Raw genomic sequence first — 57,671 nt, 5'->3', positions numbered from 1 at the left:
TAAACTCTAACCTATATGTTTGTGTGCAGGAAATTTTTGGAAAGTATTTAGTCAGCGCAAAATGTCAGAAAAAAATTACAAAAAAACACAGGACAACCGCAGTTTGGGCACGGTATGCGGGTGGGTTTTCCTTAATAGCCGCGTTCTATTAAATAAGTCACCACAAACGAGGATACGTAAAGTGCAAAATTTATTGAAAACTTCATCAGCAATCTTGGCGATAGCAGAGTGCATTGTATGGGGCACCGTTATTACCCCACCCAGTGAAGTTGTTCGATACATAGAGGTCGTTTTAGATTCAAGGAGAGCAATCACCCCAAGCAATAAAGATAAGTCAGCCCACCAAAGCGAGACGACTCCGAGCGCCTGACCAGATAGGTTTTCTCAAATAACCGTTTGAGTAATGTACTGGCAAAGGACGTGGAGATCTCACAGCGGTTAGCTATCTCATAAGGGGTGACAGTCTCACCCCTTTTTATCGATTCAAGCACCCTCAGTTGCGTTTTGCTGAGCCTTACCCGGTTAACCTGTTGTGGTACCTCTCGGGCGATTTCTGACAATCTGGGGGCTATGGGTGCGGTATTCGGGTTATTTTTCATAGATTAAGTTCATTTGCTTGGATTTATCCAAGATCCCATATAAGGTTCTGAATTTAATGGAAAATATGAGGGATTAGCGATCTATCGAGACAGGTTCAAAACAGGTTGCGCAGCAGGATTTTAACCACAAATGATAGGCTTCAAGCGCTTTTTTCTTCCTTAACTCCATATGGCTATGAATATAGGCTTGATCGAGTTTGTCTCTAGCGTGGTTCAGTAGCAACTCACAGACAATGTAATCAACACCAATGTTCTACCAAATCGACCTCGCCCGTTTTCTAAGGTCATGGGCTGACCATGCTTTACCCGATACAGACTTCACCCAATCAATCGCCAGCGAACCATACAGCGGTTGGTTATTTCTCAGTGAAACTGTGAATACATACTCCCCCTCATCACCTAAGGCAATATGTCAGTCCCCGTATTCCGTATTATTACAACGTGAACAACTGGACTTTCCTCTGGCGGACTCCCACTTAACATGCCAAGTGATCAGCTCATCTACCATGTTGAATTTGTTGCAACTCACCACTTCCCTTTGGCAATGTTAACCGTGGTTGCGCTTACTAACGTCATCACATCCTTGGCCTGTATTGCGGGGCATGTACCGATCCGGTAGCTGTGTTGTTTGCCATCCTGATACCGATAAAACCACCATGTGCCGCCGGAACGCTCGGCATTAAATCGCAGGTATTGTGAGATGCGAATATCTTAAAGCTATCTTCCCCACAGAAGGGCTTAACACCAGATATCCCCGGATATTAGAGTGATTTTCGTCTTTGAGTTGAGAGTATTTAACGTAGCTATCTGATTTTGATGGCAGATACTGCTTTATCGGTTACACTGATAACCTAAATCCCAAATTTTCTGGACACACCACGTCGGCAAAAGAACAAAAGCGTTGATGTGTGACCATGCTTTATCAATTCCGTTGCTTTATGGAATGACATCATTACATATGGCAAGCCATTAATTTATAAGAGGTTATTCCTCTTTCATAGGTTATTTTTTTCGACCCATGACAAACTCAGAACAGCCAACATTCTTCTTTTTCGATTATGAAACTTTCGGAACCAGTCCGGCGCTAGACAGACCCTGTCAGTTTGCGGGTGTCCGAACGGATCAGGATTTTAATATTATTGGTGAGCCACTGGTGATTTATTGTCAGCCTCCCAATGATTACCTCCCGCAACCTGAGGCCTGCCTAATCACAGGTATTACGCCGCAAACAGCCGTATCTCGCGGCCTGCCAGAGCCAGAGTTTATTGCTAAAATTCATGAGCAATTTTCCGTTCCTGGAACGTGCGCTGTCGGTTACAACAACATACGTTTTGACGATGAAGTTACCCGTTACACTCTTTATAGAAACTTTTTCGATCCTTACAGGTGGAGTTGGCAAAATGGCAATTCCCGCTGGGACTTGCTTGATGCAATGCGCGCCTGTTTTGCCTTGCGGCCAGATGGCATAAACTGGCCAGTAGACGATGAGGGACGGAACAGCTTTAAGCTTGAAAACCTGTCAGTAGCCAATGGTATTGAACACAGCAATGCCCACGATGCGATGGCTGATGTTGTTGCCACTATTGAGATGGCAAAGCTGATGAAAAAAGCTCAGCCAAGGTTGTTTGATTATTTATATCAACATCGACATAAAAACAAACTGACGCCGCTGATAGATGTTGTCTCAATGAAACCTCTCGTCCATGTCTCTGGCATGTTTGGTGTAGACCGAGGAAACACCAGTTGGGTGGTTCCCGCTGCTTGGCACCCAGACAATAAAAATGCAGTCATTGCGATTGATTTGGCTTGTGACCCTTCACCACTGATTGATTTAGACTCAGAGACGCTGAGAAAACGCCTTTACACTAAGAGATCTGAACTGGGCCCTGATGAGCTTCCCGTACCGATAAAACTCATTCATATCAATAAGTGCCCAGTACTGGCGGAGGCGAAGACACTGCGCCCGGAAGATGCTGCCCGGCTCAATATTGATCGTCAACGCTGTCTGGACAATCTCAAAAAAATTCAGGCTCACCCAGAGATTCGGGAAAAACTTTTAGCCCTCTATACGGAGGCTAATCGTTATGAGTCGTCTGGAAATGTAGACACACTTCTTTATGACAGTTTCTTTTCTACGGCTGATAAATCCACCATGGAAATTATTCGCGAGACGTCACCAGAGAACCTTGCCGGCTTTGAGCTTAATGTGTCAGATAAACGCATTGCACCTCTTCTGTTTAGGTATCGTGCGAGAAATTTCCCTTGGACACTCTCTGATGACGAGCAACAAAAATGGCATCACCATCGTCGGGATTATTTTGAAGAAAATTTACCCGCGATGATGACGAATCTTGAGGAACTAGCAGAAAGGTATCAAGACGATAGTCACAAGCTTGCGATTCTGAAGTCGGTTTATCATTATGTTGAGTCTTTAGTCAGTTAGGTTGCCTGAAAAACTGTCCACTTTTCCGTGTCTTAAGGTGTAGAAAGTTCATAAATTTCTCATTCTGTGCATTTGAATTTTTGTGAATTGCGTCCACACTTTTAATAAACGCACTTGAGATTGGAAAAGCAGATGACCACAAAAGTAAACAGCCGTTGCTACCGCTTCTCCGGCGTCGTCTTTGAACCAGAAAGTCGGTCGCTAATTTGGAGCGATAGTAGTGTTACTACTCTGAGCTATGAAGAATGCCGTTTATTGGAAATGCTGTGCCACCACGCAGGTGAGGTAATATCATCGAGGGTGCTGTTTGCTTCAACAACGTTATCTGATTCTTCGTATTCTCAGCATCAGAATACATTGTGCTCTCTGTTGGGCAAATCATATCGTGATGGTGAGAAGGTGTTGCCGCTGGATATGGTCGGAGATTTTGGATACCGAGTGTCGCTGCCACAGCGCACCTACCAAAAAAGTCATCCCCCAGCAGCGGTATCTGACGAACAGGCTGAGGCTGTTGATTTGGCCTTATCGCCACCGGTGGTTGAAGAACAAAAAGAATCGAGCCATATCTTAGGAAAAGCAAGTGCGTTGCTTATCTGTCTCGGTGTCTTTGGCTTCCTGCTCTACACTCTGCATACAATTTGATGATCTTGATCTGATTTTTCTATGAAAGGCCATTATTTATATCTAAAATAATGGCCTTTTCGTAATCGGGTTTAACACGTGGACAAGATTGCTGGTTTTCTCATCATTGCTGCGTTCTATTTTGTAGGTAACGCACTTTCTGTTGCTCTTTCTCTTCCTATTCCTAGCAGTATCGTTGGCATGTTATTACTGCTCCTAATGTTAAGCAGCGGCATCATCCCTGCCCGGCTGGTGCGAAGCGGTTGTACTGCTCTCATCGGCATTATGCCTCTCTTTTTCATCCCTGCCTCTATGGGACTCATTAATCATTTCGAAACCTTCAAAACGCACTTTTTCTCGCTTATCGGCTCTACCGTGATCAGTACCATTCTTGTACTTGTGGTTGTCGCTATTGTGATTGACAGAAAGGCGAAGGATTAATTATGTGGCTACTATCAACCATCGCGGTGTATTTTATCGCGCGTACTATCGCCTTACGGGTCAAACATCCCCTGTGCAATCCTATATTCATTGCCCTGGCCGTTCTCATGACAGGTCTCAGCCTTACAGACACCAGTTATGCGGTTTATTTTGAGCAGAATGAAGTGCTTCATGCACTCCTTGGACCGGCAATTGTGGCGATGGCCTATCCTGTGTATGAACAGTTGCCCACGATACGCCGATATTGGAAAGTAATTTTCCTTGCCTGTATGACAGCGAGTGTTTTATCAATGGCAATTGGTGCAGGACTCGCTTTATTTATCAGTGACAACTTGGTGATCATGGCCAGTGTGCTACCTAAATCTATATCGACACCATTCGCGTTGAGCGTTTCGGAACACATTGGAGGCGTCGCCTCTATCACGTCGGCGTTGGTTATTGTTGCTGGCTTGTTAGGTGCGATGTTTGCCTATCCTATCTTCAACTGGTTGAAAATAAAGTCGCCACTGGCACGAGGTTTAGCTATTGGTGCCGTCTCTCATGCCATAGGGACTGCAAAGGCGGCAGAGTCCGATTACAAAGAGGGCGCGATGAGTTCTCTGGCTTTGGTACTGTGCGGAATCATTACATCTGTCCTGTCGCCGTTATTTTTTGCACTATTCACTTGGTTAACAACCACCCCAATGTGAAACGGTTAACATGTAATCGAATTCATGAGAGATCACTTCAATTTGAAAGATAAACATATCTATTACATATTAAATGTGATTTTAGTTGTTTATTTTCAGCCAAACATGCGGCTAGAATGATCTCCCATATAACAAATACCGGAATGGATATGCGAGCCAGCATTAAACAAGCAATTGCGGTACTGCCTGAATCACTAAAACAGGCAGTAGAAGACATTGTTGTCCGACCTGATTTCGATGCAACTATAAGTGCAGATACTTTCTCTTCATTGCTAACACTCAGTGGCCTCTCTGATAATGAGCTACGTGTTGCTCTCTTGCCTATCGCTGCTGCTTACTCTGTTTGTCCTCTTTCTAAATTTTATGTTGGTGCTATTGCACGTGGTCTTTCTGGCACACTGTATTTTGGCGCTAATTTTGAAATACCAGGTGTTCAGCTTGGCCAAACTATTCATGCAGAGCAATCGTCAATCAGCCATGCATGGGTTAAAGGCGAAGAGGGTATTATTGATATCACAGTCAATGAAAGCCCATGCGGCCACTGTCGTCAGTTCATGAATGAGCTGAACACAGCAAAGAACCTAAAAATTCAGTTACCAGGGCGAAGTGAAAAGCCGCTGCATTTTTATCTGCCTGAGGACTTTGGTCCAGCGGATCTTGACGTTAAAGATGGCCTGATGACCCCCGTTGACCATGGATTAACTCACGAGGTCACCGAACCACTTTTGATATCGGCTATTGAAGCAGCCAATCGGAGCCATGCTCCTTACACGAGAAACCTGAGTGGTATCGCGATAAAAACGCGCTCAGGAAAGATTTATCAGGGATTTTACGCTGAGAATGCCGCATTTAACCCTAGCCTTCCGCCTCTTCAGGTTGCCATTATCAACATGACGATGGCGGGTGAAAAACTCGATAGTATTGAAGAGGCTGCACTTGTAGAAAGTGGTGATAGTCTGATGAATCATCTGGCTTGCACGCAATCAAGCTTAGAAGCGATTAACCCTGACATCCCCCTGTCTTATCTCTCTCTGTAAATCATTTCAACCGCTGCGCCTGACTTATGGGCGCAGCAGTGATACTCCAATATCTCAAAGCCTGCATATGAGCTTTTGATTTCATCAAAACCACATCAATCCTCCTCGCACTTGAGTGTTTTGGCGACGCATCGAATTCTATCGATCAGTAGAAATCGCTAACATCTATCACATTCATATCACCGCGCTCAAGCCACCCCCTTTTTGTGTGCCAATTCCAAGTGGACGCTTATCCATCCCACTTACACCAGCCTATCCGTTGTCACCTAAAACAACATCTAGGATCGTCTGTTTACGTCTGAAGAGTATTATTGCCCAACTAATATTTAAAATTTTATCCAAAATATAAACTAACAAACTATTAACAGAATACACTTTTTAGTGAAATGCACCGTCATTTATTTGACGGAAGGTAATGAATATAAATTTATTTAAAATATTTTTTCCACTTAAAAAAATATATATTTATTCACTAATAAGAAGGTGTACAAATTCTAACCATAATAGAAAATAATCATATCTAACAGTGAGTTAAAATAATATTTACTTGGAATACATTTAAATTTCCATTCATCAACGATAAAAAACAATGTTCTTTTAAAAATTAGATACGCATCTAAATAATTTTTTTAGTGTCGAAATATGTATTTTTACGAGGTATAGTGCACACCACAACGCGCTTGATGAGTATGAGAAACACTTATTAAGCAGGCTAATTTTAATAGAATTCCACTTTGAACATGAATGACTCCAATAGGGGTCAACTTCTGTTGAGGAAACACAATGAAAAACTACGTCGTCGCATCAGCATTGGCTGCAAGTATGGTAATCACTCCTATGGCTCATGCAAAAAGTGACTCCCTGACCCGAACTGGAGACATCACTCAGATCGCGGTACCAGTTGGTGCAGGAATCATCTCACTGATGAAAGACGATACGGAAGGTTTCTTTCAACTCGCAGAAGGTGCACTTTACACTGCAGCAGCGACTCATACCCTTAAAGCTGTGGTAGATGCTCCACGCCCAGACGGCAGCTCTAACAACTCATTCCCATCCGGTCATACCTCAGCCGCTGCACAAGGCGCTGCTTATCTTCAATTCCGCTATGGCTGGGAGTACGGTGTTCCCGCTTACGCATTAACGGCACTGGTTGGATATTCACGAGTTCAAGCAAAACGTCACTACTGGCGCGACGTTGCAGCAGGTGCAGCGATTGCAACGGGTATTCAATACGCAGTGACTGAATTAGGTTATTCAGCGACGGGTACTTACGTAATGCCATATTTTAATGGCGATGCAGTGGGTGTTACTGCGAACGTAAAATTTTAATCTGCCCTATTATCTCGCATGATATAAAAAAGGCCGTCTTAGTAGACGGCCTTTTTTATAAAAATTTCAATATTCTAGCGTGAATCATCAGTAAACAGGTCACCGCTTAATTATTAACCATGCTTGTTCTGAGAAATTGCTGATCTCGCGATTTTTTGGCGCTTGGGCGTCAAAATCAGTGTTTAAGAGGGTAATGTCACACCCAGAAAATCTTTGTCTCACCTCGTCCTCAGACACACTGAATGGAGGACCATCCATCTCATCCTGTGGGTAATTAAGAGTGATCAGTAATATTCTTCCGCCAGATTTTAATACAGATAACAGTCTCTCAACGTAAGCTGCTCTCATTGTTTCTGGCATTGCAATTAGCGCTGCACGATCGTAGATGAGAGAAAACTCGCCCACAGGTGCTGAAAAGTAATCTCCGCAATAAATGGACACCTCATCAAACTTATACAAGGTTTGTCCTGCGGATAAGTTGGTGACCATTGGCGTGTATAGATGCTCTGAGAAGTATGCCCGAGTAGCGATTTCGCTCAATTCAACTCCCACTACCTCTTCATGTTGGGCAGACAGCCAAGTCAAATCGACAGATTTACCACAAAGCGGTACAAACACCCTCTCCTCTCTTTTTGGCGATAGCGTGTGCCAAAAATTTGTCAGCATGGGGTGTGTATCATTTAGGTTAAATCCAATTCGGTTTTCTGCCCAGCGACTGTGCCAGAATTCAGCATCCATTAAGTGTGCCCTATCTTAATTCGTCAAATACCCCTAGATCATATCAGCTAAGTGGCCTCGAAATAAATCTCAAATCCTCATGTATTTACAACGGGCTGCAGACGGCTCTTTTTGATGAAGATCGCGAAAAGATTTTTTAGGGACTTGAAATCACTTATCGTTGAATCTACTGTATACACATACAGCACTGTGTGAATGAACAGGAAATGTTATGAAATATTCAGCACTCTCCCAACAACAGCGATTTGGTTTTGACTCGTATGACGTCGAATTTAACTGGTATGCAAACACAGGAAAATCATTATCGAACCGCACTCAGCATTCGGTATGTTCATTCACAAAACCACTTATTTCTGAGCCTGTTGTTATCCACAAACACCAGTTGCTCATTCAGTATCTTAAAACGATTCAAACAGACGCAAAGCCGAAGAGATGGATCACCATCATCGAGCCACCTGCGAGCTTCAATGCCCTTTTACTTGCCCATAGTGGAATAGATAAGTTGCGAATCAGGATTGCACGTAAACATCCCAGACACAATAAAACTACAATGCTTTCAAAAGCGCTCGATACCAATACTTCAGATGCCATCATCGTCTTCGGCAAGCTTGAGGAAGCAGATCGTGGAAAAATTACTGAGGCATGTTCACGAACGGATACGCGGGTATTTGTACTTGAGGGTCTGAACTCTTCACTTTTACATTGAGTTCAGACAAATGTAACGGAGAGAGAAGATTATCATCTCTCTCCAAATGCGGGGCTGTCGACCCGGCAATGTGCAACTACAGTTTGGGCACTTCGAGGCACACTTTCAAAGTGTCTGTGTTCCCCGGAAACATGCGTATATCAGCATTACTCTTCTTAACGAGGTCTGCGACTTCAACGTCATCAAGTGGATATGGCAGGTAAATGTTGAGGCAGCTTATCCTTCTCTCTCTTGCTATTTCAATGAGCCTCAGCAAATTGTCCTTATCACTGAACTGGGGGGATATGGTTCGATATATAGCCTCAGCTATCGATGGTGTCGGATCCTCTATGTTGTCATTGGGCTCACCACGGTTAAGCCATTGCATGAGTCCCGAAATCTGGTGACTGAATACATCTGACAGCTTCCATTCGGACCGTTCAGCTCTACAAAGAAACTGTGCGTAGTCAAAGCTGAAGCTAGTCGCTTCTGTTTGTTGAGTTTTTCGACCAATCACTTGCTATCACCTAACAATTTGCAACCAGTATTACCATATATTGAATTGTCTTCCTAAATGGATAAAAAATTCCAGAAGTTTATACTCGATCAAAGACAAAATAGATCTAAAAGACAGCTAAACGGGATAAAGTTTTTTATATAAAACAAACATTAAACAAAATGACTACTTTTTTAACAATCCCTATGTGCCATGTGATTTTCATGCCGCAGCTTTTTTACCGTAAATTTTTGAAGCAGCATAAGCCTCTCATATAATGATAGCGGCATCTCGCCTAGCCACTGACATATAACCTTAGTATTTATGTAGACTTTGAGGTTGTCTTAATTAAGAGTATTTTTGAGATTTCACACGATAAAAAGAAAGGCAAAATACGGTGTAGCGTTTTTGGTGAAAAATTGAATAGCTTACGAAAGGCGATTTTTGAGTAGGCTCGTTGATAGATTTCAGAGCTTTGTGAAGTTTGAACAAACAGAGCATTAGAAAAACAAAAACCAGCAATAATGCTGGTTTTTGTTTTACAGGAGGGGCTTATCATTAAAGTGCTTTGTAGATCACTTTGTTTCCAGCGAGCTGTACACGCTCAACTTTACCGCCTTCTGCAAGCTTCTTGAGAGCACCAGTTGCCCAAGACGCTGCTTTGCTGTCCTCTTGTCCTGCTTCGAGACCAATTCCTTTTGGATTGATACCTTCCGGACTATTTCGGACAATGTCCAACACTTGCTGCTGTTTAGGCGTCAGGCCTGCATCGGATGCTGCTGGAGCAATAGTTTTTTCAACAACAGGTTTAGCAGCGGTTACCACTTTGGTCGCCGATTTTGTCGAAACGGCTTTTTTTACCTTCAGCGTCGCGTCACGAGAAGTGGTTTGAATACGCTTCTTTAGCTTAAGCTGAACTTTACGTTTGTGAGAGATTTTCATTAAATCGTCCTACTCCGTTGCACTACCTTCAGTATTCTGAATGCAGCGGGGTCTAAAACAAGTCGGCTTTTATAACAAAAATTGTCGTACAGTTGTAGTCTAAAACGGGTACTTATGGATAAACAACGCAATATCGTTTTATTTTCGAACCACTAGGCAGTGTCATTTCGCCATACTCAAGAAAATGATCTCCTTTTTGTTCACTGGAGTATGTTAAAAAAGGGATTTTAACAATGAGTAGACCGTTGCTTATATTTCATAATCAAGGAAAAGCGTCGAAGAACGCGACGATTGCGGTGTGTATTATCGGCATCGCACTGTCGGCGGTGCTGCTTGCTAATCCGAGCATTGCTTTTGCCACAGGCCTTATCGTCTTCATGATCGTCCTCTCCCTCTCTGGGTACATTGTGTACCTACTGAATCAACCGACCCTCACGTTCTCGTTCTCAGAGATGCATCTGCAGCATCACACGCCAAAAGGAGGGTGGTTATTGAGATGGTCAGATATTCGAGAAGTCGGTATCCCTGCACTTGCAGCCGGTGGCTGGAACCACACACTGCCGTGGATGGGAATCCGCATAAACGACTATGATGCGTTTCTTGACAGCATCAGCTTTCGACTTGCCAGTGAGATCATCATGGAGCAGCGGGGACTCTTACTGAGCGCTTATCGTCATCGGGATGAAAAGGACATGTCAGCGATCGAAGACATGATATTTGATGATAAGCCTTATCACACATTATCTGGCAAAGAGTACAAAGGCCTCGTAGCAATGCTCGCAAACAGAATGGCCTACAACCGTTCTTTACTGGGGTATGATGTTTTCGTCAGCGAAGATGTCATGGACAGACCATTGCAGGACTTTGTTGGATTGACCCGCCGCTATTTAGCAGCAGCAGCAGGTCTAGAGAGCATACCCGAAGAGGATATTGTGAGGCTCAAGCAGTTGGCATCCGATCGGCAACATAAGGATTAAATTCCCTCTCATTACCAAACGTTGATTCTGGGCCATGACCTGGAATGAAGTGTATATCATCACCCAAAGGTAACAGTTTCTCACGAATTGAGTTCACCAACGTCGCGTGGTCGCCCTGCGGAAAGTCTGTTCTGCCGATGCTGCCGTAAAAAAGAACATCGCCAACCCAGGCCAGCTGATCGTCAAAGCTAATAAATACGATGTGACCCGGCGTATGACCCGGTGCATGAATCACCGACAGCTTGCTTTGGCCCAACATAAACTCCTCACCGCCTTCAAACCAGCGATCAGGTGAAAATGAATCAGTATGCGGAAAACCAAACATCTGACTTTGCGTAGGTAATCCCTGTAACCAAAAATCATCTTGCTTGGAAGGACCCCAGATAGGCACTTGCAGTGCATCTGTCATTGTTTTTGTCCCGCCCACATGGTCCAAATGGCCATGAGTAAGAAGAATAAACTTCACGTCGATTCCGAGTTCTTCGATCCGATTCAGTAGCTTGTCAGCATCACCGCCCGGATCGACAACTGCCCCCTCATTCGTCTGGTCGCACCAGATAATCGAACAGTTTTGTTGAAAGGCTGTGACAGGGACGACTTCATATTTCAATGCCATCTTAATTCCCACGAAATATAAAACGAGTAAGAGCTCGAGAATAACAGGTAAACCATGAGCCGTCGTCTAAAAACTCTTTGTAAGTCATGAAAAAGACAACTTTCTGCAATCAGTCATTCATTTCACTGACAAACCTTATTCACAACTTGGGTTTAGTTTGTATTGCATCTAAAAGCAAATCGATCACTTTGCTCATTTAATGATAAGGACCAACCAAGAACTATGAAGGTCAAATCAGTTCGTACAATCTGGATCTCTGATCTCCACTTGGGTAATAAAGACTGCAAGGCTGCATATCTCCTCGACTTCCTCAAAAATCATGACGCCGAAACCATTGTTCTCGTGGGCGATATCATTGATCTATGGTCATTGAGCTCTTCCCACTACTGGCCTGAAAGCCATAACCAGGTCATTTCGGCCCTGCTTGAACGAGCCCACAATGGCTGTCGTCTCGTGTATGTCCCCGGTAACCACGATGCCTCAGTCCGAAACTTTGTGAAATTTGATTTCGGTAAAGTCGAAGTCCGCTCGCGTTACACCCATACCTCTGCAGCAGGTAAGAAAATTTTAGCGATGCATGGTGATGAATTTGATACTGCCGTCTGCCACAGTCGTCTGACTTCAATAGCGGGTGACGTTGGCTACGATCTGCTCCTATTTATTAATCGCTGGTGGACGAGAATGCGCAACAAAATGGGGTTCTCATACTGGTCGCTCGCCACATACATAAAATCAAAAGTGAAAACAGCAAACATCGCAATTTCCCGCTTCGAAAATGCCGTCGCTCAGTTTGGCCGTAAAAAGGGAGTCGATGCCATTGTCTGTGGTCACATCCATCACCCAGCCGTAAAGATGATGGACGACATTCTTTATCTTAATGATGGCGACTGGATCGAAAACTGCACGGCTCTGGTTGAGGACTTCGATGGACACATCCAGCTATTACGCTGGACAGAAACGTGCTCTGTATTAATCAACGCGCCACAACTTGCGAATCAATCAGTGAAGAAACACGCTGATAAAGCAGCCTGATCGGGCCAGAAAACAAGGTAAAGAAAATGTTCGACATCAACAAAGTATTGGACACCAATTATCCGCAAATTGCACAGAAGCCATGGCTTGCTAAACCCGTTAGCTCAACATTAAGCAAGTTACTTAATCAGAGAGCTTTTCAGGAGTTTGCCGAGCAATATCCTCATCTTAAAGGCTTTGAATTTATAGAACAGGTGCTCGAATACTTTAATTTCAGTTATATGACGAGCGATCTGGAGCGGGAGCGTATTCCCAGTACAGGACGAGTGGTGATCATTGCCAATCATCCCATCGGCAGTCTTGATGGCCTTGCACTTCTCAAACTGGTAAGAGAGATTCGTCCAGATGTTAAGGCCATAGCCAATAACCTCTTAATGCAAATCGGTCCGATGCAGAGTTGCCTTCTGCCCGTTAATAACATGCAGGGACAAACGCCAAAAGATAACTTACGCAAGATAGACCAATGGTTAAATGAAGAGGGAGCGTTAATCATTTTTCCAGCAGGAGAAGTGTCTCGACTTGCCCCTACGGGTGTCAAGGACGGTAAATGGAATTCTGGCTTTTTACGCATTGCCAGTAAAACCCAGTCACCGATACTTCCTATTCATGTCGATGGTCGTAATTCAGCCATGTTTTACGGTGCATCAATGGTGTATAAACCGCTCTCCACCTTACTGTTGGTTCGCGAGATGTTTGCTCAGGAAGACAATAAGATTAAGCTCACCATCGGCGAGGCCATTCCTCATAGTAGCTACAGCAAAACGTCAAATCTTGATATCAAAGCGCGCGTCAAACTGTTTTATAAACATCTCTACCAAATCGGTAAGAACCGAAAGGGCGTCTTTCCTACAGAATCTGCCATCGCATCCCCTGAGTCTCGCCTCTCACTTCGTGATGAATTGAGGGAAAGTGAGCTACTCGGCAATACTCCCGACGGTAAAGAGATCTATCTCCACATTTATAATAAAGAGTCCGCAGTAATGCGTGAGATCGGACGGTTGAGAGAGGTGTCGTTTAGAGCCGTTGGCGAAGGTACAGGGAGAAGACGTGATATAGACAAGTACGATGAACACTACTTTCACCTTGTACTCTGGGACCCAGAACTACATGACATTGTTGGTGCTTACCGCTTTTGTGATACTCAGGCGATTATCAGCCAATATGGCATGAAGTATGTGTACACAAATACGTTATTCGATTTCGATGAGGGAATGCAGCCCTATCTTAACTCGGGTTTAGAGTTGGGACGGAGTTTTGTTCAGCCAAAATATTGGGGAAAACGCAGTCTGGATTATCTTTGGATGGGCATAGGGGCATTTCTGGCAAAACATCCCCACTACCGCTATTTGTTTGGTCCAGTCACGATAAGCAATTCACTACCGGCACCAGCTAAGGAACTGTTGATCCTTTTTTATCAGACATACTTTGGTTCAGACGAGGGCATAGCAAGGTCCAAACGGCCATTTCACTTTGATAAGAATAATGAACACGAGCTCGCCAGTCACTTTGTAGGCGATGACTATGACTCAGACCTTAAAAAACTCAAAATGTTACTCGACCACATGGGTACCAGCATTCCCACGCTGTATAAACAATACAGTGAGATATGCGAACCGGGCGGTGTCACTTTCCTTGATTTCAGCGTAGACCCGGATTTTGCTGACTGTATTGATGGGCTTGTTGTGGTTGATCTAACTCAGCTAAAGAATAAAAAGCGGAAACGATATATCGAGCGTCATCAGACAAACGACTGATATCAACACTGAGTCTTAGCAATTTAATGATAAAAGCGCCCCGTTGGCGCTTTTATTGTGAGTGAAAATGAACAATGCAGACTTTAGTTACTTTTATTAACGAACGCCATCATTGCGACCTCTTTACCTTCATTATCCTGTAGGTGAGTTAGCCCCAGTGCCTTACCGGGCCGGTATCAATATGGATAAAGTGGCTGCGGGAATAATAGCCAACCCCACCAGCTTTCAATGACATGGCTGCCTTTCTTAACTTTTTAAGAGGTACTCCCTCAATCATAAAGTCAATCGCCTGCCCTTTGATATGGTAGCTATGCAAAGCCTGCCCTCCCCCACGTCGTCGTAACATATCATTCGTTTTTTTCGAGCGATAACCAGACAGAATAATACAGGGGTTGGAAGACCCCACCAGCGCCTTAATCGCAACCAACTGATCGTAGAGTTTAGGGTCAAGAGCTATTGCTTCATTGCGCCGAAAATCTCGACAAAGATGATTAAACGAATCTAAGACCGATGGCACGTAGTTATTACCATCAAAGTAACAATCACTTACAGCTTCATTTGTATGAGCATTTACCAGTGACAACTCTCGGGTACCAAAATTAGTGACATGCTGCGCCCAACCAGTTGACGGTAGCAACAAGGTACCTGCTGTCAGGGCAGCGCCTGACATGACAAATTTCCGACGGTAAGGGTTGAAGTCAGTCATATTCACTCATGTTTAAAAAACGAGACAAAGTGTCGAATCTTCTACACTACTCTTTTGTGAGATGGCGCACTTTATAGGCAAAAAATGAACAGGTCAAACAGTGTTCACTGCTTAAAAAGCACTCAAAAATGACTTTGTAAAGGGAATCAGGATCTTGGGCGTTTTTAGCCAAATTTAAAAATCTGACTCGGGATCAAAAAGTGATTGAGGCGGTCTGCCTAAGACCGCCAAAGGAGAGGTTTAAAGCTTATTCTGTGTCAGGAGAGCGGGAGGCCAATCGAGTTGATGATGTTCAAATGCCGGGGCAACATCGTACTTATATACATCATCCCTAAATTCTACATTGCCGGCAGCATTTACCCATGCTGTCTGATATATCGCATGCACATCAAATTTGCGCTTGAGTGAAATGAATTTAGTTGTGAAAGACTTTTGATATCGTTGGTAGCTAGCACTGTCCAAACCTGAGTGATTTAGCACCAGTTCTGCTAGCTCATTGGATTGTTCCACCCGTATACAACCGGAACTGAACGCTCGCATGCCTTCATTAAACAGGCTTTTAGATGGCGTATCATGTAAATATATTGCGTTGTTATTCGGGATGTTAAATTTAACCAAACCCAAAGCATTCTTTTTCCCCGGGGCTTGTTGCAGTCGATAAGGAAAAGTATGGGGCTTGTAAGTGGCCCAATCTATCTGATCGATCGGGATTTCTTTCGATTTATACCAACCGTCTAATATGCGATAACGGTTTTTCTTCAGGTACTCCAGGTCTTTTCTTGCTTTCGGCAGGATATCTTTCCGCATGATCTTCACAGGTACGTTCCAGTGCGGATTAAATACGACCGAATCCATATGAGCGTTGAAAAGTGGGGTTTTTCTGCTAGGCCTTCCCACTACCACCTTGCTACTTAATGCTACTTTTTTGTCGATCCATAAGTTCATTTCGTAACCGGGAATGTTTACGTAAATTACCCTGTCACGGTCACTCGGCCACAACCTCATCCTCTCCATGTTAAGAGCAAGGATCTTAATTCTCTCATTCACCGTTTTATTGAGCCACTTTCGGGTCTGATCGCCTATGACACCGTCTGCTTTTAGCCCATGACGGGACTGGAAAAGCTCTACTGCAGCGCGTAATTCTGGACCGTATTTTTCATCGCCATTAATAATTAATGAACGCGCCACTGGGATATCAAGCACCCCGTGTCTCATCAAGCTGGTGATTAACGCCTCAGGTTGTTTTAGCCTGACACCGGGCTTGATCAAACCTTTCTGATTGAACAATGGCCAGTGAAGCGGTTCAAGCTCTTGAAAACCGATAATAGCTTTGACCATCGCCCAATACTGTTCGGGTTCTGGCCGCAAAGCGTCGATGAAGGGATAAAGGTTTTTTCTGTCAATATCGTTAACCAGCTGAGATATCTGCTGGAAGCCCGGCAGCGGCATTTCTATGTCTACCCCTCTGCCGAATAACCACCGTTTACCATTTTCAGCAATCAAACTGTTGTAACTCATCAGCGCGAGTAAACTGTCAGTGGCGAAGACATCGTAAATTTTCCAATCAGAGGCAAGTCTGGCGTCTTGTAAAACGGTCGCACGCCATTCGAATTCTTTGCTGATACCAGATAGTGAAATGACATTGATTTGCGTTTCAAGCTCATCTCTTGCCATCGGGTTGCTCCATAAGGGCTGGTCTGAGAATCGCTCGTAGAGGGTGGAGAGAAATTTTTTGTGTGCCAGATGACCGACTTCCTGCTCAACATCAGCTAACCAAGGTCGTTCGTTGAGAGGCTCAATATTCTCGCCATATGGTTGGGAAGCCAAAGTGATTGAACTTATGCTCAAAAAAGCGACGAGTGTCCAGAATTTCAAACTTAAAAGCGACATGTATCACCCCCCTTCTATGTATTAATTATGGCAAAGAAGGGGGGCTATAAGAATCTAAATTTTATGTAACTGACAAAACAGTCACTTAATTCTCATATCAGATTCATTACTGTCCAGTGATTATCCCACAATACGTCTGAGGCCTTATATTCTGTAGCATTACCAGGTGATATAGAGACAATTTTCCCGCTGCCTGAGCTCAAGGCAACTGTCTCTTTTATCTGCACAGCACCCGATGCATCAAGCAGTGGTTTTAATGCGATAAGCTTGCCCGATTCTAATGACCAGATCCCGAAACAGTTTCCTCTCGGAGACGTCGCGTATATATATTTTTCTGTACAGGCAATACTAGCAATGTAGTGATTAAATCTATCCCATTGCTCGGGTTCTGCAACAAGCTGCTGATATCCTTGACCGGGGCGATATATTGCAACCATTGGTACTGAATTTACGCTGTCTCCACGATATTGCTGACCAGTAACAATTTCCCCATGTGGGCCAGCAGCAAGATGGCGGATACTCAGGTGGTGATCAGGAAGGCTATGACTTTCTCTCACCTCACCAGAATGCCGATCCATCAGAATAAGCGCAGGTTTCATCGTTTCGGTATTGAGGGGCTCCCTGCCATAAGTGTGCACACCACCGACAGCAACAGCCAGCGTTGAATCATCCACCAGCACAACTTCATGAGGGCCAATACCAAAGTCAGTGAACTCACCGACTTTCTTTATCGCACCATTATTGTCTGGCTGATAAATGCCTATCACGCCTTTACTGGTATTGGCCTCGCCTTCAGTCGCATAAAGTAAACCGTCACTGGCTACCGCGCCATGGCCATAAAAGTAACGATCCGTATCTGCGGTGTAGAGTTCTTTTGGATCTCCGGTTCTCCAATTGAAAACTTGTATGTATTCGCCGGGGCGGCGGGCAAAAACGAAACCTAGGTCCCCTTTCTTATCAACCGCAATACCATGCCCTCTTGCTGGCAACGGCATACTATAAACTTGGTGACCATTTTCATCAGCTGCACAAATGCAGTAACGGCCCGATGGCTCTCTTGCACTGCCTAGAAAAAGCGTGTCACTGGCCTCTGTCATTTCACAGCCAGACAATAGAGATATACCCGGGGCTAGAGACATCGCCGCCAGCGATGATTTCATCAGCTGGCGGCGGGTTAGTTGAATATCTGACATTTTAGTCTCCGTCAGTTGAGTTGAAACCAACAACCACTCCCAACAGTGGTGCTGCTTCATCGCTCAGTGCCAACTGGATATATTCAAGATTATTAAAAACAGTAAGCAATGAGCGATACCCGTCCACGCTTGACAACAAACTTTTCATCCCTGGTTGTTGAGGAATACTCTCAAGCGCAGTGTCCCAATGCTCGTCGATACGATTCGCGAGATCATCGGCTCCTCTTTGCACCAATAATTCCCGAAGGTCAGCATCGTAAAGCACCTTCATGCTGCTGACACTGTCCCTGAGAAAGTTCAGGGACTGAGCCGAGCGCCATGCTTCCGCTTGGAAAGGCTTGGATAAACCCGGTTTACCAAGCGGCATCGACAACTTTTTCATTACCCTGTCCAATTGATGGCTGAGTGCTGAAAGGCTGTTTTTGACCTGTGCTTTATCATTAGCACCAGAGAATGGATTAACAGCCCAAGCTCCATGATACTGCTTTGCCGTTGATGACAGATAGGTTGATATCTGAGACGCCAGTGCACAGTTTTTGCTGTCGGTTATATTTGATGCTTTATCAAACAGTAGCCATTCCAAAGCTCCCAGCCCTTGTACCGCGACACTTTGTGAAGCCATTTGACCTTGTGTCAGTATCTTTTCTTCCTTCAGCAGCTGGCGTAATTTGCGGCCTGTTGTGTTCTTTTTATCTGGGTAGAACTGAATCTGCCAGCTCAAAGATAATAGTTGTTCTGATCCCATATCGATACCCTGCAGAGGCATCCATGCACTCATAGACTGCTGCCAGCCTGTTCTCAGCGCGTCAACACCAGCCTGTTCCGGAGCTCGACAAAAATCCTCAACTTGTTTAGCCAGAGCTTCTGTTTTGTTCTGAAACAATGATGACGCGCTTTTCTGATTCTGCCAAAGAGGTTGGTTAGGCTGCTTATCTTCAACAAACTGGCAACCTGAAAGGTGGGAGGCTGCAAATAGGATAGCTGGTAATGTTGCCAGTTTAGGCATATTTTGAATTTGGTTAACCATGGATATTACCCTTATAGAGATTTAAGAAAGGCCACCAGGTCTTCCCGCTGTTGTTTGGACATTTTGAGAACCTTTTTCTTACTGAATTCCGCTTCACCACCGTGCCACAGAATCGCTTCCATCTCATCACGGGCTCTACCGTCATGCAAATAGAATGAATGATTGTTAACCTCTTCCGTATACCCCATTCCCCAAAGTGGCGGCGTACGCCATTCGCGACCATCAGCAATAAACTCTCCGTGTTCATCAGCCAGTCCATCCCCCATGTCATGAAGCAGCAAGTCAGTGTAGGGATGAATAGTCTGTTTGCTCAAAGCAGGACGATCACTTCTCACACCTGTAACGATTGTCGGACGATGACAACTACCACATCCGGCATCAGCAAACAGTCCCTCCCCTCGCTGAACTTCGGGACGATCAAAGTAACGTCGAGCTGGCACGGCAAGATGTTGGCTGTAGAATTCGACGAATTTCATTACTTTATCAGTGACTTCTGGCTCTCCGCCGTCAGGCAAAGTCTGACAACTTTCCTGAGCCGATGTACAGTTTTCACTCGGGAAGATTCGACTGGTTAAACCAAGATCGCCGTTGAAGGCGGCGGCATTTTGCTGCATCAGTGTTGGTTGGCTCGCCTTCCATCCAAAGCGACCGACGGCAGTCTGCTGTTTCTCAACGTCCCAGACTTGATTTGGCCTTCCTGATACGCCATTACCTGCTTTCTTTTGCTCATCAGCAATTTCCAGCAACGTCTCGGCGTCTATCGATTCAAGGAGTCCCAATCCAATCATTGGTGGCGCGACTCTTGCCGATATCCTTGTATCAGAATGAAGGTTTCCATAAGCCAGATCTTTCAGTTCAATGACTGGTTTACGCAACTCTACCTGAGTACCATCAGCAAAGGTTTCAATAACTTTGCTGTATGTTACTTTCACTTTTGCTTCGGGCTCAGCACCGGGAATCGAAAAATCCTGAATCTGTCCGCCATAGTTCGGCTCGGGTAAGTGCCCATGGCGAAGTAGCTGCATTTTTTCTTCTGGAGTCATAGCCGGAACGCTGAGTCTGACTAGCATAGACACCGAGTTGATTTCTCCCGCCCTTGGAGGGTGGCCACGTCCATCCTTTATGTGGCAGTTCTGACAACCGTTGGTGTTGAACAATGGCCCCAGACCATCTCTGGCGTCAGTTGTTGACGGCGCAATGATCCACGGATTTCTAAAAAAACTGTTACCAACACTGAAGTCGAGGCGCGATAACATGGGTAAGTTGGCAGCAGGTTGAGAAAACGCATTTGCACCAGTTGTTTTTGTTGTTGTATTGCCACCTGACTTTGCAGGGTTGTATGACTTAACTGACGCCTCGTTGGCATTAGCAGAATGTGAGATCAACAGTGAGCAAAGCAGAAAAACGGGCAGATTGATAGGTGTGTTCGTGTTGCTCATTTATTATCCAGTAAATAAAAAAGGCCCCGAAACGGGGCCAGATAAAACAATCCTTAGAATGTGTGATCAGCAGTATCAGGGCTCAGGTTGTCGATACCAACAATCGATGCAACTTGCTCAATGCTACGGGTTTGCTGAACAAGTGCCGTGATCGCAGTATTTACCAGTTGATGTCCCGCTTTGTTACCAGATGCAATCAGCTGGTCAAAATGTTGGTCTTTCTTCTCGGCAGACTCAACAAGAGCGAACACTTTTGAACGGGCATTGTCGAAGTCACGCATGATTGTCTTCGCGCTGCCAGCGTCTTTTTCTTTCACGATATCAAGCAGTGATGGACCGGTAAGTACAGAGCCGTCTGCACGTGAGTAGCTGCCAGTCAGCACGTTGTAGATACCTTGCTCGTTGTAGTAGTGCGAGTTGTGCGTGTTATCAGAGAAGCAATCATGCTCATCTTCTGTCGAGTTCGCTTCAAGTGCAACCTTCATGCGCTCGCCAGCCAGTTCGCCCAATGAGAGCGAACCCATGCCAAATAGCATCTTTCTCAAACCGTCTTTCGCAGGTTCAGCCAGCAGCTTGCTGCGGTAGTTGCCTTTAATTTCTTTCGACCACTGGCCTTCCATCCAAGAAAGATCTTTAACCAGCAATTGAGAAGCGGCTTTCAGGTACTCGCCACGGCGATCACAGTTACCGTTCGTACACGCGGAACCTTTTGCATAGTCGGTGTAAGAACGCTCACCTGCGCCAGACTTGGTGCCGTTCAGATCTTGTCCCCACAGCAGAAACTCGATCGCGTGATATCCGGTTGCAACATTTGCTTCTGAGCCACCCAATTCGTTCAACGAAGCTAGAAGCTCTGGGGTGATCTCGGTAACATCCAGTTTTTCAGTACCCACTTGTACTGACTTGTTACCAACGATGTTAGCAACTGCGCCCGCGTTACCCAGCTCATACTGGTAGTCATTAGCAACGTAATCAATCAGGCCCTCGTCCAGTGGCCATGCGTTGAGCTGACCTTCCCAGTCATCAACGATGCCATTGCCGAAACGGAACACTTCAGATTGCTGATAAGGTACTCGTGACGCAAGCCAAGCCGTCTTAGCGGCTTCGAGTGTTTTTTCTGACGGTGACGCAACAAACTTGTTTATCGCTGAGTCAAGTGATTCAGCTGTTGTGTGTGCATCAGAAAAAACAGCGTGGGCAAGGTCAGCATAATGTGAAACTACTTGTTTATCAGAGGCGGCAAAAGCGTTAGCTGTAAAAAGTGAGGCCGCTACGGATGCAGCAACAAGCGTTCGGGAGTACGTTTTCATAACTCTTCCTTGTATAATGTCTGCTTAAATGTGGAGACGCAAATAATAGTGATTCTCATTATTACACTCATACGGAACCGTTTTCAATGAATGAGAGTTGAATTTGGTTTTCGTTTGATTATTTCGCGACCTAATGTCTATTTTCGAACCAATTTATTCACCACCGAAAAGATAATTCTAATTTTGCGCTCAAATGGTTCGCAATTTATACAATTAAGCCTATTTAAAATAAAAAATAGATGACGGAACATTCAAAAAAAGGCTTAATTCACTCACCATCAAGCATTTTTTCTGGAGACAATCGATGGAGAAACACGAAGAGGTACTGGTGGCACTGAGACAAATTATTCGTGCTATCGACATACACTCTCGTCAACTAAACAAAGATACGGGTCTTACTGGCCCACAGCTTGTATTGATGAAAGCGATAAAAGAGTTAGGTGAAGTCACTATTAAACAATTATCAATACATACCAATATGAGTCAGGCGACAGCGACAACCATCCTTGACCGTTTAGAGAAGCGAGGCTTTGTTCATAGAGTCCGTAGCCAAATTGACAAACGAAAGGTACACGCACATCTAACAGAATCAGGCCAGAAGGCAATGACACAGGCTCCTCGTTTATTGCAGGACAGTTTTATCTCGAGATTTCAGAATCTTGAGCAATGGGAGCAAAGCCTTCTCCTGTCGTCAATTCAACGCATATCGTCGATGATGAACGCCGAAAACATCGACGCTGCACCGCTGCTTGAAGTTCAGGAACTCACCGACCCTCTTTTGAGCAGCCCAGCGACAAGAAGTCGGTAATTAATTTACTCCCGCGAACGGATCACATGCTTTGCGCTCGCCACTTTTTCAGCCTAGATTCTAATGCACCAACGGCGAGCGCTGTTCCTGAAAAAATGATGGTGGCGCCTATCATCATTCTTGGCGTCACACTCTCACCCAAGAAGATCGCGCCCCATATCGTTGCGAAAATTGGAATGATATATGTAACAGTCGTGGCATTGGCTGGACTTGTCCTTTCCAACAGTCTAAAAAACAAGAGAAAAGCTAATCCTGTACACAAGGCACCGAGTAAAAACGCTGCGGTCCATGAGGGCATGGATACAGGGGTGTCAGGCCAGAAATAAAGCCCCATGGGTATCAATGATAATGAGGCACTGAACAAGCTACCCGTGGCAACCGCGAGAGATGGAACGCCAACAAGATAACGCTTGGTATAGCTGGCTGATAATCCGTACATAAATGTGGCGATAATAATCGCAATGACAGACCAACCGAATCCACTGTCCTTGAATTCAAGCTTGTCCCAAACAAGTATGATCACACCAAGAAAACCTATCAACAAACCCATAATACGACTCCTGGATAAAGAGTCATTGAGCCAAAGCATTGCAATGAGTGCCCCCCATATAGGTGTAGAGGCGTTAAGTATTGACGCAAAACCACCTGTGACAGACAACATGGCATAAGAAAGAAAAACAAAAGGAATGGCAGAACTCATCACTCCAACGGTAAAAATATGCCGCCAATGTGCTTTCAACGCACTGAACTGTCTGGAGATAAACAAAAAGGGAAGGAGCACCAAAGCGGCCACCGACACCCGAATGAACACCAGAGAGAAGGGCCCAAAGTCAGAGACTGAATAACGGGTAAAAATAAAGGATGCTCCCCATAATGCAGCGAGTAAAACCAGTATCGAAATATCCCGGTACGTCATACTTTCCCCTAGTTGATGATATGGTTTATATCAGGCTGGTACAGCCGACTGCGAAGTGGACACATTTAGAAATTGTGCGTTGTTTTTCGGTGTAATCACATCAGAGTTCCACTGATTTTTCGTCGAATCAAACAATTTATTCACTTCCTTGTTGTCAGTCGCGACAATAGGTCAATACGGTATGAATCGTAGATAGAATTAGGGCAAGATTCCGTTCTTGGTAACATGCTCAAACCTGCTTGCAACTCCCCTTTGCCATTAGTCATGCTTTGTTTTGGTATTGATCTTTAAGGATAAACTCCTCATTCTTGGTCATTTGCGGCACTAACCATAGACGGTGAAAAAATGTCAAAAAGTACGGTAATACGGGAAGCTACAGAAAGTGACCTTCATAAAATCAATGAGATATATAATTTTTACGTTGAAAACACGAGCATCACTTTCGATTACGATCTCTGGACGTTAGATAAAAGACTGAGTTGGTTTTATAAGATATCGACCAACCCCTCTTTTTCGCTTGTTGTTGCCGAGAAAGAAGGAAACATTATTGGTTTTGCGTATAACAGTGAGTTTAGAGAAAAACGCGCATATGCAGTAAGTTCTGAAATCACTATTTACACTGACCATAATAATCGTCATCCAGGAACGGGATCCTTGTTAATGCAAACACTTCTGGACAAAATAAAAGAAACCAATATTCATCGATTATTTTCAGTTATTACGTTACCAAACGACGCCTCAATAGCCATCCATAAGAAATTTGGGTTTGACCATGTTGGAACGCTCGATGAGGCAGGTTTTAAATTTAATCGTTTTTTTTCTGTCGCTATATACCAGCTAAAAGTTACACCTTAGTACGAAAGTTTCGTTAATCATTGAATTACTTAAACTGAGTGCAATAAAGCCAGTCACATAAAAGCTATAAACTTATACATTAATCGGAACATCATTTTATATAGAATTAAAATATCAGTAATCACTGATGCTTTTATCTCACTAAACGAATCTGTTTCCTATAATAGAAATTACAGTTTTGTGAGGCTTCGTAAAATGAAGATTTCCCTAAAAATTAAATTAGCCATTCTTTTAACCTGCCTTACTGGCGTTTTCGCTACAGCGACTGTTTACAGCGGAAAAGCTGTTGAGCTGTCAACCGAAGCGCTAGAAACTCAGGTAAAAAACCAATTGATAGCTGTGAGGGAAATACAAAAGTCTAAAGTAGAGAATTACTTTAACTTTATAGCTAAACAAATTGTTTCTTTATCTGCGTCAACTATGACATCAGATGCATTGACAGAATTTACTGAGACGTTTGATATCGTCTCAGAAGAGGTTATGCCCAATGCGACAAGCAATGCGAGACTTGAATCGTACTATGTTGATCAGTTCGGTGAGCAATTCAAATCACTCAACACAGTCAACTCTGTTGAAGTCATAGACAAACTAGATGCGATCAGCACCAACGGCGTTTTGTTGCAACAAGCGTACATAGCCGACAATAAGAACGAACTGGGTAACAAACACCTACTCGACATTGCCAGCACACGCTCTTCATATGATTATGTTCATTTGAAGTATCACTCTAATTATCGATTGTTTCTCGAACAGTTCGGTTTTTATGACATTTTCCTTGTTGATACGAAGGGGAATGTTGTTTATTCCGTCTACAAAGAGCTGGATTATGCAACTAATCTGATAAATGGCCCTTACGCGGAGAGCGGTCTTGCCACTGCGTTTAAAAATGCGGTGGGAATGGACAAAGGAGAGTATGCCTTCGACGACTTTTCTCCTTACTTCCCTTCATACAACAGCCCTGCATCATTTTTGGGCGCACCTGTATTCTCAGGAAACAGTCTTCTGGGTGTATTAGTTTTTCAGATGCCAGTCGACAACATTAATCAAATGATGACTTACAATGGCAAGTGGAGACAGAGCGGTTTAGGCGAAACGGGTGAAAGTTTCATTGTTGGCCCTGATAAGCTCATCCGAAGCCAGAGTAGAGGTCTCGTTGAAAACAAAACAAATTTCCTCAACAAACTTCGTGAGGCCGGAGTCAGTGAAAATATTGTTCAACGTGTCGAAACGACTGAGTCAACGGCGGGCCAGCAACCCGTTGTAACTCCTGCTGTTATAGACGGACTGAAAGGTAACTCAGGTTTTGAACATCAAGATAATCACTTAAAAATAGACAGTTTCATTGCTTATGCACCCATTGATATTCTCGGACTGCGATGGGTGTTAGTCAGTGAAATGAGTGCGACTGAAGCACTGGGGGATATCAACACGCTAGTTGTCGCTATGCAGAACATCAAGTTTTTAACCATCGGAATTATCGGCGCAATTTCGATTGTCATAGCGTGGAACATAGCAAATGGTATCAGCAGACCTATCACCCGATTTACCGACAAAATTACCGAGATCACAGTAAACGAAGATTTGACTGAACAGTTAGAAGCGAAAGGCAAAGATGAACTGGCAGAGCTGAGCCGGGCACTCAACAAAATGTTTGCTGACTTCAGAAAAGTCATCATAGAAGCTGATACCACAGTGCAAGCCTTGAACTCGTCTACTGAAGACATACAGTTGAATCTCAACAATATGGGTAAAGATATTGACTCACAGGCAAAAGAATCAAGCCAAGTTGCGTCCTCGGTTTCTCAGTTAAACGCCAGCGTCTCTGAAGTTGCTGATTTTGCCAATCAAGCCTCTCAAGCATCTGATGATGTAAGAAATACAGTGAAAGAAAGTTCAGTTGTTGGCGAAATGCTGGTCACGGAAATAGATGCACTGTCGAACAAAATGTCAATGGCGACATCTGCTATGGGTAAACTTTCAGAGGAAAGTAACTCCATTGGCACTGTTCTGGACGTGATTCAAGGTATTGCAGAACAAACAAATTTACTTGCACTAAATGCGGCTATTGAAGCAGCAAGAGCCGGCGAACAAGGCCGGGGATTCAGTGTGGTAGCGGATGAAGTCCGCTCACTGGCAATACGGACACAGGAATCTACCGAGGAGATCCGGTCGAAAGTGGAATCACTACAACGCGAAACAGAGAAATCCGTTGTCGAGATAAACAATGCTAACCAGTACGTTATACGAAGTGTTGAGCACTGTCAGACAAATAATGAAATGCTCGACAACATCAATGAAATGATCAGCAAAATAAATGATATGAACAGCCAAATCGCTACCTCTGCCAATGAACAGTCTCAGGTGACAGAGGGGATTAACAAGAGTATCAGCAACATAGCGTCATCATCTGTTGCAGTAGCAGACAAAGCTCATCGTTCAAACGAATGCTCTGAGGAACTTAATATCCAGTCAGTCACGCTTACTAAACAAATCGGTAAGTTCAAAATTAACTGACGCGTAAAAGCCCCACACACAGCTGATATTGGTGTATTGATAGCAAACAACCTTGTTTGCCATCAAGCATCTGTATCTACCTCGCTGCATAAAACTTCATGTTGATACCAGACATACAACACGCATCGATGTATTCATTTTTTTTTATCAATTTATATGGTCAAAGCCACCACTTCAGTACCAAAAGAAAAAGATAATTATGCATCTAGTCACATTTGAATTTACTTTTATATATGTTTTGTAATTATCAAAAAGGATACGAAATACCCTTCGATAGTTATTATTCTTAAAAAGGTGGTCAGACCACCCTCTTATTCATGGAGTGATGCAAGGAGTAAAAACATTGAACACAAAAAGTATTCCTTTGGTCAATGCGTATTGTGATGATGTGTTAGCCTCTCACGACGCGGTGGCACTCGCCCAACTAATTGACAAAAAAGAAATTTCACCGCAGGAAACAATCAGTGCGGCGATTGAAAGAGCAAAAAAAGTTAATCCTCATCTTAATGCCATTACGGAAGAGATGTACTCAGACGCCGTTGAGAGAATGCCATCTTCTGGGCTGATGTATGGCGTTCCTTCATTCATCAAAGACAACGAAGCAGTGAAGGGTTTTCCTACGCTTCACGGTTCTGCAGCATTAAAGAACACGCCTGCTGAACATAGCAGTGATTTTTTCCGTCAATTTGAATCATTGGGTCTTGCGACCATTGGGAAGTCGACCCTACCCGAGTTTGGTCTGACGGCAACTACAGAATCTACCTTCCTCGGAGAAACTAAAAATCCCTGGAACACAGCGTTCAGTTCAGGCGGCTCATCCGGGGGAAGTGCTGCGCTCGTCGCTGCCGGCGTTGTGCCGATCGCTCATGGTAATGACGGCGGTGGATCAATTCGTATTCCGGCGGCATGTTGCGGCTTGGTGGGCTTGAAGCCGACCAGGGGAAGGCTAAGGCCGATGGAAGGAACAGATTTATTACCAATCAATCTGGTCAATCAGGGCGTGCTGACAAGAACGGTAAGAGACACGGCAACGTTTCTTTATGGCGCAGAGCTACATCATGCCAATCCAGATTTACCCCCCATTGGTCATGTTCAGGGAGAAGGTAAAAAGCCGTTGAAAATTGCCTTTTTCATCAATGGACCGGAACATGTTCTCACAGACTCTGATTGCGGTCATGCAGTGAGAAAGGCTGCCAGCCTCTGTGAGAGTTTGGGGCATGATGTTGAGGAAATCCCATTTCCTTTTGATCATAATCTAGGTGATGATTTTCTCATTTATTGGTCGATGCTTGCCTTTGGTATCCATTATGCCAGTAAACAAGTAGTTGGACAGGCTGTCGACAAATCGAAGCTTGAACCATTTACTAAGGCCATGAGTCGTTATTACCTCACCCAGTGCTATAAAACTCCTGGGGCAATTCGTCGCCTAAAACAATTTCAAGCCACGTATCAGCACTTTTTTGATAATGTGGACGTGATCCTTTCTCCTGTATTGGGTCATCCACCGCCCAAGCTCTCATATTTAGTCAGTAAAGACATCAATCTGGAAAACACTCTGGAACGACTGCGTCGGTTCGTGCCGTTCACCGGTATTCAGAATGTGTCTGGGGGACCAGCAGTTTCTCTACCTGTAGGGATGAGCCAAACTGGTCTGCCCGTTGGTGTGCAATTTGCCAGTGCACCCGGTAATGATAAAACCCTGTTAGAGCTCGCGTTCGGTCTTGAGCAAACCGGAGCATTTCTGGCGGGAGATGACAAAATCAATAAGGTGGTGGGATTTTAACTTTTGTGACGCCGTCACTAATTTACAGGGTAAATTTTAATCAATGATGTAAACCGACAAGGCAAGATATTCATGTCTTTATGTGACTACTTTGTCGAGTCGAAATTTCACGCTGAAGCGGTAAGTTCCTCTGCGCTGTTTAGCGTGGTCATAAACAAAAACCCTCCAGAGCATAACGCTGCTAGAGGGCTTTTTTCAGCGCGATTAAGTAGGGTCTAATTAAACAGTCTGCGTTCGTTTGTATCGCACGACTGCGCTAACCAGCAATACAACCCCAGCGATAAAGAATGGGATACTCAGTAGCTGCCCTGTATTCAATGCCAAATCAGAGCTATATGCGGCTTGCTTTATTTTAACAAACTCCAAACTGAAACGAGCAGTAAAGACCAGACACAAGAACGCGCCAAACAAGGCGCCAGCCATTTCTTTAATCTTTGTGGTTCTATACATCACAAGCAAGAACACAAAAATAGAAAGGTAAGCAATGGCCTCATAAACCTGAACCGGATGTCGAGGTAAAAAGTCATATTTTTCAAAAACAATCGCCCAAGGCACACCTGTCGGCTTACCGATAATTTCTGAGTTAATAAAGTTTGCCATTCTGACAAAGAAACCGAAAATCGACGTCGCGATAGCCAGCCTATCCAATAGCCAAATGAAGTTAACGTCGTCTTTTTTGCAATAGAAAAAGACAGCAAGAATGGCACCTAAACCACCACCATGACTGGCAAGCCCTCCTTCCCAAACGGCAATGATCTTCATTGGATTTGCAAGATAGTAAGCCGGATCGTAGAAGAAGCAGTGACCAAGACGAGCGCCAACAATAATACCGACAACAGCGTAGATCAGTAATGAGTCGAGAGATTCAACGTCTCTGTTCTCCTGCTTGTAAATCCACTTCATTACCTGAAAACCAGATAGTATGGCTGTAGCAAACAACACGCCATACCAATGAATTTGTAACGGTCCTAGTGAAAGTAAAATTGGGTCGACGTTCCAGATCATAATGTACTTCAATAATAAAATTCGTTAGCAAATTCTAGCATGAGCCGAAAGACAATAGATAGAAGGCCGATGAGCCTAACTGCTTAACTTTCGATATATTTTATGACACTGTCACCGCATCAGGACGCGTTTAGGTTAGCAATGACTAGTTGCTTCTGGCTGGCTAATGTTCATATCAGTGCTGATATTCCCTTCAAAAGAACTGTGAATACGGTCTTTGATAATGATCGCCGTATCCTCTGGCGCTTCTTGCATAAAACAATGGCCACCCTTTAGGTTAACAATATCGAAAGGTTCACCCTTACTTGTTAAACGCTTCATAGATTTTTTGACAAACCAGTAGCTTTGCTCACCGTATAAGATGGTCGTTTTTACATCTATTTTATTGATGGGTCGCCAAATGCGCTTGGGCGCAGTCCCAAACACCTCTGACTCTCGTGTTGGGTCGCACTTGAGAGTGACTTGACCGCAATTGTCATACGCCAAAGCATAATCGACGTAGGCACGCACTGCCGATGGGTCCCAGTATTTAAACATTCCCCGACCCGAAAAATAATTTAGTGCTTCACCATACGATGACCAACCATTTCGGCGATTCAAAGAACTATTGACCAGAGGGTTAATGTTAGTAAAACCAATTGGATAAAGAAGACCAATAGCAAACATTGCCACGGGTGGGAATATAACAGGATCCAGCAAAACGAGACGGTCAAACAAAGCGGCGTCCTGATCCTGCATAAGCAATGTCAAAATGCCACCGAAACTATGGCCCATGCCGATTTTGGTGCAGCCACGATAGTCATCACTGAAAGATTGCCACACCTCCCGACATACCGCTGCGTTGTTGTCCCATCCCCAGAAGCGATCTCCGCTATCGCTGTCTCCGTGGCCCTGTACGTCCTGAATAAAAATATCGAATTCATCTGTTAAAGCCGACAACATCGGCCAGTAGGTCAAGCCCGATAACCCTGTTCCATGTAAAAAGTGAATCACAGGTTTGCCCGTTGGCTCAGTTCTATGCCCTCTAATCACAACACCATCTCTAAGCGTGTAATTCCAAGGTGTTAATTGATTCATAGCAATATCCATATCGTTTCATTTTTTAACCTTTGCATCGCCACGCTCTGTATTCAAATCAACGACTAAATAATTGGGCGGACGACAAATTTGGCGAAAAAAGGCGGCGATAGAAAGAAGGTCAACAAAACGATGAAGCACTCAGTAAGCGATGAAACCTACTCCGTGCAGGACCGCCAGTCTGAGTCGCATTGAACGATGTCACTACGTTGTGATTCTGTTGGCGATATTTTCAATAAATCATAAATATCCGTACGTTAACCATGCAGCCTTTTACAACACGACAACTAATACGTTATGAGTTAGATTTGATATCACACTAAATGTGTATATTTTTTGGAGGGTTTTAAAAAATTCATAGAGATTACCGTAGCCTTGTATTTGCAGTGAGTTCAATATCTATCCTTCTCTTTTCACAATGTTGACAATGTTCTGTGATAAAGATTCATGCTATGTTCTCACTAGTAAATCGCACGCCATTCTTTTTACGCTAACAATACGCAAATTCTCATGAACCCAACTGAATCTCCGGACAGTGCTGGCCAAACAGTACCAACTAAAAAAAACGGGTTAGCGGTCTCGATCGCTAAGTGGCTGTTGATCACCTTTTTGACTCTCATCTTGATTGTCGTTGCCGTCCTTAGCATAGGCCCCAGTATCCATCTCGCCCCTTATCGACAAGACATTAATCACTGGCTGACAAACACGCTTAAGAGACCGACCGCCATCAATGGTGATATGACGCTGACACTGTCTTGGTCACCAGAGGTGCTGCTGGGTGATATAGAAATTGCGGATACTGACCCTAACGCATACATGCCTTTCTTTTCGGCAGCTAAAATCGCAGCGAAAGTTGAAATTGCGCCACTTTTTGAAAATACACTCAGTATTAAGCACCTTGACCTGAAAAATATTCAGCTCAATCCGCAGATCGATCCGGAGGGGAAACCCAACTGGATGCTGGCAGGCATGAACGACAAGCAAGAGGATAAAACGCCAGACTCATCAAATGAGTCACCAGCCATGAAAATAAAGCTCAGTGATTCCATTTCTGCCGAGCAAATCTCTCTTTCCTATCTCGACCAAACGAGCTACCAAGGCTTTGACTGGCAGCTAGAGTCACTGTCTCTTACCAAGCCTGACAACTGGCTGTTGGAAACTCAAGGCAGCGTTATGGGTGAGATGTATCAGCTGGTATTGAAGGGTGAACTTGAAAAGCTGCTAAATGAACAAACAGGAAAACTCGATATTCAGGGCCAATTTGCTGGTGCCGAGCTCAATATTGACGCCAATATCATTCCTCCTTCAAAAGGCACATCGACCGCCTCTCTTGACTTCAACTGGCTTGATACCACAGCTTTGGAATATCACCTTGGGCTGGATGCAAAGTATGCTGCCCCAATGGCCATGAAAGCGTCACTAAAAGCGTCTGAAAAAGGCTTTTCAATCTCTGATCTCACCATAAACAGTCCGGTGACACACGGTGATGGCTTTCTTGATGTAAAACTGGCACAAACGCCAGATGACATTAACCTAATCTCGGGTCGCCTAAATATACCTCTGGTTGATTTACGGCCTTGGCTGCAACCGGAAGAGGTGCCTGAAATGGTGGGCTATGCCAATGCAGCGCCGCAGAAATCACCGTTGCAAATGGCACTCGAGCAGTGGCTTGAAAAAACATCAACTGACGTCAAACTCGGTATTGGTGAGATTAAGGGACTTGGCACCAATGTCAGTAACATCTCGCTCAACATTGAAGGCAAACAAGGCAAGCTGACCGCCCCTATGACGGCAGACATTGCCGACGTGCCTTTCCGGGGTCATGCCAACATTGATGCAACTGACTGGACATCAACAGTCGATATCCGTCTTGGTGCCAAAGATTCCCAACTGGGTGAAATGGCGGGTTGGATCACGGGCATCCCAAATGCCCATGGCAGCCTGAAAAAAGCCGAACTGGCCGTGACCACGGAAGGCACAAAACTCAAAGAGTGGATAGACAACAGCACCCTCAACCTTGAGGTGGATTCAGCCGATGTTGACTGGGGTAGTAAAGCCACATTTGCCATCAGTAAAGCGGAATTAAAAGCGGGTATGCTGCTGCCTTTCCAGTCTGACATTCGTGGACAGCTGATGGGCATCCCCGTCACCGTAAGCGCAAAAGCAGGTACCCTCGAAGATATTCTGCAAAAAAGAGACTGGCAAACGCAGATTCAGTTTAACAGCCCAGTACTCCACGTTGACGCCAGTGGTATGCTTGCTGGTACTGAGTGGCAACCGGGAAGCTGGTTTAACCTCAATATCACCAGTAAAGATGCCAGCAAGCTAAGTCCATGGCTAGGCACTCATGCATCAATCAGCGGCGCAATCGACTTAAAAGGCAAGCTAAACTATCGTCCGGGTGCTATCGCGTTTGATTTACCGTCGCTTAAACTCATGAATACAGTAGGCACTGCCAACATTGTCTGGCATCAGGACACACCGTCTCCCCTACTCGAATTTACCAGTCATTTTACCCGACTTGATTTCACTCAGTTTGGTCAGTTTGTCAATGATGATGAGTTGCCACAAGTTGAGCAGACTGCACCGACACAAGGCGTTAACCTTGATGTTCCTCTTCTGCCAGACAGCATTGTAATTGCAGATGCAAACCTCGACCTCAAAGTTGATGAAATGCGTTGGGGTGAACAGTCCCTCGATAACCTCTCTTTTAAAGGCAAGGTTCGTAGAGGACAACTGAGTAAGGCTCCATTCTCGGCAAGCTATGCGGGTAGCCAATACAAGGGTGATATCAGCCTTGGCCTGAGTGACCAGAAAATCAGCGCCGGGCTCAACCTGTCAGTCAACGAGCCAAACATAGGTGCGGTACTGCAACAGCTTAACCTTGCCGACAATCTTAAAATGCAACTTCGCAGCGCCAGCCTCGCTTTGTCCCTCTCCGGCAGGACGGTACTCGAACTGATGGAGCAAGCCAAGGTCGATACTCGCTTTAATGGCGGCGTACTGAAGGTTGCCGATATCTACACAGGGAAAGCCATCGATGTGTATTTGAACAGTGGCAGCTTTGTCACCGGGCCTGATACAGCAACACACCTAAAGATGACAGGGACTGCCTCGGGATTGCCCGTTGAGGTAACGTTAGATTCACTGTCGCTAAGACAAGCCAATGATGGCCGCAGCAAAGTTCCGCTGACAATGGCAGTCAGCCTGGGTGACACGCACTTTACCGCGCGGTCAGATGTTGTGGTACCGCTCGACTTGAAGACCATGACAGTTAAGGTAGCAGCCGACACACCGAGTCTGGACCGATTCAACCGCTTCACAGGTGCGGATCTGCCACCATATGGACCGATCAATCTCTCAGCCTCAATGACCATGGATGAGGTCGGCTATCGCCTGCAGGACCTGATTGTCAGTGTTGGCAGCAGCAAATTGACAGGTCATGGCAATGTGATCCCCCCACAGGCTACTAATCAGCTAACGCGACCTAAGTTGGAGTTGGCATTTTCCGCTCCCTTTATTCAGCTGGATGATTTTAATATCCCGCACTGGTCAGCATGGATACCAGAGAAAAAGACCTCAGAGGCGGAAGGTAAAAAAGCTGAAACCAAGGCAGGTGTCACTTCAGATATAACAGATAAAAAAGCAAGTGGTGACGCGAAAGACAAACCTATCCCTGTCGTCAGCCCTGAAGGTCTCTTGATCGCCGACGCCAACTTTAAGCTGGATGTCAATGAGGTCCGCTCTGGTAAAGACTGGCTGGGAGCAGGCAAGCTCTACTGGACGCTCAAGGACGGCCTACTGACACTCAGCCCGCTCAATGTGCAAATCCCCGGTGGATTGATTCATGTAGAAGGCGACATCGCTGCCAAAGGAAAAATGTTCGACATTAATTTAAAAGGTAATGTGAAGAACTTTGATTACGGTGTGATTGCCCGCCATATTGATCCTGAGACTGAAATGTATGGCACCTTGAGTACCCGTTTCACACTGAAAAGTCTCGCCAATAACCCTGACAGCCTTATGCAAAACGCCACCGGATTTGTTGGGTTTTCTGCCTGGCCAAAAGCGTTTGACGCGCATCTTATCGACTTATGGGCAGTGAGCCTCACCGATGCCATCATTCCAAACTTCACTGATAACGATCCCTCGCAATTAAACTGTGTTGCGGCTGGGTTAGATATCGACCATGGCAAAATGAAGCAACGTGAGATGATCATGGATACCTCGCGTATTCATGTTATTGGCGACTTCTCGGCAAACTATAAAGACAGAGCTTTTGACCTCAGCCTGACACCGTTATCAAAACATGCGCAGATATTTGGTTTGCAAACGCCAGTATCCATTAACGGCAAATTTGAAGACTTCAGCCTCAGCGTTCCATGGACTGAGATCCTGAAAACCACGGTGCGCTTTACCACCAGCCCAGTGGTCACTCCACTGCGATGGTTGTTTGAGGAACCTCTGCCCAAAGACGCCAGTGCCGAATGTGAGCGAATCTGGCAAGGATCACCTGTCAGCTAGTATCCATTCAGTCAGCGGCTCATAACGCAAAAGACCAATGAGCCGCTTTCCGTTCATGACATCGACTTCGTACCCTGCGCACATATTTTGTGCAACAGCAGTAAATATTTCAACATAGAAAGCTGTGTCTGTTTTTATTGTATACTGCCTAAAATGACAACAATTTAGCGATAATTGTCCGCGATTATGAACACATTGTATTTGTGGAAATTTCGCCTAAATAACAGATATTGATTGATGTAACACACTAAAAGCCCCACAATGAGCGCCTTATCATTTGCTGGTTCAATGAACCCGCCGTTTCTGCCCCTTTTCCGGGCACCATCTTACTGAGTAATAAATATATGGGTTTTACCTCGCTGGGTCTTTCTTCACCTATTCTTCGCGCTGTACAGGAAAAGGGGTATGACACTCCCTCCCCTATTCAGGCAAAAGCGATTCCTGCCGTATTGGAAGGTAAGGATGTCATGGCGGCAGCACAGACCGGCACAGGTAAAACCGCAGGATTTACGTTACCCCTTCTCGACAGACTGGATTCAGGCAAACGAGCCAGAGCCAACCATATCCGTGCTTTGATTCTAACGCCGACAAGAGAGCTGGCTGCGCAAATTCTGGATAATGCAAAAGGGTACAGCCGCTATACCAATGTGCGTTCAACGGTGGTATTCGGTGGGGTAAAAATCAATCCACAAATGATGGCACTCCGCAAAGGAACCGATATTCTGGTTGCTACACCTGGGCGTCTGCTCGACCTCTACCAGCAAAATGCTGTGAAGTTTTCTCAGCTTGAGACACTGGTTCTGGACGAAGCCGACCGTATGCTGGACATGGGTTTCTATCGCGACATTAAAAAGATCCTCGACCTACTGCCGAAACAGCGTCAAAACCTCCTATTTTCGGCCACTTTTTCTGATGAGATCCGAGAATTGGCGCGCGGTTTGGTAAATAATCCAGTTGAGATTTCAGTCAACCCTGCAAATTCAACAGCACGCACCGTTGAGCAATGTATTTATCCGGCAGATAAAAAGAAAAAACCTGCCATGTTGTCCAAACTGATTCAGGATGGCGACTGGAAGCAGGTACTGGTATTCAGCCGTACCAAACACGGTGCCAACAAACTGTCCCGTTTCCTTAATGAGGAAGGCATTACTGCCGCGCCCATCCACGGCAACAAAAGTCAGGGAGCACGTACCAAAGCACTGGCTGATTTCAAATCTGGTGAAGTAAGAGTACTGGTTGCCACCGATATTGCCGCCCGTGGTATTGATATACCTCAGTTGCCACAAGTCGTGAACTTTGACTTACCAAACGTTTCAGAAGATTACGTTCACCGTATTGGCCGTACCGGCCGTGCCGGAGAAGTCGGTAAAGCCATTTCACTGGTGTGTGCTGATGAAGCCGCTGATTTGTTCGGTATTGAGCGTTTAATCCAACAAGTGCTTGATCGCGTCGAACTGGAAGGTTTTAAACCGACAAATACCCTGCCCGTTTCCAAGCTGGATACTCGTCCGATCAAACCGAAAAAGCCAAAGAAACCGAAAAAAGCAAGCTCAGGCGTCACACAGCAAAGCTCCAACAACAGTGAATCCAGTACTCCTCGTCGTCGAAGAAAACCTGCACCTGCTAAGGCGGCAACAGCGTCAAACCGGGGTAATAGAAGTCAGACAGAAAGTCGTGGCAATGAAGTTGATTCGCGCAGTGGAAATAGCCGTCGACAAGGTTCAAAAGCTAACACTGCCAATCGCCAAAATAGCGGTGAATCACAACAAAGAACGCGTAAACCAAAACCAACATCAAACGGTTCACAAGCCGCAAAGCCTCGCTCAAACCGTAACCGTAAAGCGGCGGGTGAAAAGGTCAACGTTAACTGGAACAGCTACTGATTTTTAATTGCTTTTAACCGGACAACAACTACCCGTTCTCTGGCGGTTCTTTTGCCGTCGGAATGATGAAAAGGCAGCCATCGCGGCTGCCTTTTTTCGCGCACATTACCCTGATTTAAAACCATTTAAATACCAGCACTCACCGAGCCTCATTAGGCTGAGATAAATAGGTTACAAGGCTATTATGCTGAAAAAAAGCCTCCCCGAAGGAAGGCTTACAATGAGCGATATCATCAGAGAATTGACTATATTTCGCTGGCAGCTTCCAGTGCTTCGGCGATTTCAGGGGTATCTTTTAATTCCCCAAATCCTCTTAAACCGACCACATGAACATGCTCCCTGTCATTAAATATCTTACGTACCAACTTATAGGTGGTTCCCTGCTCTGGGCTGATATTTTCCGGTGCAGCAATCAACAATTGCATATCGAGACGATGACAGAGCTCAAACAGGGTTGAGATTGATTTGGCATCCAGTCGGGCTGCCTCATCAAGGAACAACAGACGACACGGCACCACATCTTTACCACGCAGACGTCTGGATTCTTCTTCCCAGCTTTGAACAACCATCAGCAGAATCGCCTGACCAGTACCAATCGCCTCACCCGTAGACAACGCGCCAGACTCTGCACGTAACCAGCCATCGGTGCCGCGGTTAACTTCAATACCCAGCTCAAGGTAGTTACGGTAATCCAGCAGTTCTTCACCCATGGTTTGTGGCGAGCGTTGCCCCATATCAATATGCATGTTGAGTCGCTGGAACAGTTTTGCCATCGCTTCTGAGAAGGTCAGACGGTTGTTGCCAAACAAATCCTGATGCTGATCAGCCTGTTCTGCCAGACCGCTAAGCAGCTTGGCATGACTTTCACGGATAGTGACATTGAGGCGGACGCCTTTCACCTGACCGAACGAAATGTTCTGCAAACCCTGGTTGAGCATACGGATCCGGTTTTGCTCGCGCTGAATGGTCTTGCGGATAATATTCGCCACTGACTCAGAGCTAATCGCCAGTCGCTTCTCACGCTGCGCCAGTTCTTCGGTCAAACGGGCAAGCTCTACTTCCATTTCTTCAATCGCTTCAACCGGATCATCGGTGCGAATGATATCGTGGCGAATACGCTCACGCAGATGGGTGTAGACAGCGACATAAAACAACACTTTACGCTCTGGATGCGCGGTATCTTCGGACGCTCGCAGTGCATCACGCAGTGTTTCATTATCCGCTACCGCAAGACGCAATGCGCCCAGTGATTTATCGGATAATGAACGCAGTTCCTCTGCAGACATATACGCCATTTCACGACGGTTTAGCTGCTTTTCAACCTCACTGTCACGGGCAATTTTCAGTACCTCAACCCAGCCTGCTTTGGCATTAACAACAAATTTACGCACTTCCGCATATTCTTTGCCTGCCTTTTTGAGGCTTTTCACCAGAGACTTCATTTCAAGTTCCAGCGAGGTCAGTCCCTTTTCCAGTTCACTCTTGCGCTGCGCGACTGCTGCAGTTGCATCATGAGCTCATCACGACGCAGGCGTGCCCGTTCTTCAGCATCGGCATCCGCACGTACACCAAGCTCTGCCAACTCACGTTTAAATTCAGTGATGGTTTCCTGTTTGGCCTGATGTGATGTTTTCAGAGTGATCAACAACTGATTGTATTGATTGGTTTGCTGTCTGACCTGCTTCACATCATCACGGGCGCGGGTACGCACACGTTCCGCATCCTCAAGCTTTTTCTTGAGCTGCTCACTGAGTTCACTGCTCTGATTGAGCAGCTCAACCGCATCGGCATAAGCGAAGTGATTAAGACGCTCAACCAAGTCAGCCAGCGCAAACACCTGCTTCTTCAACCCTTGCAGCTTGCTGTCGGCGTGTTGATAGTCAGCTTTCAACGCATCAAACTGCTCCGGATCTCTATCCAGCGTGGAAACCAGTCCTTCCAATGCGGTGAGTGCTTTACCATGTTCGCGGACAAAATGACGCGCGTCATCTGCCTGAGCCAGACGCGCAGTGACTTCTTCGAGACGATCAGACAGAGTGTCATCTTCCAGTAAGCCCACCATTGGCTGCAGCTTATGAAGCTGGCTAATGCCCTCTTTCACTGACCTCAGTTGGCTTTCGAGTTGTTTACGCTCTTCGGTGGTTTTAGTCAGTTCACGTTGCAGCTGACTGCGTTTTTCGTGTGCTTTTTTCAGCGCCGCCTCTGGATCTGGCTCAAACGCCACATGCAGATGGGTTGAGACAAATGCGTTAAAGCTATGCGTCAAACGATGTAGCTTTTGTGCATCAAACGATGCCTTGGCATAGCTCTCAACCAGCTCTTCACGCTTTTCGCGTAAACTGTCGAGACGATGTTCACGGGCAGCTCGACCAAACAATGGCACTTTGGGGAAGCGGGAATAACGAAGCTGGCGATCATTCAAATGAACACAAACCGCTCCCTCCAGCTCGTCAGAATCAAACACGCTGTCATCAAAACCGTCAGCCTCACCTTCAATGACGTAAAGATCATCGGGGCAATCGTCGATATCAACCAGTTTTTCTTTGATCCCTTTCAGATCAGGCACCACAATCGCGTGGCGAGCTGGGCCGTAAAGCGCACTGAAGTAAGGCGCGTCATCAAGCGTGATATCGTCATAAATTTCAGATAACAGGGTGCCACCCAGCGTATCAGCAAGAGATTTGAGGCGCGCATCGTCGCTGCCTCCCGGCTGACCAAGACGCTCAATCTCAGCTTCCAGTGCCGACTTTTCTGCTGAAAGACGGTCCCGTTCGACCGTTACTTCACGCTCCTGAGCACTCACAGACTGCATGGTATCCAGTACCGAACGGCTGTCATAGAGCTCAGTCTCTGTCTGCTCACTCAGTTTTTCCAGTGCCTCGTTTGCATGGATCCACGCAGGAGCCCGGCTCTCCAATGCCTGAATATTAGCCACAATGTCTTTCTCATTGCGTTGCAATTCACGGCTTTTATCTTGTTTACCAGATAGGGTTTCTTCTATTTGCTCGAGACGCGCGTCGAGGTTTTCTTGTTCAGCTTCAATATCCGCTTCACTGCGAACATCCACCGCATGGCTGCGCTTAAAGCTGTCAGCAAGTTCCTGAGCCTGTTTAAGGCTTCTTACCTGACGTTCAAGATCGCGATGTTGAGCTTTGAGCTGTTCGGCATTTGACGCCAGCATGGTAAATTCACGATGAGTTGCCACCAATTCACGGGCCTTACTGCCCGCTTCCTCACGTGACACTTCCCCGGCCACTCGGCGAACCAGAGCCAATCCTTTATCAAACTGCTCAACGGCAGCAGAGGATAAATCGAGGCGATGTTTCAGGCTCAGGACAGATGAAGTCAGGGATTCTTCTTCAGCCTTTGTTTCCTGCAATTGCGCAGCAGCATTGTCCTGACTGAGCGCGCTGTTGTTGGTCAACGCACGGGCTTTTTCCAGTGCCTGCACAGCTTGCTGATACTGAAGCGCACGGGTTTGCTGAACATCTAACGCCTGTTGGTAATCGGCCAGCTGAGTTTTGAGGCTATCCACCTCCTCTTCAGCGTGAGTGACCTGCTCTTCCGCAACAGTCAATTGCTCGGTGGCTTCTTCTACCACCATCATCTGCTCTTCGAGGCGTTCGGCCAGTTCTTCAAGGTCGTCCTGGTAGCGTTCGACTTTCTCCTGTTGCCTCACCGCCGTCTGCACCAGCTGCAGGTGATCTGAAGCCGCCTGATGATCTTGCTCAAGGTGCGACTGGTTGTCGGTCAAACCTTCAAGTTCGTCGGCCATCACACCCGCTGAGTGCCGTTTATCATCGAGTTGAAGACGAGAGCCCATGACTTCGCCACGGTATTTAAGGGCAAGTTCGAGTTTCTTGCGGCGCTCGTTAGCATGACGCATATAATCAGAAGCAACATAATTCGTTGCTTCGCTGATCAGGTGCTTAAACAGGTCGCGGTCGCGTTGGGTCAGTTTGATGGCTTCCATGGTCATGCGGTTTTCACGCAATGCCACTTCCATATCCTGAAACGCTTTTTTCACCCCGCCATTTTGTGGCAGCAGGTAGTCACGCAATGACTTGGTGATCGCACTGGAGATCCCGCCATAAAGCGAGGCTTCAATCAAGCGGTAGAACTTTGAGCGATCGCTTTGCGAACGCAGTTTTTTCGGCAGTGCACCCAAATCGAACATTTGGGCGTGGTACTCAGTGACCGAGTTAAACGCTTTGAAGTGAGCCGTGTCGTATTGTGTCACCGCTTCTTTCACTTCGTTGATTTGACGGATCCTGACCTGTGAATCTGAAATATTCTCAATCAGTACATCAGTCGGTTTAACATGGCTAGGTAAACCTTGAATAATGAAGGGTTTGATATCTACTTTTTTATCACGGCCCGCCACTTGTTGGAGCCGAACAGCAAACAGCAGACGCTGATTACGTGAATTAATCACTTCCAATGCCGCATAACAGGCACCGGGTTTCAGCTTACCGTGTAAACCCTTATCTGCAGACGAGCTTGAACTGCCCGCCTCTGTGGTATTCCGGAAGTGAAGCAACGTCTGGTCAGGGATGAGAGACGTGATAAACGCCGCCATTGTGGTGGATTTACCCGCGCCATTACCGCCGGAAAGTGTCGTGACCAGGCTGTCGATATCAAAGGTTCGGGCAAAAAAGCCGTTCCAGTTAACCATGGTCAACGATTGGTATTTACCGCGTTGTATCATGCCTCATCTCCCACGTGTTCTTCTTGTTCTGCATTATCAAGCAGGCTGCCCTGAGCGTGTTCCTGTGAATGGACCACAGCTTCACCGTCTCGGATCAGACGAAGCTGCGCTTCTTTGGCATCGTCACCGACTCTGACATCTGCGCCAAACCGGAATGTGGCTTCGCTGACTCGGAATTTACCGTTATCGCCCACTGGAATAATCATCCCGATACGGCGAAGGCGACGCAGTGAGGTTTTCACTTTGTCGTATAACTTGCCGCGATCCAGATCTGAGCCTATCGCCCGATTTGTCACCAGCTTCATCAGTTTTTTCTCATCAGCAAGTGTCAGCAGTTCATCAAACAACTCCTGCGTGGAAAAGATGCCTTCCTGTGCCAACCGCTCTGGGCTGAGGTAGAGAAAGCACAAGACTTTTCCCACTAACATGTCCAATTCTGATAACACGCTGCGACCAATCAATGCCGTTGAACGAGGCCTGAGGTAAAAAAACCCTTCCGGGGCGCGCACCAGTTCGGTGTTATATCTTTGGTAAAATCGTGCAAGCGCGGTTTCAAATTCGACTAAATAGGCATGGTTATCCATGTCCTCACTGGCAATATGGCGGCCAGCGCGCAACACACTGTCAAGTGCCGGGAATAATGGGTTGGCAAGAGCTTTCGCCAATTCTTCCGGCAGGTGTTCTTCAATATTTATCAATGACATTTGCTTGTACCCTGGCTCCGTATTCGTTGATTTCTTTCCAGTCAGGCTGAATAGCGTTCAGATCTGATTGCGAATATCCCATTCGCACTGCCTGATTAATCACAATTCTCGCCAAGTCAAAATGGCGGGCCTGTGGATGCTGAGCCAAATAGTTTTTCAATAAGGTGCCCAAATCAATCACTCCACCGTTTGCACGGTGACGTGAGAGCATCTCGGCGATCTGATCGCTCAATTGGTCGTTGACCAGACTTAATTCTTCGAATTCCACCTCTGCAGGCATTTCACCGGTCACTTCATCATCTCTGAGCACCAGTGCCTCATCACGCATGTCGAGAAGACGTTCGGCATCGGCATACGTCAGCAACCATGGATTGTCGAAATAATCTGTGACGGACTGTCGCAGACGCTGGCTGAACGCACGGTTCTTATCCATATCAATGGCATTACGGATGAACTTATGCACGTGCCGGTCGTAACCAATCCAGAGATCGATGGCTTGTTGACCCCAGTTTATGATGCGATCCAGCTTGGATTGCAGGCTATGGATCATGGCGTCTACAAAATCGAGGTCGTCCCGTGGATAGGTATATTCCTGAATGTTGAGAAGCTGGCTCTGAAGTTGATCGCCCGCCGACTGCAGCGTGTCCTGTAATTCGCGCAACGTGCTTGAGGTTTCATTCAGCAGCTGTTCACAGTTAGCGATCGCCGCTTGCCAATCCTGATTAAGCAGTTCGGCAATATCCTCTTTCACTTTCTGTTGCTGCTCGTCCATCACTCGCTGATTGAGGTCGATACGATCAAATATCTCGGCAACCGAAAATTTCAGCACGCTGTAGACATTGCGGTACCAGAAATCGGCATCGCCGTCCTCACTGGCCGCATCCAGCGCTTTGTTGATCTCACCAGCCACCATAGATAGCTGCACAGACAACTTGAGTGAGCTGTATTCGCGGTGACGGGAATAGTAATCGCTGATCCCCAGTGCAAGCGGTGTAAGACGATAAATGCTCGCGCCTTCAGTCATTTCACTGGTAAAACGACTCAAGAGGCGGCTGCGAACCATATCATTGATTGTGTTGTTTGCCCTGAAGGCGATTGTTTCTTTGCTTTGGCCAAAGTGGTCGCTGACAATGCGAAATGCATCTACCAGCTCCCCCTCGCCCAACTCCTCATCAAATTTGTCACCACTGAGGGCAGCAATAGCGAGAAGAAAAGCCAGCCGTTCCGGCGGCAGGTTGAGGGAAAAATCATGCTGTTTTACCCAACCAACCAACTCAGGAACGGTCTGAGAGTATTCACTCATCCGTTTACCTTGTTGTAATACTTATAATATGTTGCTGTCAGCTCTTGGGTTTTTGTGCCCAGACATGGATATATCGCCCCAGAGAGACAAAAGGTTCCTGACGGCAGAGCTTTTGCTCCATTGCCAGTACCTGTTCAAAAGTGAAGTCGCCCGTCCGGGTATCACGCATGTAGTCGTGAAAGGTCCGAACGCCGCTCTTACCCAAAATGTTAAAACCAGCCTGCTCTATCCACTGATAGACCTCCTCGGGATTTAATCCCTGCTGAGGCTGCAATTTAAAACGCTTGCGATGCGGCATACCCTCTTCAACATGTTTCAGATTTCCACATATCAGGTTTTTGAACAGTAATCCGTTCTGGTTATAAAACATGACCGAGGCAACACCACCGGGGGCTACCTGATCCAACAAAATCTCCAGCGCCGATTTGGGATCGCTGAGCCATTCCATTACAGCGTGGAACAACACCAGCTCAGCAGGCTGAGCAATGTGCTGTTTTATGTCCTGAACCGCACAATGTACGAGACGATACTGATCCATCAAGCCATTTTCTGTGATCTGAGTTCTAGCAAGCTCAAGCATCTCTGTCGAAAGGTCGCATAATGTGACCTTGTGCCCTTCTTTTGCGATTAACTGAGATAACTGACCGACGCCGCCACCAGCATCAAGCACATTCAAGGGCTTGCTGTCGTCTAAAACATCAAGAATTTGTTCAATATCCTGCCAAACAACAGCTTGTCGAATCTCACCTTTGCCCGATCCGTAAATGTTTTTGACAAATTTGTGGGCGATGTCGTCGAAATTTCTATCCTCAGTCACAATGGCTTCGTTATCATTATCAGGAAAGGGACTTCTATTTTCTCACAAGCCAGCCGTTAATAAAGGTTTGATGCAGCAAATGCCCTCCGTTTGACTACATTTCGGCCACATTGCATGTTTGAAATAAAAAAACTTATTAGTACACTGCTCATGCCGCTACCCGCCTTGCTTATTATTGGCTTTTTGGGACTTTTTCTTTGTTGGTTTACCAACCGACGTGGTGCGGGCACATTTCTGGTTTTCCTCTCACTGGCAGGGATTGCACTGGCATCTTTTCAGCCATTGACCTCTTCATTATTACTGCCACAGGAGAGAAAATACTCAGGTTTCCTACCCACAGATACTCCGGTTGATTTCGTGATGGTACTTGGACACAGCCATGTGGTTGATGATTCGATACCTCCAACGTCTGAGCTGTCTCGTACTGCCCTGATGCGCCTTGCTGAGGGTATACGTATTCATCGTATGTACCCGAATTCAGAGATGATTCTCTCCGGTTATGACGGCGGCTATGAAGTCAGTCATGCCCGGGCACTTGCGCGGGTTGCCATAGCTTTAGGCGTCAATAAAAACAAAATCATGCTGCTTGAAACAGCCAAAGATACCTGGGAGGAAGCCATGCAGGCCGCCTCGGTAGTTGGCGACAGTAACCTGGTGCTTGTCACGTCTGCCAATCATATGGAGCGCGCTATGTATGATTTTCGAAGTGCAGGCCTGAACCCAATTCCGGCGCCAACTAATTTTCTGGCTCAGAAGGAAATCAAACAGCCGTGGATAAAATATTCACCGCGTGCACAGTATCTGGAGCAGTTTGAGAAATACTGGCATGAGAAGTTGGGGCAACTTTGGCAAAGACTGAGGAATTACATCACCACTATCGAAGAGACGCCAGAGACTATCCCGACCAAGGTGTCTGTTAATTAGGTTGTGCTTTTCATGGTAGGCTTGAGTGGCTTCGGAAGTTTTCGATTGTCTTAACCTCAGAAAATTTGAGTGACACGAAAAAAGGAAGCCTCAGCTTCCTTTTTTATTTGGCTTAAAAACTCCAGCCCACTTCTCTTTTGAGAGAAGGAATCAAGCTAATAGCTGACGTACGTTTTCAAGATCTTCTGGCGTATCAACACCAGGTGGTGGAACCTCGATGGCCACATCGACGTGGATTTTTTCTCCATACCAGAGAACACGCAGTTGCTCTAAGCTCTCAATGCGTTCAATTGGGCTTGGCTCCCAACCGATGTACTTGCCAATAAACCCAGCGCGATAGCCATAAATACCAATATGACGCTTAAGATCATTGTGTACTTCGATCGGATCTTTGGAGAAGTTATTGCGATCCCAAGGGATGGTGGCACGGCTGAAGTAAATCGCATAACCCTCTTTGTCTGTCACTACCTTGACGACATTCGGGTTAAACACCTCATCTTTGTGGTCGATGTTGATAGCCAGCGTCGCCATTGGCGCTTTACTTTGACTGAGATTCTCTGCCACCTGACGAATTACAGCAGGCGGAATCAAGGGCTCATCACCCTGCACATTGATAATCAATTCATCGTCTGCCAACTGAAAAACCTCAATGACTTCAGCCAGTCGCTCTGTGCCAGACTGATGGTCTGCACTTGTCATGCAGGCCTCTCCACCAAAAGCCTCCACGGCATCAACGATTCTCTGGTCGTCAGTGGCAACAATCACCCGCGTTGCGCCAGATTTTACAGACTGTTCGTAAACCCATTGCACCATTGGCTTTCCGCCAATATCCGCCAGTGCTTGCCGGGCAAGCGACTCGAATCATAACGGGCTGGGATCACGACGGTAAAATTCATTTTTCTACCTCTTCTGACGTCATCTCTCTGGCTTCTTCAGAGAGTAGTACCGGAATACCATCACGGACTGGATAAGCGAGACGGTCAAACTTACAAATCAGCTCTTTAGTTTCCTTGTTATACTTCAACTTACCCTTACAAATTGGGCAAGCCAGTATCTCATGCAGTCGGTGATCCATATTTTTCCTTCACTCTCAATACTTTGTTTATGATGGTCTCTGCCATCTGATCGGGTAGCTCTGCATCGACGGGTAAATACCACCAATGCGCTATATTGTTTTCTCTGGCGTATGACTGGCATTTTACCGCATCTTTCTCAGTCATAATAAGCTGCTGATTGCCTATGGTCAGCGTACACAGCGCACTCATATCAAACGCCTTGTGGTCGGTAAAGCCATGCACACTATCGAGCTGACTGCCTAACTTTCGTAAGGTGTTGAAGAATCGCTCAGGGTGCCCGATTCCCGCCATGGCAACCTGCTGGCTAAGTTCGGCCACTGATTTGGTCTCAGCGGTAGCGAGATTAACAGCGAGTGATGGCTTCAACGTCATCGCTATTTCGTTGTCACCTGCGACACCGCCGTTGCAGATAACAAAATCAACCTCGGACAAACGTGAGACAGGCTCGCGCAATGGACCCATCGGCATTATCTGTTCATTGCCAAAACGTCGGTTGCCGTCAACCACGGCCAATTCAATATCTCTGTCTAACCGATAGTGTTGTAACCCATCATCGGTAACAATCACATCGACGCCCTTAGGCAGCAAAGCTTTAACAGCATCGCCTCTCACAGGAGAAACAGCAACAGGTACACCTGTTCTTCTGGCGATGAGGACAGGTTCATCGCCCGCCTCTTCCGCCGTTGAAGATTGCTCAAGGACATACGGATAATGCGGCGCTTTACCTCCATATCCTCGGGACACTACGCCCGGTTTCAGTCCCTTTGCTTTCAGTTGTTCCACCAGCCAGACCACAACAGGCGTCTTACCATTGCCGCCGACAGTAATATTACCGACCACCACCACGGGTACTGGCGCATGATAACAATCTGAATCACCACGGAGAAAATCTTGTCTCCGTTTGTTGGCAACAAGTGAGAATACTTTACTCAGTGGCCAAAGCATGGGGGATAGCAGCCAGCCAAGTGGATGGTTATCAAACCAGATTTTTTCAACCAATCCCGCCAACGCGTTTACTCTCCAAATTGAATGCGGTGCAGTTGGGCGTATGCTCCATCAAGTGCAATCAGAGATGCGTGATCACCACGTTCAACAATCTCGCCTTCTTCAACCACCAGAATTTGATCGGCATTTTCAATGGTAGACAGCCTGTGAGCGATAACCAGAACCGTCTTATCTTTTTGAAGTTCATCTAGGGCTGCTTGGATAGCGCGTTCAGATTCAGTATCCAGTGCGGAGGTAGCCTCATCAAGAATAAGCACTGGCGCATTTCTAAGTAACGCACGGGCTATCGCCAGTCGTTGCCTTTGACCACCTGATAAACTGACGCCATTTTCACCGATCACGGTGTCGAATCCATGCTCCATTTTATTAATGAAGTCTTTGGCGTAAGCAAGATCGGCAGCATGCTCTATCTGCTCACGGGTAAATTTACCCTCGCAGCGTAGGCAATGTTATTGGCGATGGTGTCATTAAAAAGGTGAACATTTTGAGAAACAATTGCCACGTGCTCTCGGAGATTTTTTAGCGTGTACTGCTCAATATTCACACCGTCGAGCTGTATATCGCCACTGGAAATATCGTAAAAACGGGTCAGCAGATTAGCAATGGTGCTCTTTCCTGATCCTGATCGTCCCACTAACGCCAAGGTTTGTCCTGCAGGTAAGTCGAAGCTGACATTCTTGAGTGCTGGTGTATCTTTCGTCGGATAGGTGAAAACAACATTTTTCACTGCGACTTCACCGCGCACTGAGTCGACTGAGTGCGTGCCCTTGTCTTTTTCTGTTTCCATGTCCATCAGTTCAAACAGGCTGTTGCACGCTGCCATGCCCCGCTGAAAGAGAGACGTTACTTCAGTCAACGCTTTTAGCGGTCGCATTAAACCAAACATGGCACCGAATACCACCGCGAAACTACCCGGGGTCAGTGATCCCTGAAGTGATTCACTACCAGCCATAACAAGTACAACAACCAGAGCCATTGAGGCGATTAACTGGATCACCGGGTTGGCAATTGCCTGCGTTGATACCAGCTTCATCGTTTGTTGCCGCATTTGGTTGCTGACTTTGTCGAACCGAGCTTTCTCAACAACCTGTCCACCAAAGCTAAGAACGACTTTATGTCCCTTCAGCATTTGTTCCGCAGAGGAGGTCACTGAGCCCATTGCTTCTTGCATATTCGATGAAATACGACGGAAACGTTTAGACACAACGCCTATAGCCACCGCAACGATAGGTGCAATAACTAAAAGAATGGCGGATAGCTGCCAGCTGGTCCAGAACATGAGGGTCATCAAAAAGATGATGTTCGCCCCTTCACGGACGAGGTTGATCAATGCATTACTGGTTGCCGCTGATACTTGCTCAGAGTCGTAAGTAATTCTCGACAGTAACTCTCCCGAAGACTCTTTGTCGAAAAAGCCAACAGGCATTTTCATAAAATGATTGAACAATCGGCGTCGCATGACCATGACGACCTTACCCGAAACCCACGACAGACAATAGGTTGAAGCAAAGCTTGAAAATCCGCGTAAGACAATAAGGACAACAATAAAGGTGGCGATATCTGTCAACGATGCCTGGGTAAATATACCGCTCAGGTTGAAATCACTTAGCCCACCAACATTAGGTAAGGAGGAACTGGCTTGATTGGCAGATGCTTCTACAGCTGCGGTTTTACCCCCCTGAATAAACCCATTATCCAACAGGGGCTGTAACATCGCAGTCATCATGACATCACAGGCCGCATTTAGTATCAGCGCAATTACTGCAACAATCAGACCTGCTTTGTAGTTAGCAACCGTTGGCCAGAGTTGCTTAAAGGTATCCCACGTCGATCTATCTTGGTATTTTGTCATTCGTTTCAGTTAGGTTAGTGCGAGTGCAAGTGCGGGCATTCTACTCTTTATAGTGCAACCTTACCAAACATCTTCATTGATCCTGACTTATCAAGAAATATTTGCTGAAATTTCACTCCAGAAGTGCAGAGAAAACAAACAAATTTTTAGTGTTTTGATATGAGCATTTTCCTCCTTTTCAGTTACCCGACGGTTATTTCAACATCTAATGTATCGAAATAAGTCATCTAAAAAGGAAACACATTAATTTAGACACCATGTCAATAATGTTCATTGTCCATTCTTTTCGTTTTCCCAGAAAATTACTCGAGCTTTTATCACTTTTGAATCGCCAAGTTGCTCTGAGCAATATTCCAAAGTTTGTGAGATGCCGACTCAGTGACGAGCAACATAATAACAACAGAAAGTTCTTTTCCATTGGGTTGTGTTAATGAACACCCTCAATGCTGAATATTTTTTAATTAGCCAACACCACACGTTGCAACATACCCTTAACCTCGTGTTATCGAGCCTTTACTTCAATAAATTCTCATAGCCGATACAACGGAATGTGTTCATTGATTGCTCAATCAAATTTTTCCATATAGTCTTTAGTGGTATGACCAGCAAAGAGTTAATGAAAAATATTAGAAGTAATGGGCAAATTTCATAGAGAAATTGGGTATTTCCAGTGAGAAAGAGAAATTTTGGATTTTATCCAACATTTTCAGCTGAGGTTAGACCACATTACTCTTCATGTGAACATACTTCGCATTCTTAATGTTAATGACTTACTCATTGCCTAGGTGGCGCTAGACCGCTGGTTTAACAGATTAACAACATACTCAAGCTTCCTGTTAATAGCGGGTGAGCTCAGAGTGCTTTTCTTACGTGAATTTCGCCACGTTTCTGAAATGGACTGACGGTATACAAGGAGAAAAAAAGCCATGGCAAAAAATACCGACGTGCTCAGTATTTTTGACATACTAAAGCGTGTTCCCTCGATTATCCCCGATGCACCCAAATTGATCGAGGCACTATTAAGGCTAAGGCTGACACCGAGTGATAAGGAATTTAATTACACTCAGTTGTTCGTTAAACAAGTTAAAAAACAAAAGTCCCGTCCATTTATCAGCGATGAATATAGCAAACACAGCTATCAGGATTTTAATAATTGGGTAAACCGTCTGGCTCATCAATTTCAGGCGCGTGGAATTAAGAAAGGCGACAAAGTCGTTCTTATGCTGGAAAACAGCACGGAACAAATGGCAATGTCGTACGCATTGAGCAAGATTGGTGCAATAAGCGCACTTATTAACACCTCATTAAGGAAAGACTCTCTTGCGCATTGTGTTGGCCTTGCTCAGCCACACATCATTATTGCCCATCACCACTTCATCGAGGCAATCTCAGACGTTCAACACAAGCTGCAAGATGTCCCACAAGAATACATTGAGTACCGTGGCGAACGCGATAACGCGCCTTCTATTGAACAACAAGGCAAAACAGCCTTTGATTTGCTGTGTTCAGATAACCCTGAAAGCGAGCCTGTTATTAGTGACCCCACCGTCGCCAAAGACGCATGCTTTTACATCTACACGTCTGGCACCACGGGTATGCCAAAAGCATCGGTGATTTCTCATGGCCGTTGGCTTAAAGCCTACTGTGCGTTTGGCTTGAGTGGCCTCAGATTGAAAAAGGATGACAGTCTCTACATCGTGCTACCGATTTATCACGCGACAGCCATGGTTGTTTGCATGACATCCGTTATCGCAGGTGGTGCACAGGCAGTGATAAGACGAAAATTCAGCCTTTCACGTTTTTGGCCTGATGTGAAAGAAAACAATATCACCGCTTTTGGATATGTCGGTGAGATTTGCCGGTTTCTTCTTAACGCGGAACCTCATAGCGGCGAAAAAGACCATAAGATGACCAAAATGATCGGAAACGGTTTACGGCGGGATATATGGATGGAATTTAAGGACCGCTTCGGTGTTGAGCAAATCTGTGAATTTTATGCGTCCAGTGAAGGAAATGCGGCCTTTTTCAATGCATTAAACTTGGATGGTACGATCGGCTTATCCGTTAACCCCTTTGCTGTTGTTAAATATGATACGGATGAAGACGCTCCTGTTCGCGATTCAAAAGGCCGGATGATCAAACAGAAGCCCGGTGATAAAGGCCTGCTACTCGCCGAAATCACAAAGCTACACCCTTTTGACGGCTACACAGAAAAAACGCAGACCAACAAGGCTATTTATCGTGATGTATTTAAGGACGGCGATGCCTATTTTAATACCGGGGATATGGTTCACCTGATGGGCTTTCGACATATCTTCTTTGAGGACAGAATGGGCGACACCTTTAGGTGGCGAGCAGAAAATGTCTGCACCGTTGAAGTTGAAAGTAGCATTATGGAATTCAATCGATGCGAACAGTCAATTGAGCATGCCATTGTTTATGGCGTAAAGGTTCCAGATTGTGATGGCAGAGCGGGAATGGCAGCGATAAAGCTCAGTGAGGATACTCCCGCAGAACGCTTTGACCTTGATAAGTTCCACCGTCACATAGCATCATTAATGCCAGCCTATGCAGTACCTGTATTTGTCAGATTTATTAATGAAGTTCAATTAACCAGTACATTTAAATATCAGAAGTCTGGTTTAAAAAATGATGGATTTGATGTTAGGAAAGTGAATGATCCTATTTATTTCCTCAGCCCGAATAACAATAAATATATAAAGCTCACGCCAGACCTCGTGTCGCAAAAAGAACTCTGGCAACAGCTCTAACTTTATCACTTGCAAAAAGAGGAGCAGATTAACTTTGTTCCTCTTTTTATTTACCCTTTAATGCCCAATTTCTGTAACTCGACATCGAAAGTAATGCCTCACGATACCAAAAGGGCCTTTTGATTTCGCAACGTTGTGACTTGCCAGCCTGAGGTCGAATAGTAAATATCGATTTGACCTGATTGAGATGTATCCAGCCAACTTATTCCCTGACTATTATATCGATCAATGATAAGTGGTGAAGGAATTCGCCAAGGCGAATATCTTGCTGAGGAGTTTATCGCTAACTCTGGCTCAATATGATTCAAAAACGCAATTGACGATGATGTTTTACTACCATGATGTGGAACAGTAATAATATCTGATTGAATGTTGTTGTATTTTTCGATTATTTTCTTCTCGCCTGAAATAGTGACATCTCCAGTTAACAGTATTGAGGAGATCCCATCTGATACTTTAATAACACATGAATCCTTGTTACCTGCCCTTGATGATACATTCGGTGGCCAGATGACCTTAAAGGTTAAAGATTGCCAATGCCATTCTTCACCCTCAATGCAAGGAAGATAATCCCTCTTTCTGCTACTGCTGCGCTTCCATTTCGGTGCGAACCGCTGCTCAATCCAGTCTGCCCCACCAGCATGGTCACTATCCGCATGACTCAAAATCAAACCGTCCAGCGAATCAATTCCTCTCCCCTCCAACACTGGCCCTATGATGGATTCCGCTACACTGCCCTGACGCCACCGGTTACCCGTGTCATAAAGTATCGCTTTTTTATTTTTCTCAATAATGATGGCCAGGCCATGACCAACATCTAACATGGTTAACCGCCATTGTCCCTTATCCGGACTTTTTTCACGCCAACCGATCAGGGTCACCGTCATAACTAAAATAACAATCAGCCAGTTTCGGACAGGAAGAAATAAGAGCGTACTGACCAATAATACCAACAACAGTAACCAAGACGCCTCTATGTTGGGTGCTTCCAACCAATTTCCCCTGGCGAGACTCGCAAGATCCCATACCGGTTTGAGTGAGATATCTGCCAGTTGCCATAAAAACTCACTGAGAGGCGGAAACGGCAGTGTGATCAGAGCAAGCAAGGTCAGCGGGACTGTCAATAAGCTTACCAGAGGAACCACGACAAGGTTTATAGGCAAAGAATAGAGTGAAATACCTTGAAAAAAGTACACAACAATAGGAGCCATGCCCACAGTGAGCAAGACTTGCATACGAAACAGCGCCGCTAACTTGCCACTATAGATACTCGCTAAATTTTTCGGGCTTTTAGAGTCAGATTGATTTGGACAGTATGCGGTCAGACACAGCACAAATACTGCACCAAACGATAGCCAAAAACTCATAGAGTAAACAGATAAAGGATCCATCAACAGGCATGCAGCGAGAATGAAAATGAAGGTGGATACCGGTGAGAGATTAACACTCATCCGACGCAGAAGAACAAAGCACACAACGGCAGTCAGCGCTCTGACAGCAGGAATAGAAAAACCGGACAGCCAAGTATACGTTGCTGCTACGATGACGCCAGCCCAGAGAGGAAACCAAATTAACCGTGGTTTTTCTCCAGCCGTTCCTTGAACTATCTTACCCAACAGTGTTCCAAACCAGTATGCCAGCCCAATATGTAGCCCTGATATAGCAATAAGATGTGCAATACCGCTGTCCCGAAGAACATTCCACTCATTTTGGGTGATTAAGTCCCGATTGCCGAAAGCCATGGCAGTCAGTAATGATTGATGCTGCATGGTCGATAATATTGGGTAGGACTTATCATAGGTAGACTGTCTTAAACTGACTGTATCATCAATCTTCTCAGCCTCGACAATCGACCCTTTTGCATGGATATGATTAGCAAGAAAGTAAAGCTCTGTATCAAATCCAGCCTCATTAAGGCGACCAAAAGGCTCCCGAAGTTTGACCGTTAATTGCCATTTTTCTCCTTGCTTAAATTGAAAGGGTAAGTCAGTAAACAATCGGACCGTCGGACCATTGACAGCGTTAAAAACCTTATCATTAATCTGATTTACAACAAAAATCTTATTTACTGAGAAGTTTTCCGCTGTAAAAAGACTGCCAACTTTAGCGACTATGGTAGTATGCTTGCGCTCGTCAGTGCTGGTGCGGATTTTTTCGACGTGGTTGCCTACTATATAAGCAGTGACCACAGAACCAATTATCAAGCCTGCGATAAATTTTGAGAATTTGCCCGGCAGATATAAACATATCACAATGACGACTAAGGAGAGCGCAGTGCCATCAGGGACATATGGCCAATACCGATGAGCAAAAACAGCCGTAATGACTCCTACGGCGATCCAAAGCATCTTTTCAGCCTTGTAGAGACAAAATTTAAGTTATGCCAAAAAATATGATAAAGCGCTTTCTCCCGAAACACGATGTGATAAGGGAGCAAAAAGCACTCAAGATATTTGGAAACCTGCTTTATGACCCAAATCTCTGGTGCCTCAATCGACGCTCTGCGTCGGGCGCTTTTGCGGTAGGCCTTTTTATGGCTTTCGTTCCTCTCCCAACACAGATGATCATGGCCGCCGGCGCCGCTATTATGTTTGGTGTTAATCTGCCACTCTCCGTTGCATTGGTTTGGATCAGTAACCCAGTGACAATGCCAGTCATGTTTTATCTCGTATATCTGCTTGGGGCGTGGATCCTGAATACGCCGGAATATCCATTCCACTTTGAGTTGACCTGGGAGTTTTTGTTTAACCAAATGGGACATATTGGCCCTCCCTTCTTACTGGGTTGCTTAATTTGTAGCGTCTTTTTCGGTCTTGCTGGTTACTTTGGTATTCAGGCACTCTGGAGATACTCGGTTGTAAGAAGTTGGAAAAAGCGTCGCCGCCGATCCGAAAACGCGAGCTAGAGTTCATAGGTTCTGATGCGTCAGGAGTTAGGATTCCAAAATTGAGTGTTAACTCCTGGCAAAACTAAACATTTTTATGCCACCTATGTGCCCGTTGATAAAAGGCGATAATACTCAGCGCGTAATAATATTCTCTTTAAAAATAATACGTATATTGCTACTAATAAGATATGTTAGTCATATCCCAGAGACTGTTAATAACAGATAAGATAATTACAAGAAACTGTTATGGTAAATAAACCTCTATCATTGGATGCTATTTTTAATTTGATAAAGAAGAGACATCATCTCATTGATAATATAAAGAATAAATATAGTGTCAGCGATAAGTTCTAGCAAATAGAATAATATGTTTCCCCCCAGTGTTTTCAAATAAGGGATAAATAAATGACGATTTCTCATCTATTAAATCTTCTTAAACCATCCCGAAAGATATTTATAGTAGCATTCTGGTAATATATTCCCACTATCGAAGCTAATATGTTTTTTATTCTCGGTATCAAACATTTCGAATGACGCTTTATTTTCTGATACTGTCGCATACTCATCATCATTAGCTGTAACGAACCATAGTTTTTCATCCTTCACTACGTTTGCTATCCTTTAAAGCTGTCATCCCACCATAGATTTCTACTTCGGCTCATCCCGTGAACACCAATAAGAATTGGTAGCTTAATTTGGTCACTACTTTATATAAAAATTAATATATTTTATTCGACTAATAACTGTTTCTCCATCAAAGCTGGTAAAGATAAAATAAAAATCGTTCTCTGATATTTTATCCATTTACATATTTGTATCAATGATTTGATAACTATATCTATTAGTAATAACTTCTGGTGTCACTTGATACGGCTCTAGTCCCCAAATGTTATACCAGATAATGTCCAATATGATTAAAGCGACGGTTATAGATACTATAAATTTCTTCTAGTACATTTTTATATAACCCATATTATTATTCATTCTCAAAGCCAATCATTATTTTTAAAACAATTAAGGTAATCTTCAATATTACGGTCACAGAATTGATAAAAATGATGTTATAGATAACTAGACGTATCTTGATAACAGTTAATTTCACCTTGCTTGACCGCAAAAGAAAGTACTAAGTAATCTATCAAACGGCTTGTGAACTAAATGTGAAGAAGAAAAGGTGATGAGAAAATAGTCATTAAACACCACAAGTGCTCCTAACAGAGTAATGTGACTTCCTAGAATATGTAATTTTGATAGAGCAACAGAGCTAAGCTGTGGATCCGATATTGAGGGACGTGAATAGAAAGGTTTCGCCAAGCCTCGACTGAGGCTCAAACTTAAAGAAAAAAGAGACCAGTGACAGCGGAATACCGAACTGCGCCCATCGCCGCCCTTTCACTCCGCTAACGTTAGTCTCTTTATCTATCAGTACGTATTTCTGCTTTCAGCACTGCTTGTGTTTCGATCAGTATTCAACTCACATCTAGACTTTCAATGCGGAAACTATCCCGTCGAGATAAAAAGCGACCGAATACCAACTTCAGTCACGCGTTCCCCTGAACAAAAACATTAGGTATTCACGCCAGTCTATTTAGCACTTAACACCGACGCAGGATGCAACTGGCACGCTCTGCTTGACGGATACCAGGTCGCAATCAAGCTCAGGCTGATAGCCGTCATTGACACCACCAATAGATCCATCGCATGTAACTCAGTGGGGAGAAAATTAATAAAGTAGATATCCCCAGAAAGGAATTTATGACCTATTAGATTTTCCAGCGCACTGACGGCAGAAGTCAGATTTAGCGCAAGAAACGCACCCAATCCACAGCCGATAAGGCTGCCAGCAATACCCGATAATGCCCCATGCCAGACAAATATAGAGCGAATGAGCTTGTCTTCTGCACCCATGGTTCGGAGGATGGCTATTTCTGACGATCTGTCTTTTACCGACATCATGAGAGTCGATACGATATTAAAACTGGCAACACCGATCACTAATACCATTACCAGATACATAATGGTTCTGACCATCTGGATATCGCGATATAAAGTACCAAAGCCCTGAATCCAGCTTTTCAGATACACATATTGGGTAAGCCGTGAGCGAAAATCACGCATCACTTGCTGAGCCTTCAACGGATCTTTCATTCTGAGCGCCACGCCTGACACTGCATTTCCGAAACCCATATGTTTCTGTGCACTGAAAATGGGGATTAAAGCAAGGCTGTGATCAAGCTGCCCACCGAGAGATAGTATCCCAGCAACCTTCATCTTAATTCGCTTCGGCGCTTTAAG

Annotated in this window: 41 protein-coding genes and 3 pseudogenes; 20 read left to right on the top strand and 24 right to left on the bottom strand. The window is 45.3% G+C overall.

Features of this window, described 5'->3' with window-relative positions; translation table 11 throughout:
* Positions 1 to 311: 311 nt before the first annotated feature.
* Positions 312 to 599: a MarR family transcriptional regulator gene (locus A8L45_RS16995; protein ID WP_068904455.1), complete on the bottom strand. Its 288-nt coding sequence runs from the start codon at positions 597 to 599 to the stop codon at positions 312 to 314.
* A 481-nt stretch (positions 600 to 1,080) separates the two neighbouring features.
* Between A8L45_RS16995 and A8L45_RS24640 the strand changes: the two genes are divergently transcribed.
* The 7 genes from A8L45_RS24640 (at position 1,081) to A8L45_RS16965 (ending at position 7,159) form a co-directional block, all read left to right on the top strand.
* A complete protein-coding gene (locus A8L45_RS24640) occupies positions 1,081 to 1,218 on the top strand; it encodes a hypothetical protein (protein ID WP_175402009.1) in 138 nt (45 codons plus the stop codon).
* A gap of 399 nt (positions 1,219 to 1,617) precedes the next feature.
* Complete coding sequence (gene sbcB, locus A8L45_RS16990; RefSeq protein ID WP_068904453.1) at positions 1,618 to 3,042, top strand: exodeoxyribonuclease I; 1,425 nt, start codon at positions 1,618 to 1,620, stop codon at positions 3,040 to 3,042.
* 132 nt (positions 3,043 to 3,174) lie between these two features.
* The gene (locus tag A8L45_RS16985) at positions 3,175 to 3,684 is read left to right on the top strand and encodes a winged helix-turn-helix domain-containing protein (RefSeq protein ID WP_245680753.1); all 510 of its coding nucleotides are present in this window, start codon (positions 3,175 to 3,177) and stop codon (positions 3,682 to 3,684) included.
* Between the two features lie 78 nt (positions 3,685 to 3,762).
* Positions 3,763 to 4,104 (top strand): CidA/LrgA family protein, encoded by a 342-nt coding sequence (locus tag A8L45_RS16980; RefSeq protein ID WP_068904449.1) that lies wholly within the window; start codon positions 3,763 to 3,765, stop codon positions 4,102 to 4,104.
* 2 nt (positions 4,105 to 4,106) lie between these two features.
* On the top strand, positions 4,107 to 4,793 hold the full coding sequence (locus tag A8L45_RS16975) for an LrgB family protein (protein WP_068904446.1): 687 nt from the start codon (positions 4,107 to 4,109) through the stop codon (positions 4,791 to 4,793).
* A gap of 149 nt (positions 4,794 to 4,942) precedes the next feature.
* Positions 4,943 to 5,830 carry a cytidine deaminase gene (gene cdd, locus A8L45_RS16970; RefSeq protein ID WP_068904444.1) on the top strand — a complete coding sequence of 296 codons (888 nt, stop codon included), beginning with the start codon at positions 4,943 to 4,945 and terminating at the stop codon, positions 5,828 to 5,830.
* A 783-nt stretch (positions 5,831 to 6,613) separates the two neighbouring features.
* A complete protein-coding gene (locus tag A8L45_RS16965) occupies positions 6,614 to 7,159 on the top strand; it encodes a phosphatase PAP2 family protein (RefSeq protein WP_068904441.1) in 546 nt (181 codons plus the stop codon).
* A gap of 99 nt (positions 7,160 to 7,258) precedes the next feature.
* Here the strand turns inward: A8L45_RS16965 and A8L45_RS16960 are convergent, their stop codons facing one another.
* The gene (locus A8L45_RS16960; RefSeq protein ID WP_068904439.1) at positions 7,259 to 7,897 is read right to left on the bottom strand and encodes a thiopurine S-methyltransferase; all 639 of its coding nucleotides are present in this window, start codon (positions 7,895 to 7,897) and stop codon (positions 7,259 to 7,261) included.
* 211 nt (positions 7,898 to 8,108) lie between these two features.
* Here A8L45_RS16960 and A8L45_RS16955 point away from each other — a divergent pair, with 211 nt between their 5' ends.
* Complete coding sequence (locus A8L45_RS16955) at positions 8,109 to 8,603, top strand: hypothetical protein (protein ID WP_068904437.1); 495 nt, start codon at positions 8,109 to 8,111, stop codon at positions 8,601 to 8,603.
* Between the two features lie 76 nt (positions 8,604 to 8,679).
* Here the strand turns inward: A8L45_RS16955 and A8L45_RS16950 are convergent, their stop codons facing one another.
* Together A8L45_RS16950 and A8L45_RS16945 are read right to left on the bottom strand one after the other, a co-directional pair.
* On the bottom strand, positions 8,680 to 9,099 hold the full coding sequence (locus A8L45_RS16950; RefSeq protein WP_068904435.1) for a hypothetical protein: 420 nt from the start codon (positions 9,097 to 9,099) through the stop codon (positions 8,680 to 8,682).
* Positions 9,100 to 9,636: 537 nt separating this feature from the next.
* Positions 9,637 to 10,020 carry a MarR family transcriptional regulator gene (locus A8L45_RS16945; RefSeq protein WP_068904433.1) on the bottom strand — a complete coding sequence of 128 codons (384 nt, stop codon included), beginning with the start codon at positions 10,018 to 10,020 and terminating at the stop codon, positions 9,637 to 9,639.
* Between the two features lie 233 nt (positions 10,021 to 10,253).
* On the opposite strand from A8L45_RS16945, the gene A8L45_RS16940 reads away from it, so the two are divergent.
* Positions 10,254 to 10,997 (top strand): DUF2982 domain-containing protein, encoded by a 744-nt coding sequence (locus A8L45_RS16940; RefSeq protein WP_068904431.1) that lies wholly within the window; start codon positions 10,254 to 10,256, stop codon positions 10,995 to 10,997.
* Here the strand turns inward: A8L45_RS16940 and A8L45_RS16935 are convergent.
* A complete protein-coding gene (locus tag A8L45_RS16935) occupies positions 10,960 to 11,613 on the bottom strand; it encodes an MBL fold metallo-hydrolase (RefSeq protein WP_068904429.1) in 654 nt (217 codons plus the stop codon). The two genes, A8L45_RS16940 and A8L45_RS16935, sit on opposite strands and share 38 nt — an antisense overlap.
* A 222-nt stretch (positions 11,614 to 11,835) precedes the next feature.
* Between A8L45_RS16935 and A8L45_RS16930 the strand changes: the two genes are divergently transcribed.
* On the top strand, positions 11,836 to 12,645 hold the full coding sequence (locus tag A8L45_RS16930) for a UDP-2,3-diacylglucosamine diphosphatase (RefSeq protein WP_068904427.1): 810 nt from the start codon (positions 11,836 to 11,838) through the stop codon (positions 12,643 to 12,645).
* Between the two features lie 26 nt (positions 12,646 to 12,671).
* Positions 12,672 to 14,399, top strand: a complete 1,728-nt coding sequence (olsF, locus tag A8L45_RS16925) for a bifunctional ornithine lipid synthase OlsF (RefSeq protein ID WP_068904425.1) — start codon at positions 12,672 to 12,674, stop codon at positions 14,397 to 14,399.
* A gap of 148 nt (positions 14,400 to 14,547) precedes the next feature.
* Here the strand turns inward: olsF and mepK are convergent, their stop codons facing one another.
* From mepK to A8L45_RS16895, 6 genes are all read right to left on the bottom strand, one after another.
* Positions 14,548 to 15,105 (bottom strand): peptidoglycan L,D-endopeptidase MepK, encoded by a 558-nt coding sequence (mepK, locus tag A8L45_RS16920; protein WP_068904424.1) that lies wholly within the window; start codon positions 15,103 to 15,105, stop codon positions 14,548 to 14,550.
* A gap of 240 nt (positions 15,106 to 15,345) precedes the next feature.
* Positions 15,346 to 16,995, bottom strand: coding sequence for a L,D-transpeptidase family protein (locus A8L45_RS16915; protein WP_068904422.1), 1,650 nt, complete (start codon positions 16,993 to 16,995; stop codon positions 15,346 to 15,348).
* Between the two features lie 92 nt (positions 16,996 to 17,087).
* On the bottom strand, positions 17,088 to 18,188 hold the full coding sequence (locus A8L45_RS16910) for a DUF1513 domain-containing protein (protein WP_068904420.1): 1,101 nt from the start codon (positions 18,186 to 18,188) through the stop codon (positions 17,088 to 17,090).
* Between the two features lies 1 nt (position 18,189).
* On the bottom strand, positions 18,190 to 19,215 hold the full coding sequence (locus tag A8L45_RS16905) for an imelysin family protein (protein ID WP_083228388.1): 1,026 nt from the start codon (positions 19,213 to 19,215) through the stop codon (positions 18,190 to 18,192).
* An 11-nt stretch (positions 19,216 to 19,226) separates the two neighbouring features.
* Entirely contained in the window at positions 19,227 to 20,654 is a 1,428-nt protein-coding gene (locus A8L45_RS16900) for a di-heme oxidoreductase family protein (RefSeq protein WP_083228387.1), read from the bottom strand.
* A gap of 53 nt (positions 20,655 to 20,707) precedes the next feature.
* Complete coding sequence (locus tag A8L45_RS16895) at positions 20,708 to 21,964, bottom strand: imelysin family protein (RefSeq protein ID WP_068904418.1); 1,257 nt, start codon at positions 21,962 to 21,964, stop codon at positions 20,708 to 20,710.
* A gap of 304 nt (positions 21,965 to 22,268) precedes the next feature.
* Between A8L45_RS16895 and A8L45_RS16890 the strand changes: the two genes are divergently transcribed.
* Complete coding sequence (locus tag A8L45_RS16890; RefSeq protein WP_068904417.1) at positions 22,269 to 22,772, top strand: MarR family winged helix-turn-helix transcriptional regulator; 504 nt, start codon at positions 22,269 to 22,271, stop codon at positions 22,770 to 22,772.
* A gap of 22 nt (positions 22,773 to 22,794) precedes the next feature.
* Here A8L45_RS16890 and A8L45_RS16885 read toward each other — a convergent pair whose 3' ends face one another.
* On the bottom strand, positions 22,795 to 23,688 hold the full coding sequence (locus A8L45_RS16885; RefSeq protein ID WP_068904415.1) for a DMT family transporter: 894 nt from the start codon (positions 23,686 to 23,688) through the stop codon (positions 22,795 to 22,797).
* 345 nt (positions 23,689 to 24,033) lie between these two features.
* Between A8L45_RS16885 and A8L45_RS16880 the strand changes: the two genes are divergently transcribed.
* The 3 genes from A8L45_RS16880 to A8L45_RS16870 all read left to right on the top strand — a co-directional run bounded on the left by A8L45_RS16880 (position 24,034) and on the right by A8L45_RS16870 (position 28,840).
* On the top strand, positions 24,034 to 24,543 hold the full coding sequence (locus A8L45_RS16880) for a GNAT family N-acetyltransferase (RefSeq protein WP_068904413.1): 510 nt from the start codon (positions 24,034 to 24,036) through the stop codon (positions 24,541 to 24,543).
* 195 nt (positions 24,544 to 24,738) lie between these two features.
* Complete coding sequence (locus A8L45_RS16875; protein ID WP_068904411.1) at positions 24,739 to 27,057, top strand: methyl-accepting chemotaxis protein; 2,319 nt, start codon at positions 24,739 to 24,741, stop codon at positions 27,055 to 27,057.
* Positions 27,058 to 27,400: 343 nt separating this feature from the next.
* Positions 27,401 to 28,840, top strand: a complete 1,440-nt coding sequence (locus A8L45_RS16870) for an amidase (protein WP_217492176.1) — start codon at positions 27,401 to 27,403, stop codon at positions 28,838 to 28,840.
* 219 nt (positions 28,841 to 29,059) lie between these two features.
* Here A8L45_RS16870 and lgt read toward each other — a convergent pair whose 3' ends face one another.
* Together lgt and A8L45_RS16860 are read right to left on the bottom strand one after the other, a co-directional pair.
* The gene (gene lgt / locus A8L45_RS16865; RefSeq protein ID WP_068904406.1) at positions 29,060 to 29,845 is read right to left on the bottom strand and encodes a prolipoprotein diacylglyceryl transferase; all 786 of its coding nucleotides are present in this window, start codon (positions 29,843 to 29,845) and stop codon (positions 29,060 to 29,062) included.
* 135 nt (positions 29,846 to 29,980) lie between these two features.
* Positions 29,981 to 30,922, bottom strand: a complete 942-nt coding sequence (locus A8L45_RS16860; RefSeq protein ID WP_175402008.1) for an alpha/beta fold hydrolase — start codon at positions 30,920 to 30,922, stop codon at positions 29,981 to 29,983.
* 510 nt (positions 30,923 to 31,432) lie between these two features.
* Between A8L45_RS16860 and A8L45_RS16855 the strand changes: the two genes are divergently transcribed.
* Together A8L45_RS16855 and A8L45_RS16850 are read left to right on the top strand one after the other, a co-directional pair.
* Positions 31,433 to 35,446, top strand: a complete 4,014-nt coding sequence (locus tag A8L45_RS16855) for an AsmA family protein (RefSeq protein ID WP_068904402.1) — start codon at positions 31,433 to 31,435, stop codon at positions 35,444 to 35,446.
* Between the two features lie 344 nt (positions 35,447 to 35,790).
* Positions 35,791 to 37,329, top strand: coding sequence for a DEAD/DEAH box helicase (locus A8L45_RS16850; RefSeq protein ID WP_068904400.1), 1,539 nt, complete (start codon positions 35,791 to 35,793; stop codon positions 37,327 to 37,329).
* 245 nt (positions 37,330 to 37,574) lie between these two features.
* Here A8L45_RS16850 and mukB read toward each other — a convergent pair.
* The 4 genes and pseudogenes from mukB to cmoM form a co-directional block, all read right to left on the bottom strand.
* Positions 37,575 to 42,037, bottom strand: a pseudogene (mukB, locus tag A8L45_RS16845) (chromosome partition protein MukB).
* Positions 42,034 to 42,741 carry a chromosome partition protein MukE gene (gene mukE / locus A8L45_RS16840; protein WP_068904398.1) on the bottom strand — a complete coding sequence of 236 codons (708 nt, stop codon included), beginning with the start codon at positions 42,739 to 42,741 and terminating at the stop codon, positions 42,034 to 42,036. The pseudogene mukB and the gene mukE overlap by 4 nt, the downstream one beginning before the upstream one ends.
* Complete coding sequence (mukF, locus tag A8L45_RS16835) at positions 42,722 to 44,044, bottom strand: chromosome partition protein MukF (RefSeq protein WP_068904396.1); 1,323 nt, start codon at positions 44,042 to 44,044, stop codon at positions 42,722 to 42,724. Before mukF ends, mukE begins: the two co-directional genes overlap by 20 nt.
* Before the next feature lie 37 nt (positions 44,045 to 44,081).
* Positions 44,082 to 44,861 (bottom strand): tRNA uridine 5-oxyacetic acid(34) methyltransferase CmoM, encoded by a 780-nt coding sequence (gene cmoM / locus A8L45_RS16830; RefSeq protein WP_068904394.1) that lies wholly within the window; start codon positions 44,859 to 44,861, stop codon positions 44,082 to 44,084.
* Between the two features lie 114 nt (positions 44,862 to 44,975).
* Here cmoM and elyC point away from each other — a divergent pair, with 114 nt between their 5' ends.
* Positions 44,976 to 45,785, top strand: a complete 810-nt coding sequence (gene elyC / locus A8L45_RS16825; RefSeq protein ID WP_068904392.1) for an envelope biogenesis factor ElyC — start codon at positions 44,976 to 44,978, stop codon at positions 45,783 to 45,785.
* 150 nt (positions 45,786 to 45,935) lie between these two features.
* Here the strand turns inward: elyC and kdsB are convergent.
* The 4 genes and pseudogenes from kdsB to msbA all read right to left on the bottom strand — a co-directional run bounded on the left by kdsB (position 45,936) and on the right by msbA (position 49,718).
* Positions 45,936 to 46,681: pseudogene (gene kdsB / locus A8L45_RS16820) on the bottom strand (3-deoxy-manno-octulosonate cytidylyltransferase).
* Positions 46,678 to 46,860: a Trm112 family protein gene (locus A8L45_RS16815; protein WP_068904389.1), complete on the bottom strand. Its 183-nt coding sequence runs from the start codon at positions 46,858 to 46,860 to the stop codon at positions 46,678 to 46,680. The pseudogene kdsB and the gene A8L45_RS16815 overlap by 4 nt, the downstream one beginning before the upstream one ends.
* Positions 46,841 to 47,860, bottom strand: coding sequence for a tetraacyldisaccharide 4'-kinase (gene lpxK / locus A8L45_RS16810; RefSeq protein WP_175402011.1), 1,020 nt, complete (start codon positions 47,858 to 47,860; stop codon positions 46,841 to 46,843). The genes A8L45_RS16815 and lpxK overlap by 20 nt, the downstream gene beginning before the upstream one ends.
* 14 nt (positions 47,861 to 47,874) lie before the next feature.
* Positions 47,875 to 49,718, bottom strand: a pseudogene (gene msbA / locus A8L45_RS16805) (lipid A ABC transporter ATP-binding protein/permease MsbA).
* A 926-nt stretch (positions 49,719 to 50,644) separates the two neighbouring features.
* On the opposite strand from msbA, the gene A8L45_RS16800 reads away from it, so the two are divergent.
* Complete coding sequence (locus tag A8L45_RS16800) at positions 50,645 to 52,489, top strand: long-chain-acyl-CoA synthetase (protein WP_068904385.1); 1,845 nt, start codon at positions 50,645 to 50,647, stop codon at positions 52,487 to 52,489.
* 98 nt (positions 52,490 to 52,587) lie between these two features.
* Here the strand turns inward: A8L45_RS16800 and A8L45_RS16795 are convergent, their stop codons facing one another.
* Positions 52,588 to 54,837, bottom strand: a complete 2,250-nt coding sequence (locus A8L45_RS16795) for a DNA internalization-related competence protein ComEC/Rec2 (protein WP_083228386.1) — start codon at positions 54,835 to 54,837, stop codon at positions 52,588 to 52,590.
* Between the two features lie 32 nt (positions 54,838 to 54,869).
* Here A8L45_RS16795 and A8L45_RS16790 point away from each other — a divergent pair, with 32 nt between their 5' ends.
* Positions 54,870 to 55,394, top strand: coding sequence for a DUF2062 domain-containing protein (locus tag A8L45_RS16790; protein WP_068904383.1), 525 nt, complete (start codon positions 54,870 to 54,872; stop codon positions 55,392 to 55,394).
* A 1,566-nt stretch (positions 55,395 to 56,960) separates the two neighbouring features.
* Here A8L45_RS16790 and A8L45_RS16780 read toward each other — a convergent pair.
* Positions 56,961 to 57,671 (bottom strand): FtsX-like permease family protein (locus A8L45_RS16780; RefSeq protein WP_139122406.1); only part of this gene is annotated, 711 nt, incomplete at its 5' end.

This window comes from Veronia pacifica (assembly GCF_001707825.1).
Taxonomy (GTDB): Bacteria; Pseudomonadota; Gammaproteobacteria; order Enterobacterales; family Vibrionaceae; genus Veronia; species Veronia pacifica.
The sequence above is the reverse complement of the archived record's forward strand: the minus strand, read 5'-3'. Positions and strand labels throughout refer to the sequence as shown.

Bases quoted from the DNA above. Each gene is read 5' to 3' on its own strand.
- A8L45_RS16880 (WP_068904413.1), top strand. From the start codon at position 24,034: ATGTCAAAAAGTACGGTAATACGGGAAGCTACAGAAAGTGACCTTCAT.
- A8L45_RS24640 (WP_175402009.1), top strand. From the start codon at position 1,081: ATGCCAAGTGATCAGCTCATCTACCATGTTGAATTTGTTGCAACTCAC.
- A8L45_RS16790 (WP_068904383.1), top strand. From the start codon at position 54,870: ATGCCAAAAAATATGATAAAGCGCTTTCTCCCGAAACACGATGTGATA.
- A8L45_RS16815 (WP_068904389.1), bottom strand. From the start codon at position 46,860: ATGGATCACCGACTGCATGAGATACTGGCTTGCCCAATTTGTAAGGGT.
- A8L45_RS16960 (WP_068904439.1), bottom strand. From the start codon at position 7,897: ATGGATGCTGAATTCTGGCACAGTCGCTGGGCAGAAAACCGAATTGGA.
- A8L45_RS16905 (WP_083228388.1), bottom strand. From the start codon at position 19,215: ATGGTTAACCAAATTCAAAATATGCCTAAACTGGCAACATTACCAGCT.
- A8L45_RS16900 (WP_083228387.1), bottom strand. From the start codon at position 20,654: ATGAGCAACACGAACACACCTATCAATCTGCCCGTTTTTCTGCTTTGC.
- A8L45_RS16910 (WP_068904420.1), bottom strand. From the start codon at position 18,188: ATGTCAGATATTCAACTAACCCGCCGCCAGCTGATGAAATCATCGCTG.
- A8L45_RS16975 (WP_068904446.1), top strand. From the start codon at position 4,107: ATGTGGCTACTATCAACCATCGCGGTGTATTTTATCGCGCGTACTATC.
- A8L45_RS16930 (WP_068904427.1), top strand. From the start codon at position 11,836: ATGAAGGTCAAATCAGTTCGTACAATCTGGATCTCTGATCTCCACTTG.
- mukF (WP_068904396.1), bottom strand. From the start codon at position 44,044: ATGAGTGAATACTCTCAGACCGTTCCTGAGTTGGTTGGTTGGGTAAAA.
- A8L45_RS16935 (WP_068904429.1), bottom strand. From the start codon at position 11,613: ATGGCATTGAAATATGAAGTCGTCCCTGTCACAGCCTTTCAACAAAAC.
- mepK (WP_068904424.1), bottom strand. From the start codon at position 15,105: ATGACTGACTTCAACCCTTACCGTCGGAAATTTGTCATGTCAGGCGCT.
- A8L45_RS16995 (WP_068904455.1), bottom strand. From the start codon at position 599: ATGAAAAATAACCCGAATACCGCACCCATAGCCCCCAGATTGTCAGAA.
- A8L45_RS16915 (WP_068904422.1), bottom strand. From the start codon at position 16,995: ATGTCGCTTTTAAGTTTGAAATTCTGGACACTCGTCGCTTTTTTGAGC.
- cdd (WP_068904444.1), top strand. From the start codon at position 4,943: ATGCGAGCCAGCATTAAACAAGCAATTGCGGTACTGCCTGAATCACTA.
- lgt (WP_068904406.1), bottom strand. From the start codon at position 29,845: ATGATCTGGAACGTCGACCCAATTTTACTTTCACTAGGACCGTTACAA.
- A8L45_RS16895 (WP_068904418.1), bottom strand. From the start codon at position 21,964: ATGAAAACGTACTCCCGAACGCTTGTTGCTGCATCCGTAGCGGCCTCA.
- A8L45_RS16860 (WP_175402008.1), bottom strand. From the start codon at position 30,922: ATGAATCAATTAACACCTTGGAATTACACGCTTAGAGATGGTGTTGTG.
- mukE (WP_068904398.1), bottom strand. From the start codon at position 42,741: ATGTCATTGATAAATATTGAAGAACACCTGCCGGAAGAATTGGCGAAA.
- A8L45_RS16795 (WP_083228386.1), bottom strand. From the start codon at position 54,837: ATGCTTTGGATCGCCGTAGGAGTCATTACGGCTGTTTTTGCTCATCGG.
- A8L45_RS16965 (WP_068904441.1), top strand. From the start codon at position 6,614: ATGAAAAACTACGTCGTCGCATCAGCATTGGCTGCAAGTATGGTAATC.
- elyC (WP_068904392.1), top strand. From the start codon at position 44,976: ATGTTTGAAATAAAAAAACTTATTAGTACACTGCTCATGCCGCTACCC.
- A8L45_RS16940 (WP_068904431.1), top strand. From the start codon at position 10,254: ATGAGTAGACCGTTGCTTATATTTCATAATCAAGGAAAAGCGTCGAAG.
- olsF (WP_068904425.1), top strand. From the start codon at position 12,672: ATGTTCGACATCAACAAAGTATTGGACACCAATTATCCGCAAATTGCA.
- A8L45_RS16985 (WP_245680753.1), top strand. From the start codon at position 3,175: ATGACCACAAAAGTAAACAGCCGTTGCTACCGCTTCTCCGGCGTCGTC.
- A8L45_RS16885 (WP_068904415.1), bottom strand. From the start codon at position 23,688: ATGACGTACCGGGATATTTCGATACTGGTTTTACTCGCTGCATTATGG.
- A8L45_RS16855 (WP_068904402.1), top strand. From the start codon at position 31,433: ATGAACCCAACTGAATCTCCGGACAGTGCTGGCCAAACAGTACCAACT.
- A8L45_RS16875 (WP_068904411.1), top strand. From the start codon at position 24,739: ATGAAGATTTCCCTAAAAATTAAATTAGCCATTCTTTTAACCTGCCTT.
- A8L45_RS16850 (WP_068904400.1), top strand. From the start codon at position 35,791: ATGGGTTTTACCTCGCTGGGTCTTTCTTCACCTATTCTTCGCGCTGTA.
- A8L45_RS16945 (WP_068904433.1), bottom strand. From the start codon at position 10,020: ATGAAAATCTCTCACAAACGTAAAGTTCAGCTTAAGCTAAAGAAGCGT.
- A8L45_RS16890 (WP_068904417.1), top strand. From the start codon at position 22,269: ATGGAGAAACACGAAGAGGTACTGGTGGCACTGAGACAAATTATTCGT.
- A8L45_RS16955 (WP_068904437.1), top strand. From the start codon at position 8,109: ATGAAATATTCAGCACTCTCCCAACAACAGCGATTTGGTTTTGACTCG.
- A8L45_RS16800 (WP_068904385.1), top strand. From the start codon at position 50,645: ATGGCAAAAAATACCGACGTGCTCAGTATTTTTGACATACTAAAGCGT.
- sbcB (WP_068904453.1), top strand. From the start codon at position 1,618: ATGACAAACTCAGAACAGCCAACATTCTTCTTTTTCGATTATGAAACT.